The organism is Ercella succinigenes (genome assembly GCF_900002895.1).
Map to the genome: position 1 here is coordinate 1 of NZ_CDHP01000033.1, position 50,820 is coordinate 50,820.

The 50,820-nt window shown below is 39.3% G+C and carries 59 protein-coding genes, 1 pseudogene and 1 riboswitch; of the genes and pseudogenes, 8 read left to right on the top strand and 52 right to left on the bottom strand.

Annotated elements, in window-relative coordinates; translation table 11 throughout:
* The coding region (locus tag AC0KSB_RS07745) for a transposase (protein ID WP_472306876.1) at positions 1 to 283 on the top strand (283 nt) is incomplete at its 5' end.
* A gap of 266 nt (positions 284 to 549) precedes the next feature.
* Here the strand turns inward: AC0KSB_RS07745 and AC0KSB_RS07750 are convergent.
* A complete protein-coding gene (locus tag AC0KSB_RS07750) occupies positions 550 to 3,186 on the bottom strand; it encodes a methyl-accepting chemotaxis protein (RefSeq protein WP_472307968.1) in 2,637 nt (878 codons plus the stop codon).
* Positions 3,187 to 3,502: 316 nt separating this feature from the next.
* Positions 3,503 to 3,583: riboswitch (ZMP/ZTP riboswitch) on the top strand.
* A 51-nt stretch (positions 3,584 to 3,634) separates the two neighbouring features.
* On the opposite strand from AC0KSB_RS07750, the gene pflB reads away from it, so the two are divergent.
* Both pflB and AC0KSB_RS07760 read left to right on the top strand, forming a co-directional pair.
* Positions 3,635 to 5,881 carry a formate C-acetyltransferase gene (gene pflB / locus AC0KSB_RS07755; RefSeq protein ID WP_472307970.1) on the top strand — a complete coding sequence of 749 codons (2,247 nt, stop codon included), beginning with the start codon at positions 3,635 to 3,637 and terminating at the stop codon, positions 5,879 to 5,881.
* Positions 5,871 to 6,641, top strand: a complete 771-nt coding sequence (locus tag AC0KSB_RS07760) for a 4Fe-4S cluster-binding domain-containing protein (RefSeq protein WP_472307972.1) — start codon at positions 5,871 to 5,873, stop codon at positions 6,639 to 6,641. The genes pflB and AC0KSB_RS07760 overlap by 11 nt, the downstream gene beginning before the upstream one ends.
* A 98-nt stretch (positions 6,642 to 6,739) precedes the next feature.
* Here the strand turns inward: AC0KSB_RS07760 and mmsB are convergent, their stop codons facing one another.
* The 3 genes from mmsB to chvE form a co-directional block, all read right to left on the bottom strand.
* Positions 6,740 to 7,903 carry a multiple monosaccharide ABC transporter permease gene (gene mmsB / locus AC0KSB_RS07765; protein ID WP_472308081.1) on the bottom strand — a complete coding sequence of 388 codons (1,164 nt, stop codon included), beginning with the start codon at positions 7,901 to 7,903 and terminating at the stop codon, positions 6,740 to 6,742.
* On the bottom strand, positions 7,887 to 9,440 hold the full coding sequence (gene mmsA, locus AC0KSB_RS07770) for a multiple monosaccharide ABC transporter ATP-binding protein (protein WP_472307974.1): 1,554 nt from the start codon (positions 9,438 to 9,440) through the stop codon (positions 7,887 to 7,889). The genes mmsB and mmsA overlap by 17 nt, the downstream gene beginning before the upstream one ends.
* An 85-nt stretch (positions 9,441 to 9,525) precedes the next feature.
* Positions 9,526 to 10,701 (bottom strand): multiple monosaccharide ABC transporter substrate-binding protein, encoded by a 1,176-nt coding sequence (chvE, locus tag AC0KSB_RS07775; protein WP_472307976.1) that lies wholly within the window; start codon positions 10,699 to 10,701, stop codon positions 9,526 to 9,528.
* Between the two features lie 315 nt (positions 10,702 to 11,016).
* On the opposite strand from chvE, the gene AC0KSB_RS07780 reads away from it, so the two are divergent.
* Together AC0KSB_RS07780 and AC0KSB_RS07785 are read left to right on the top strand one after the other, a co-directional pair.
* Positions 11,017 to 11,799, top strand: coding sequence for a DeoR/GlpR family DNA-binding transcription regulator (locus tag AC0KSB_RS07780; protein ID WP_472307978.1), 783 nt, complete (start codon positions 11,017 to 11,019; stop codon positions 11,797 to 11,799).
* Positions 11,800 to 11,884: 85 nt separating this feature from the next.
* Complete coding sequence (locus tag AC0KSB_RS07785) at positions 11,885 to 13,447, top strand: sugar ABC transporter ATP-binding protein (RefSeq protein WP_472307980.1); 1,563 nt, start codon at positions 11,885 to 11,887, stop codon at positions 13,445 to 13,447.
* A 10-nt stretch (positions 13,448 to 13,457) separates the two neighbouring features.
* Here the strand turns inward: AC0KSB_RS07785 and AC0KSB_RS07790 are convergent, their stop codons facing one another.
* Complete coding sequence (locus AC0KSB_RS07790; RefSeq protein WP_472307982.1) at positions 13,458 to 14,459, bottom strand: biotin--[acetyl-CoA-carboxylase] ligase; 1,002 nt, start codon at positions 14,457 to 14,459, stop codon at positions 13,458 to 13,460.
* 344 nt (positions 14,460 to 14,803) lie between these two features.
* On the opposite strand from AC0KSB_RS07790, the gene AC0KSB_RS07795 reads away from it, so the two are divergent.
* Genes AC0KSB_RS07795 through hydF form a run of 3 tightly spaced genes read left to right on the top strand, consistent with a single transcriptional unit; the run spans position 14,804 to position 17,821 of the window.
* Positions 14,804 to 15,058, top strand: coding sequence for a TM1266 family iron-only hydrogenase system putative regulator (locus AC0KSB_RS07795; protein WP_472307984.1), 255 nt, complete (start codon positions 14,804 to 14,806; stop codon positions 15,056 to 15,058).
* A 10-nt stretch (positions 15,059 to 15,068) separates the two neighbouring features.
* Entirely contained in the window at positions 15,069 to 16,472 is a 1,404-nt protein-coding gene (gene hydG, locus AC0KSB_RS07800) for a [FeFe] hydrogenase H-cluster radical SAM maturase HydG (RefSeq protein ID WP_472307986.1), read from the top strand.
* Positions 16,469 to 17,821: a [FeFe] hydrogenase H-cluster maturation GTPase HydF gene (gene hydF, locus AC0KSB_RS07805; protein ID WP_472307988.1), complete on the top strand. Its 1,353-nt coding sequence runs from the start codon at positions 16,469 to 16,471 to the stop codon at positions 17,819 to 17,821. Before hydG ends, hydF begins: the two co-directional genes overlap by 4 nt.
* Positions 17,822 to 17,924: 103 nt before the next feature.
* Here hydF and AC0KSB_RS07810 read toward each other — a convergent pair whose 3' ends face one another.
* The 47 genes and pseudogenes from AC0KSB_RS07810 to AC0KSB_RS08040 form a co-directional block, all read right to left on the bottom strand.
* The gene (locus tag AC0KSB_RS07810) at positions 17,925 to 18,113 is read right to left on the bottom strand and encodes a zinc-ribbon domain-containing protein (protein ID WP_472307990.1); all 189 of its coding nucleotides are present in this window, start codon (positions 18,111 to 18,113) and stop codon (positions 17,925 to 17,927) included.
* A gap of 192 nt (positions 18,114 to 18,305) precedes the next feature.
* Complete coding sequence (locus AC0KSB_RS07815) at positions 18,306 to 18,785, bottom strand: peptidylprolyl isomerase (RefSeq protein ID WP_472307992.1); 480 nt, start codon at positions 18,783 to 18,785, stop codon at positions 18,306 to 18,308.
* A 30-nt stretch (positions 18,786 to 18,815) separates the two neighbouring features.
* Positions 18,816 to 20,273: a nicotinate phosphoribosyltransferase gene (locus AC0KSB_RS07820; RefSeq protein WP_472307994.1), complete on the bottom strand. Its 1,458-nt coding sequence runs from the start codon at positions 20,271 to 20,273 to the stop codon at positions 18,816 to 18,818.
* Positions 20,273 to 21,082, bottom strand: coding sequence for a tRNA pseudouridine(38-40) synthase TruA (truA, locus tag AC0KSB_RS07825; protein WP_472307996.1), 810 nt, complete (start codon positions 21,080 to 21,082; stop codon positions 20,273 to 20,275). Before truA ends, AC0KSB_RS07820 begins: the two co-directional genes overlap by 1 nt.
* Positions 21,082 to 22,059: an ROK family protein gene (locus AC0KSB_RS07830; RefSeq protein ID WP_472307998.1), complete on the bottom strand. Its 978-nt coding sequence runs from the start codon at positions 22,057 to 22,059 to the stop codon at positions 21,082 to 21,084. Before AC0KSB_RS07830 ends, truA begins: the two co-directional genes overlap by 1 nt.
* Before the next feature lie 151 nt (positions 22,060 to 22,210).
* Complete coding sequence (locus AC0KSB_RS07835; RefSeq protein WP_472308000.1) at positions 22,211 to 23,014, bottom strand: energy-coupling factor transporter transmembrane component T family protein; 804 nt, start codon at positions 23,012 to 23,014, stop codon at positions 22,211 to 22,213.
* Entirely contained in the window at positions 23,015 to 24,820 is a 1,806-nt protein-coding gene (locus tag AC0KSB_RS07840) for an energy-coupling factor transporter ATPase (RefSeq protein ID WP_472308002.1), read from the bottom strand.
* Between the two features lie 99 nt (positions 24,821 to 24,919).
* A complete protein-coding gene (locus tag AC0KSB_RS07845; protein WP_472308004.1) occupies positions 24,920 to 25,444 on the bottom strand; it encodes a bL17 family ribosomal protein in 525 nt (174 codons plus the stop codon).
* Positions 25,445 to 25,479: 35 nt separating this feature from the next.
* Entirely contained in the window at positions 25,480 to 26,433 is a 954-nt protein-coding gene (locus AC0KSB_RS07850) for a DNA-directed RNA polymerase subunit alpha (RefSeq protein WP_472308006.1), read from the bottom strand.
* 57 nt (positions 26,434 to 26,490) lie between these two features.
* On the bottom strand, positions 26,491 to 27,105 hold the full coding sequence (rpsD, locus tag AC0KSB_RS07855; RefSeq protein WP_472308008.1) for a 30S ribosomal protein S4: 615 nt from the start codon (positions 27,103 to 27,105) through the stop codon (positions 26,491 to 26,493).
* 17 nt (positions 27,106 to 27,122) lie between these two features.
* Positions 27,123 to 27,527 carry a 30S ribosomal protein S11 gene (gene rpsK / locus AC0KSB_RS07860; protein ID WP_472308010.1) on the bottom strand — a complete coding sequence of 135 codons (405 nt, stop codon included), beginning with the start codon at positions 27,525 to 27,527 and terminating at the stop codon, positions 27,123 to 27,125.
* Between the two features lie 12 nt (positions 27,528 to 27,539).
* Positions 27,540 to 27,908 carry a 30S ribosomal protein S13 gene (gene rpsM, locus AC0KSB_RS07865; RefSeq protein WP_472308012.1) on the bottom strand — a complete coding sequence of 123 codons (369 nt, stop codon included), beginning with the start codon at positions 27,906 to 27,908 and terminating at the stop codon, positions 27,540 to 27,542.
* A gap of 133 nt (positions 27,909 to 28,041) precedes the next feature.
* Positions 28,042 to 28,155, bottom strand: a complete 114-nt coding sequence (rpmJ, locus tag AC0KSB_RS07870; protein WP_472308014.1) for a 50S ribosomal protein L36 — start codon at positions 28,153 to 28,155, stop codon at positions 28,042 to 28,044.
* Positions 28,156 to 28,343: 188 nt separating this feature from the next.
* Positions 28,344 to 28,562: a translation initiation factor IF-1 gene (gene infA, locus AC0KSB_RS07875; protein ID WP_472308016.1), complete on the bottom strand. Its 219-nt coding sequence runs from the start codon at positions 28,560 to 28,562 to the stop codon at positions 28,344 to 28,346.
* A 4-nt stretch (positions 28,563 to 28,566) separates the two neighbouring features.
* The gene (locus tag AC0KSB_RS07880; protein ID WP_472308018.1) at positions 28,567 to 28,887 is read right to left on the bottom strand and encodes a hypothetical protein; all 321 of its coding nucleotides are present in this window, start codon (positions 28,885 to 28,887) and stop codon (positions 28,567 to 28,569) included.
* A 2-nt stretch (positions 28,888 to 28,889) separates the two neighbouring features.
* Positions 28,890 to 29,651, bottom strand: a complete 762-nt coding sequence (map, locus tag AC0KSB_RS07885; RefSeq protein ID WP_472308020.1) for a type I methionyl aminopeptidase — start codon at positions 29,649 to 29,651, stop codon at positions 28,890 to 28,892.
* Positions 29,652 to 29,655: 4 nt separating this feature from the next.
* Positions 29,656 to 30,303, bottom strand: coding sequence for an adenylate kinase (locus AC0KSB_RS07890; protein ID WP_472308022.1), 648 nt, complete (start codon positions 30,301 to 30,303; stop codon positions 29,656 to 29,658).
* Positions 30,304 to 30,381: 78 nt separating this feature from the next.
* The gene (secY, locus tag AC0KSB_RS07895; RefSeq protein ID WP_472308024.1) at positions 30,382 to 31,674 is read right to left on the bottom strand and encodes a preprotein translocase subunit SecY; all 1,293 of its coding nucleotides are present in this window, start codon (positions 31,672 to 31,674) and stop codon (positions 30,382 to 30,384) included.
* Between the two features lies 1 nt (position 31,675).
* Positions 31,676 to 32,125, bottom strand: coding sequence for a 50S ribosomal protein L15 (gene rplO / locus AC0KSB_RS07900; RefSeq protein ID WP_472308026.1), 450 nt, complete (start codon positions 32,123 to 32,125; stop codon positions 31,676 to 31,678).
* 14 nt (positions 32,126 to 32,139) lie between these two features.
* On the bottom strand, positions 32,140 to 32,319 hold the full coding sequence (rpmD, locus tag AC0KSB_RS07905) for a 50S ribosomal protein L30 (RefSeq protein WP_472308028.1): 180 nt from the start codon (positions 32,317 to 32,319) through the stop codon (positions 32,140 to 32,142).
* Positions 32,320 to 32,333: 14 nt separating this feature from the next.
* A complete protein-coding gene (rpsE, locus tag AC0KSB_RS07910) occupies positions 32,334 to 32,828 on the bottom strand; it encodes a 30S ribosomal protein S5 (protein WP_472308030.1) in 495 nt (164 codons plus the stop codon).
* A gap of 16 nt (positions 32,829 to 32,844) precedes the next feature.
* Positions 32,845 to 33,213, bottom strand: coding sequence for a 50S ribosomal protein L18 (rplR, locus tag AC0KSB_RS07915; RefSeq protein ID WP_472308032.1), 369 nt, complete (start codon positions 33,211 to 33,213; stop codon positions 32,845 to 32,847).
* 16 nt (positions 33,214 to 33,229) lie between these two features.
* Entirely contained in the window at positions 33,230 to 33,781 is a 552-nt protein-coding gene (rplF, locus tag AC0KSB_RS07920; protein ID WP_472308034.1) for a 50S ribosomal protein L6, read from the bottom strand.
* A gap of 75 nt (positions 33,782 to 33,856) precedes the next feature.
* Positions 33,857 to 34,252, bottom strand: a complete 396-nt coding sequence (gene rpsH / locus AC0KSB_RS07925; protein ID WP_472308036.1) for a 30S ribosomal protein S8 — start codon at positions 34,250 to 34,252, stop codon at positions 33,857 to 33,859.
* A 26-nt stretch (positions 34,253 to 34,278) separates the two neighbouring features.
* Positions 34,279 to 34,464, bottom strand: a complete 186-nt coding sequence (locus tag AC0KSB_RS07930; RefSeq protein ID WP_472308038.1) for a type Z 30S ribosomal protein S14 — start codon at positions 34,462 to 34,464, stop codon at positions 34,279 to 34,281.
* A 17-nt stretch (positions 34,465 to 34,481) separates the two neighbouring features.
* Positions 34,482 to 35,021, bottom strand: coding sequence for a 50S ribosomal protein L5 (gene rplE, locus AC0KSB_RS07935; RefSeq protein ID WP_472308040.1), 540 nt, complete (start codon positions 35,019 to 35,021; stop codon positions 34,482 to 34,484).
* 22 nt (positions 35,022 to 35,043) lie between these two features.
* Entirely contained in the window at positions 35,044 to 35,385 is a 342-nt protein-coding gene (rplX, locus tag AC0KSB_RS07940) for a 50S ribosomal protein L24 (RefSeq protein WP_472308042.1), read from the bottom strand.
* A 15-nt stretch (positions 35,386 to 35,400) separates the two neighbouring features.
* Positions 35,401 to 35,769 carry a 50S ribosomal protein L14 gene (gene rplN, locus AC0KSB_RS07945; protein ID WP_472308044.1) on the bottom strand — a complete coding sequence of 123 codons (369 nt, stop codon included), beginning with the start codon at positions 35,767 to 35,769 and terminating at the stop codon, positions 35,401 to 35,403.
* Positions 35,770 to 35,802: 33 nt separating this feature from the next.
* Positions 35,803 to 36,060 (bottom strand): 30S ribosomal protein S17, encoded by a 258-nt coding sequence (gene rpsQ / locus AC0KSB_RS07950; protein WP_472308046.1) that lies wholly within the window; start codon positions 36,058 to 36,060, stop codon positions 35,803 to 35,805.
* A 12-nt stretch (positions 36,061 to 36,072) separates the two neighbouring features.
* Complete coding sequence (gene rpmC / locus AC0KSB_RS07955; RefSeq protein ID WP_472308048.1) at positions 36,073 to 36,276, bottom strand: 50S ribosomal protein L29; 204 nt, start codon at positions 36,274 to 36,276, stop codon at positions 36,073 to 36,075.
* Complete coding sequence (gene rplP, locus AC0KSB_RS07960; protein ID WP_472308049.1) at positions 36,263 to 36,697, bottom strand: 50S ribosomal protein L16; 435 nt, start codon at positions 36,695 to 36,697, stop codon at positions 36,263 to 36,265. Before rplP ends, rpmC begins: the two co-directional genes overlap by 14 nt.
* Positions 36,697 to 37,368: a 30S ribosomal protein S3 gene (rpsC, locus tag AC0KSB_RS07965; RefSeq protein ID WP_472308051.1), complete on the bottom strand. Its 672-nt coding sequence runs from the start codon at positions 37,366 to 37,368 to the stop codon at positions 36,697 to 36,699. The genes rplP and rpsC overlap by 1 nt, the downstream gene beginning before the upstream one ends.
* A 12-nt stretch (positions 37,369 to 37,380) precedes the next feature.
* Positions 37,381 to 37,857 (bottom strand): 50S ribosomal protein L22, encoded by a 477-nt coding sequence (rplV, locus tag AC0KSB_RS07970; RefSeq protein WP_472308053.1) that lies wholly within the window; start codon positions 37,855 to 37,857, stop codon positions 37,381 to 37,383.
* A 33-nt stretch (positions 37,858 to 37,890) separates the two neighbouring features.
* Positions 37,891 to 38,172: a 30S ribosomal protein S19 gene (gene rpsS / locus AC0KSB_RS07975; RefSeq protein ID WP_472308055.1), complete on the bottom strand. Its 282-nt coding sequence runs from the start codon at positions 38,170 to 38,172 to the stop codon at positions 37,891 to 37,893.
* Positions 38,173 to 38,193: 21 nt separating this feature from the next.
* Positions 38,194 to 39,024: a 50S ribosomal protein L2 gene (gene rplB, locus AC0KSB_RS07980; protein ID WP_472308057.1), complete on the bottom strand. Its 831-nt coding sequence runs from the start codon at positions 39,022 to 39,024 to the stop codon at positions 38,194 to 38,196.
* Between the two features lie 32 nt (positions 39,025 to 39,056).
* The gene (gene rplW, locus AC0KSB_RS07985; protein WP_472308059.1) at positions 39,057 to 39,410 is read right to left on the bottom strand and encodes a 50S ribosomal protein L23; all 354 of its coding nucleotides are present in this window, start codon (positions 39,408 to 39,410) and stop codon (positions 39,057 to 39,059) included.
* Entirely contained in the window at positions 39,410 to 40,033 is a 624-nt protein-coding gene (gene rplD, locus AC0KSB_RS07990) for a 50S ribosomal protein L4 (RefSeq protein WP_472308061.1), read from the bottom strand. The genes rplW and rplD overlap by 1 nt, the downstream gene beginning before the upstream one ends.
* Positions 40,034 to 40,058: 25 nt before the next feature.
* Positions 40,059 to 40,682, bottom strand: a complete 624-nt coding sequence (rplC, locus tag AC0KSB_RS07995) for a 50S ribosomal protein L3 (protein WP_472308063.1) — start codon at positions 40,680 to 40,682, stop codon at positions 40,059 to 40,061.
* An 84-nt stretch (positions 40,683 to 40,766) separates the two neighbouring features.
* A complete protein-coding gene (gene rpsJ, locus AC0KSB_RS08000; RefSeq protein ID WP_472308065.1) occupies positions 40,767 to 41,078 on the bottom strand; it encodes a 30S ribosomal protein S10 in 312 nt (103 codons plus the stop codon).
* A gap of 354 nt (positions 41,079 to 41,432) precedes the next feature.
* On the bottom strand, positions 41,433 to 42,677 hold the full coding sequence (locus AC0KSB_RS08005) for a polysaccharide deacetylase family protein (protein ID WP_472308067.1): 1,245 nt from the start codon (positions 42,675 to 42,677) through the stop codon (positions 41,433 to 41,435).
* 22 nt (positions 42,678 to 42,699) lie between these two features.
* Positions 42,700 to 43,638 carry an Hsp33 family molecular chaperone HslO gene (gene hslO / locus AC0KSB_RS08010; protein ID WP_472308069.1) on the bottom strand — a complete coding sequence of 313 codons (939 nt, stop codon included), beginning with the start codon at positions 43,636 to 43,638 and terminating at the stop codon, positions 42,700 to 42,702.
* Between the two features lie 9 nt (positions 43,639 to 43,647).
* Positions 43,648 to 44,463 (bottom strand): class I SAM-dependent DNA methyltransferase, encoded by an 816-nt coding sequence (locus AC0KSB_RS08015; RefSeq protein WP_472308071.1) that lies wholly within the window; start codon positions 44,461 to 44,463, stop codon positions 43,648 to 43,650.
* Positions 44,464 to 44,479: 16 nt separating this feature from the next.
* Positions 44,480 to 45,820 (bottom strand): S41 family peptidase, encoded by a 1,341-nt coding sequence (locus AC0KSB_RS08020; RefSeq protein WP_472308073.1) that lies wholly within the window; start codon positions 45,818 to 45,820, stop codon positions 44,480 to 44,482.
* Between the two features lie 49 nt (positions 45,821 to 45,869).
* Entirely contained in the window at positions 45,870 to 47,231 is a 1,362-nt protein-coding gene (locus AC0KSB_RS08025) for a peptidoglycan DD-metalloendopeptidase family protein (protein ID WP_472308075.1), read from the bottom strand.
* Positions 47,232 to 47,240: 9 nt separating this feature from the next.
* Complete coding sequence (locus AC0KSB_RS08030; RefSeq protein WP_472308077.1) at positions 47,241 to 48,131, bottom strand: cell division protein FtsX; 891 nt, start codon at positions 48,129 to 48,131, stop codon at positions 47,241 to 47,243.
* A gap of 482 nt (positions 48,132 to 48,613) precedes the next feature.
* A pseudogene (ftsE, locus tag AC0KSB_RS08035) lies at positions 48,614 to 49,285 on the bottom strand (cell division ATP-binding protein FtsE); the annotation flags it as partial.
* A gap of 38 nt (positions 49,286 to 49,323) precedes the next feature.
* Positions 49,324 to 50,433 carry a PucR family transcriptional regulator gene (locus AC0KSB_RS08040; protein ID WP_472308079.1) on the bottom strand — a complete coding sequence of 370 codons (1,110 nt, stop codon included), beginning with the start codon at positions 50,431 to 50,433 and terminating at the stop codon, positions 49,324 to 49,326.
* Positions 50,434 to 50,820 lie beyond the last annotated feature (387 nt).

The following is a 50,820-nucleotide window of genomic DNA, read 5'->3' on the forward strand; positions in this document are numbered from 1 at the left end:
TACGGCTGTTTTTGCTTTGCCGGAAGCCTATCGCAAACGACTGAGAACCAGTAACAGCATAGAACGACTCAACGAAGAGCTACGTCGTAGGGAACGCGTTATACGGATATTCCCCAATGATGACAGTCTTATCCGACTGATGGGAGCAGTTCTGATGGAGCACCATGAAAAATGGTTGACCGGCAAAAAGTATTTCATAATGGATCGCTACTTTGATGAGAGAGAAACAGCAAGAAAAGAAGCGTTAGCAGAACGAGCAGCATACCTGCATGTTGTCACCTGATTCATGCAGATACCGGAAGACAATTTACACCAACTTTTTGGACTTGACTTTTTTCTGCATTTATCTATTAAACACTTAATACATGTTTTCGTCGAGGAATCATTTTTATAAAAGTTTTCAAAAAAATTTCTCTTTCCTATTCAAATAGTAGAAAAAAAGTCTGAAATTCTTGACTAATCAAAAATTTACAGACTTTTTCATTATAAAAAAATATTTTTTACTGTGTTTAATTATGAACGTTTTATGCTTTAGAAGTTAAAGGCAAATCAGAAATCACCAAATGAGTTATCTGATAAAAAGTCTTTTTCAATGGTCTTCTTTTCAGTTTGTTTTGATGATTTTTGTTGATTTTTAATCTCTGCTTCCTTTTTACTTGGCTTTTCTTTTTTCTTCGGCTCTGTATTTGAAGAATAGTCTTTGGGAGCAGCAACATTTTTTTCGTCTTCTACAGATTTTTTAAAGGCCTTAACTTTATGGTTATTAACTACTTTATCTTTCTTGTCAGGCTGACTTTGATTTTCTGAAGAATCGGCTTTTAATGTAAACTGAGCCACATACTGACGTAGCAGATCCGATTGACCTGAAAGCTGTTCACTGGCAGCAGCACTTTCTTCCGAAGTTGCAGAGTTCATCTGTACTACTCTTGATACTTGTACAAGTCCTGTATTTATCTCTGCTATACCGCTTGCCTGCTCATTTGATGCTGTGGATATCTGCAAAATAAGCTCATTTGTTTTGCTGACTTTATCCATGATATCTTTCAAGGCATCTGCCGTCTGTTGGGCTATCTCTGTTCCGTCATTCACATGCTCTATCGATTTTTCTATCATCAAGGTTGTTTCTTTTGCTGCTTCCGCACTTCTTGCCGCCAGATTACGTACTTCTTCTGCTACTACGGCAAAACCTTTTCCCTGCTGGCCTGCCCTGGCTGCTTCTACTGCTGCATTTAGTGCCAGTATATTGGTCTGGAATGCTATATCATCTATGACCTTGATGATCTTTGAGATATTGCTTGATGATTCATTTATCTCATTCATTGCATTCAGCATTTTGCTCATACGGTCATTTCCGCTTACCGCACTGTTTCTGGCCTGTTCACTCAGATCACTTGCTTTTACCGCACTGCTGGCATTTGTCTTTGTCTGATTAGAAAGTTGTTCTACTGATGCTGTCACTTCTTCTATTGAACTTGCCTGTTCGGTTGCACCCTGTGATAAAGTCTGACTTGAGCTGGATAATTCTTTTGAACCTGTAGCTACTTCATCTGATGCCTGTTTTATATCTCCCAGTAATCTGTTAAATGAATCTATAGCTCCGTTTAGTGAATTTTTGAGAACTGCATGATCACCTTCATACTCACCTTCCATACCGACACTTAAGTCGCCACTGGAAAGTGCCTGTATAACAAGTGCTGCATCCTGTATTGGCCGCACAAGTGCATCTATTGTCTGGTTAAATCCATTTACAATTCTTCTGTAACCGCCTTCAAACTTTTCTGCTTCTGCACGTTTGCTTAAATCTCCGCCGGTTGCTGCTTTTGTCAGCTCATATGCTGCACGGATTATATCTTGTATAGAACGATATACTGCCAACACAGATGGCGTCAGCTGATCCTCTTGTGATAATTGTCCTCGTTTACGGAATTCTTCTAACCTTCTGATGTCTCCCTGTGATGCTTTTACTATGGCATCCTGCAGATCTATCAGGTTATCTCTTACCTGATTGGTATCATTTGCCAGTTCCTGCATCATGCCGGAATAATTATCCGACATCGGCACGGTGAGGTCATTCACTGCTAGTTTACCCAGAACTGTTTTAGCTTCTTCTACAGGTTCTACCACTCCGTCAAGAGTTGCATTAAAACCTTCTACAATATGTGCATAGGCACCTTCGAGTTTTGATGTATCTCCTCTGGTTTTCAGTTCGCCCGCTGTTGCCGCTTCGGTCAGTCTGTTTGTTTCCGATATCAGAAGGTTAAGGGATGCCGCTGTCTGTTCTAGAGCAGGGCTGATCTCATCTGCTTCATCTGCTATATTAACCTTGAATTTTAGATCTCCTTTTGATATTTTCTGTAGATTGGCTACAAACACCTGCTGCAAATGATCTGCAAACTGATTCATCTTGCGCATCATACTGCTTATTTCATCTCTGGACTTCGGATCTACCTCTACTCTGTTGCTTAGATGTCCCAGGCTAAGCTCATCTAGCATATCTCCTGCCTGACGCATTACTTTTATTATTCCGCCTGTTACTATAAGACTTAACAATACTACCAAAATAAAGCTTACTGCTACTACCGCTATAATAGATATAGCTGATGCTCTTACCATTGTTGCTACATTTTGAACTTCACTTACCATAGCAACTTCCATGATATCTGTGATTTCATTCAATCCAGCACGGGCAGAATTAAAATCATCGAGAAAAGTAGTAGAGTATATTACTGATACTCTATTATTTCTGACCATTGTAGTTGCAAGATCACTCCAGCGGCCGAATTCTTCTCTGACTCTTTCAAAATTCTCAAATACAGTAAGTCCACTCTCTTCACCTCTATAACCCGACCAGACCTCTCGATTATTATTCAGAGCTTCCTCTGCCAGGTCTATGCGCTCAAAAGCCTGTTCAAAATTCTCCAGCATATCTGCTTCTAGTTCTTGAAAAGACCTGCTCGCGTTGTGGGCGGTCATCTCTTGAAGAGAATTTAATGCCTGATACATATCGCGGTCTGCATTAAGCAGATAGCTTGTAGCTGCCAGACCCTCATCATAAAGGACAGCTTTCATATTGTCTGTTACATCATTTAGCTGAAAAACAGCTAAAGAAGTAATACCAATAATTACTATCATTGGCACCGCAATGAGAAAGAGAATTTTCTGCCGGACTCCGATTTTCTTAAACATACACAACCTACCTTCTACTAATCTGTTTTACAAAAACAGCTCCGATTAAAAACATATTAAAATACACAGAAAAATTATCGACTTAACCTTCATTAAGTCAAGATTGATCAGATTTTTCAATTTTCTATTTCTTCACAATTAACATACGTGACTAAAGCATGTTTAACTTAAACTCTATTGTATATATTATCGTCTATATTGTCTATTTCTTGAGGACAAAAACAGGTAATTTAACTACATATTGAACAACAATTATAATTAACAATTTCTGTGTAACATGCTGCCTTGACAAGCTTGATATGCAAATTTATACTTACGGTGATTCTGGGACTGGCGGATAGTGGATAACCACAAGGAACCAGAATCATCCTTAGTGTCGACCGCCTGGGCTACAATTATTTAGTCCGGGCTTTTTTGTTGCTATCGGGCAAAAAGGAGGTTGATTCAAATGCATGCTACACCTAAATTCAAAGCGGGAATATGGCAAAATACAATAGATGTGCGTAATTTTATTCAGACAAATTACACACCTTATCATGGCGATGATAATTTTTTGTCGGAACCAACAGCCAGAACTATCAATCTACTGAAAAAATTTAACGATTTACGTAATCTTGAGCTTTCCAAAGGCGGCGTTCTTGATATTGATATTTCAACAGTTTCTTCCTTATTAAATTATAGACCTGGATATATAGATAAGGATCTGGAAATTGTAGTTGGTTTGCAGACAGACAGCCCATTAAAACGTTCAGTCAATCCTTTTGGTGGCATCAGAATGGCCGAAAAAGCTTGCCAGGATTATGGCTACAATCTCTCAGAAAAAGTTCAGGAACATTTCCGCTACCGTACAACACATAATGATGGTGTTTTCAGAGCATATACAAAAGAAATGCTGACAGCCAGGAAAGCAGGCATAATAACTGGTTTGCCCGACGCATACGGACGCGGAAGAATCATAGGCGATTATCGCAGAGTTGCACTTTATGGAGTAGATAAATTAATTGCAGTCAAGGAATCTGATCTTGAAAATATCGGCAAAAAAGATATGTCTGAAGAAAATATCAGGCTGCTGGAAGAAATCTGGAGACAGATTGATTTTTTAAAAAAATTAAAGAAAATGGCAGAAATATACGGATATGATATTAGTAAGCCGGCTCAAAATTCCTTTGAAGCTGTACAATGGCTTTATTTTGCATATCTTGCAGCAATAAAGGAGCAAAACGGGGCAGCTATGTCTTTGGGAAGAGTAAGTACTTTTCTTGATATTTATTTTGAAAAAGATATTGCTGAAGGCACTTATAATGAAAATAAAATACAGGAAATTGTTGATGACTTTGTTTTGAAATTACGAATGGCAAGGCAGCTTCGCACGGCTGAATATAATGAACTTTTTGCCGGAGATCCTATGTGGATAACAGAAGCTATCGGTGGTTGCGGAGAAGATGGCAGGACACTTGTTAGTAAAACATCCTATAGATTTTTGCATACTTTGCGGAATCTAGGTTCTGCCCCGGAACCTAATCTGACAATTCTCTGGAGCAATCAGCTGCCAGACAATTTTAAGCAATACTGTGCCAGGCTGTCTATTGAAACAGATGCCCTGCAGTATGAAAACGATGATTTGATGCGTCCGCAATTTGGTGATGACTACTCTATAGCCTGCTGTGTTTCGGCAACCAAAACAGGTAAACAAATGCAGTATTTTGGGGCTCGTTGTAATTTGCCTAAAATACTTTTGCTAGCTTTAAATGGTGGAAGGGATGAAATCACAGGCTTACAGGTAGGCCCTGAAACCGAGCCTTTCAAAGGTGAATATCTGGTCGAAGAAGATGTGGTAAAGAAATTTGAGTTTTACCAGAGCTGGTTGTGTAACTTGTATGTCAAAACTATGAATGTTATTCATTATATGCATGATAAATATGCGTATGAAAAACTTCAGATGGCACTTCATGATTCAGAAGTAGAAAGAGTTATGGCATTTGGCTTGGCTGGGTTATCAGTTACAGCTGATTCATTTAGTGCGATTAAGTATGCCAAAGTAAAACCGGTCAGAAATAATGAAGGACTTATAACTGATTTTAAAATCGAAGGCAATTTCCCTAAATTTGGAAATGATGATGACAAAGTAGATTTAATTGCTACACAACTGGTTGATAAATTTTATCAGGAACTTTGTAAAACAAGTTGTTACAGAGGCGCAAAACATACTTTGTCAATACTTACAATAACCTCTAATGTAGTATACGGGGAAAAAACAGGTTCCACTCCGGATGGCCGCAAACGCGGCGAAGCCTTCGCACCGGGAGCTAATCCGGTACATGGCAGAGATACTTCAGGAGTCCTTGCAAGTTTGAATTCAGTTGCCAAGATCAATTATAAATCCTGTCAAGATGGAATTTCATGCACAATGACCGTTACACCTAAAACACTGGGAGAGAAAATCAAAGAGCAGACCAATATACTAACATCAATATTAGATGGCTATTTCATACAAGGAGGTCATCATTTAAATGTTAATGTTTTACAAAGAGAAATTCTGGAAGATGCTATGAAACATCCTGAGAAATATCCTGAATTGACGATCAGAGTATCAGGGTATGCAGTTCATTTCAACAGGCTTAACCGCAAACAGCAGCAAGAAGTAATTGCAAGAACCTTCCATAGTTTGATTCACGGAGGGAAAAATGCTGGGTAGAATACATTCATTAGAAAGCTTCAGCACTCAGGACGGTCCAGGTTTAAGGCAGGTCGTTTTCTTCCAAGGATGCCATTTACGTTGTAAGTATTGCCATAACCCTGATAGTTGGAGTACAGGATCCGGGGAGATTACAGATAGCCAGGAACTACTCGATCGCTTAATAAGATTTAGACATTACAGTAAAAACGGCGGAGGAATTACAATCTCCGGCGGGGAGCCTTTGCAGCAGCCAGAATTTCTGCTGGAATTATTGTATCACCTCAAAAGAGCTGCTATGCATACGGCTCTCGATACAAGCGGATGGCCTTATGATGATTCAAGAGATGAATTACTCTTATCTATTCTGAGTCAGACCGATCTGCTTATAATTGATATAAAAGCGGCAACAGATAAAAAATATATCGAACTTACAGGCAAAACCTGCCATGGAAGAGACTATTTACTCGAAAAATCTATTATATGCAAGAAGGAAGTTTTGTTAAGACAGGTTGTTGTTCCTGAGTATAATACAAATGAAGCTGATCTTAAAGCTATGTCAGAATGGATTATTAACTGGCAAAAAAAAGGTCTTTTAATAAAAAAAATTGACCTGCTTCCATATCATACTTTAGCTGCAGATAAATACAAGCAACTGGGGCAAGTCTATGAATGGAACAGTTACAGGCCAGCAGAACAAGATGATCTGGATCAATACACTGACAAGCTAAAAACTTATTTGAAAAGCAGTGGATCGGACCGCGCTCTGCTAGGTAATTAAGAATTTAAAAAGGAATGTCTCATTTTATGAAACATTCCTTTTTCGGGTTCCCTGATTATATGGGCAATATATACCAGGGTGAAGCAAAAGGAGTTTTATTAATCATTACCTTCTTTTGTTAAAACATCAAAGGCAACCGCACCTAGCAAAACAAGACCTTTTATCGCTTGCTGCCAGTCAATACCAATACCCATTATAGACATACCGTTATTCATAACACCCATAACAAGAGCACCGATTATAGCACCCATTATTGTACCTATACCACCTGAAGCGGAAGCTCCACCGATAAAGCAGGCAGCAATTGCATCAAGTTCAAAACCATCACCAGCTTTAGGAGTTGCAGCATTCAAACGGGCTGAGAAAACTATACCGGCAATAGCAGCCATAAATCCCATATTTGTATAAACAGCAAACATCATCCTCTTTGTATTGATACCAGAAAGTCTAGCTGCTTTTTCATTTCCTCCCATAGCATATACACGACGTCCTAAAACTGTTTTCTGAGCTATGAAATTATAAATTGCAAATAAAATACCTATGAGAATAAGAACTGTAGGAATACCTTTGTATGCAGCCAGTGAATACCCTATGAAACCGATAAACACAGCAGAAATAAGTATTTTCAAAATATCCCAGATCAGTTTTGATGGCTCCAGATCATATTTTCTTTGTTGAACACGCTTCTGTAAAACTCTGAAAGCTGCTCCTAGTATCAGAATACCTGTTAATATCAAAGTAGTAATACTTATCGTTTCATTATTGAAAATATCACCGATATATCCGTTTGAGATATTTTCATATAATTTGGGGAAAGGAGCCAATGTACGGCCGCCAAGAATAACCATTGTTAACCCTCGGAAAACAAGCATACCTGCAAGGGTTGCTATAAAAGGCGGAATTCTTACATAGGCTACGAAGAAACCATGGAAGGCACCTATAAGAACACCTAGCACCAGCAGTATCAATATAGCCGGTATAGCTGGTATCTTCATCGTTACCATCAAAGTTCCGCCAATAGCACCAATTATTGCCACAACAGAACCAACAGATAAATCAACATACCCTGAAATGATGACAAACATCATGCCCATTGCCAGTACCAGAACATACGAGTTCTGCAATATCAGATTAGTAACATTCTGCGGCTGCAATAATACACCTTTTGTTGTAAATTGGAAAAATATTATTATTAGAATCAAAGCAATATACATTGCATATTGCTTAAGGTTTTGTTTAAGTAATTTACGAATCTGCTCCATCATTACCCCTCCCGCGACTGCTGATAATTGATTTCATTATAACTTCCTGCGAAGCTTCAGCACGGCTTAACTCTCCGCAAATTCTACCTTCATCCATTACATATATCCGGTCACACATGCCCAGAATTTCGGGCATTTCTGAAGATATGAAGATCACACCTTTACCAGCAGAAGCTAGTTCATTGATAATACCATATATTTCATACTTGGCACCAACATCAATACCCCTTGTCGGTTCATCAAGGATAAGTATATCAGGTTGTGCAAAAATCCATTTACTAAGAACAACCTTTTGCTGATTACCACCACTTAGATTAATTGTTTTTTGAAAAACACTAGGAGTTTTTATTGAGAATTTTTTTCTGAATTCTGTGGCAGCCTGAGATTCACGATAATCGTCAATAACACCATTACGTGAAACACCCTTAAGATTTGCCAGCGTAACATTAAAACGAATATCTTTCATCAGAACCAAGCCATAGGATTTTCTATCTTCCGATAAATAAGCAATTCCGTTTTTAATAGCCTTGCTGACCGAACCGGTATCTATTGTTTGCCCGTTTTTGATAACAGATCCCGAAATGCGTTTGCCATAGGATTTGCCAAAAACCCCCATGGCCAGTTCGGTTCTGCCGGCACCCATCAGTCCGGCTATACCTACAATTTCACCTTTTCGAACATTTATGCTTACATTATTAGAAATTACTCTTTCTTCATTTAGCGGGTGATATGCAGTCCAATCCTTGACTTCAAAAATCACCTCTCCGATATCAGGTATACGCTCAGGGAAGCGATGTGTCATATCACGACCAACCATTCCTTTAATTATGCGATCCTCATTGATGTCATCCACACCAACTTTTAAGGTCTCTATTGCAGCACCGTCACGCAGTATCGTTATACTGTTTGCTACCTTTACAACTTCATTAAGTTTATGTGAGATCAGAACGGAAGCTATCCCTTGTTTTTTAAGTTCAAGCAAAAGATCAAGCAAATTCTGACTATCATTCTCGTTTAAAGCAGCCGTCGGCTCATCCAATATAAGAAGCTTAACATTCTTTGAAAGAGCTTTGGCAATTTCCACCAACTGTTGTTTGCCCACACCAATATCCTTTATCAGGGTATTGGGATTCTCATTTAACCCGACTTTTTTCAATAATTCATTAGTTCTTTGAATAGTTGTATGCCAGTTTATAACACCTTTTTTTGCGGTCTCGTTGCCCAAAAAAATATTTTCCGCAATTGACAAGTAAGGAACAAGCGCAAGTTCCTGATGTATTATTACTATACCTTTCTGTTCGCTTTGCTTGATATCCTTAAATGCACAGGATTCGTCTTCAAATAGGATTTCACCATCATAAGTACCGTATGGATATACACCACTTAGTACATTCATCAAAGTCGATTTTCCTGCTCCATTCTCACCCACCAGGGCATGTATTTCCAAGGGTTTCACCTGGAAAGAAACACGATCAAGAGCAATAACGCCTGGAAAAGTTTTGGTTATATTGCGCATTTCCAGCAATACGTTTGACATGAGTCACTCTCCTTTTTTATCCGAACGACGGCGGCGGTCTTGCCGCCGCCGCCTGCGAATCAAGGTTAATAGAAAATACTGCTAATTACTGCAGATCTGCTTCGGTATAATAACCTGTGTCAATTACAGCTTCTACATAGTTATCAATTGTTACAGCAACAGGCTCAAGCAAGTATGAAGGTACTATTTTAACGCCGTTTTCATATGTTGTTGTATCATTGATTTCAGGTTCTGTTCCTTTTAGAACTGCATCAACCATCGAGGCTGCTTTTTTAGCAAGTTCACGAGTATCTTTAAAGATTGTTGAATACTGCTCGCCTGCGATTATTGATTTCATTGAAGCTACTTCAGCATCTTGTCCAGAAACATATGGTAATTTGCCATCACCAAAGTAACCAGCACTCTTAAGAGCAGAAATTATGCCGATTGAAATACCATCATATGGTGACAAAACAGCGTCTACTTCAACATCTCTGCTATAGTGGGCTGTCAGGATATTATCCATTCTGGCCTGAGCTGTAGCACCATCCCAACGAAGAGTAGCAACCTGCTCAAAGCTTGTCTGTCCGCTTTTTACAACCAATACTTCTGAATCAATGTATGGCTGAAGCACTGACATAGCACCATCAAAGAAGAAATAAGCATTATTATCGTCTGGGGAACCAGCAAACAATTCAATATTGAAAGGTCCAGTTTCACCATCTTCAAGGCCTAATGCATCAACCAGAGTAGATGCTTGCTGTACACCAACTTTGAAATTATCGAAAGTAGCATAATAATCAACAAATTCACTACCGCGAATCAGACGATCATATGCGATAACAGGAATACCAGCCTCACCGGCCTGATTCAAAACTTGTCCCAGAGCTTCACCGTCGATAGATGCTATAACGAGACAATCAACACCTGTTGTGATCATGTTTTCCAGCTGAGCTACCTGATTTTCAATAACATCTTCAGCGTATTGCAAATCTGTTTCATAACCCATTTCCTGAAGAACTCTAACCATGTTATTTCCATCATCTATCCAGCGTTCTGATGACTGAGTCGGCATAGCTATACCAACTTTCATCTTTTCACCATCGTTTGAAGGTTCATCAGTGTCTGTGTCGTTGGTGTCATCGCCACCATTATCGTCTGCTGCTGCAGTAGTTGTTGTCGGTGCCTGAGTCGTGTCCTCTGAACCGCCACATGCTCCCAGAACCATTGCGACAACAAAAATTATCGCCATAAGCAAAGATAAGAGACTTCTACGTTTCATTTTTTTTCCTCCTTAGGTTTTCAGTGTTAAGCTTTAGTCACATTTGCTAAAACGATCGCTAGTTTTCGTTTTTGTCTTTCGTTTGCTTTCGTTTTACGTTTTCAGTTTACACTCTATTCATACTTTTGACAATATGTAATTTTTGTACAATATTTACAATAGTTTTTTGTACTATTTGTCGCAACACTTTGTTTTTATTTGTTTTTTTTACGAATTAAATTAAATATTTTCTTATGAGAGCTGTTTTCTGTTTTTTCTGGTAAAATGGTGAAATAGATAATTTCATAAAATCAATATGAATACCGAGGTTGACAAATGTTTGCTGCTGAGCGTCTGCGTATAATCAAGAGTTATATGATTGAGAAAAAAAAAGCAAGCGTGACGGAAATAAGCCGTATGCTAAGTGTGTCTGAAGTAACAATCCGCCGAGATCTGGAAGCCCTTGACGAGGAAGGCTTCTTGACAAGAACGCATGGCGGAGCAATATTAAACGGCGAAGAAAATATGGATGCACTGACAACGGTCGGTGAACTGGATCCAGAAAAGCAGATTCGCGATGAAATAAGTGAAGTGGCAATATATCTGATAAATGATGGTGATACACTATTATTTAGTCCAGGTCTGACAAATCTTGCAATTGCAAGAAAACTAAGTAGAAAAAAGAATCTGGTGGTACTTACTACTGATATCAGAATTGCAGCAGAACTTATTCATCATCCTTCAGCAAAAGTTATCATGCCGGGTGGTGATCTTGACCCTCTTACCCATTCCATGTTCGGTCAGCTTACGGTAAACGGACTGGATCAATATTATGTGTCCAAAGCGTTTATAGAAGTAGATGGGATTAACCTCAAAAGAGGTTTTACCATCAAACATCCGAGTCAGCTTGATGTAATAAAAGAAATGATGAAAATAGCTACACAAAGATATTTTGTGGCTGTTCCTTCGGCATTTGATCAGATATCTTTTGCTCAGCTTGGAGATCTTGATACAGCATCTGCCGTAATCACACATCCTAACATACCTGGAAATTATAAGAAAAATCTGTTTGAACGTAATATAACCCTGTACGCTTCTTTTACAGCCTACAGACATTAGCAGCACTTTTCTGAAAGGGCAATTATCAGAAAAGGATTGAAAAGAATTGCATTACAGTAATTCAAATAGCAAAAGGATTATTTTAATGGCATTTAATGGTTCAGAAAAAAATCATATAAAAACACAAGCTTCAAAAGCGCCGCTTATTGAAATAAAAGGAATCAGTGCTGCTGTTTCCGAGTTTTTTTCTTTGAAACAAATCGATCTTGACATTTTCCCCGGCGAAGTACATATGATAATGGGGGAAAATGGTTCAGGCAAATCTTCTTTAATAAATGTAATATCTGGAAATCTGCCTATGCAAAAGGGAGAGATCCTTCTGGATGGTCAAAAAGTTGATATAAATTCACCGGCAAAGGCTAAAGAGCTTGGCATTGCTACAACATACCAGTATGCAAATCTTTTCCAAAATCTCACTGTGGCGGAAAACATATATATCGATCATTTACCGGTTCGTGGCAAATATATAAAATCGGTGGACTGGATAAAACTATATCAGAATGCAGATATTCTTCTAAAAAAGTTAGGATTCAATCTTGATAGCAGATTACCGGTAAAAAGGTTGAATATAGCAGAAAGACAGCTTATAGAAATTGCCAAGGCATATGTCTCTAATGCTCGTATTGTCATACTGGATGAGCCTACGGCAACACTTACAGATAGAGAAGTAAGTTTATTATTTAATATCATTAAAGAATTCAAAAAGAAAGATATCGCAATTTTATATATTTCACATAGAGTTAATGAGATTCGTCAGATCGGCGACCGCCTTACAATACTTAGGGACGGGCGAATAATCATAACCGATACAGTTGAAAATTATAAATCCCAGGATATTATCGGACACATGAGCGGTTTATCCTTCAGAGAACGTTATCCCAAGCTTACTATTCAAACAGGTGAAGAGGTTATGCGTGTAGCTAATCTTTCTTTCCAGCATGTTTTGCGAAATATAAATTTTTCTTTGCGTCGGCGCGAAGTTCTGGGAATAACAGGCCTTGTGGGTTCAGGAAGAACCATGATTGCTAAATGCATTTTCGGAGCCATGAAACCAGATTCCATAGATCTTTATCTTTCAGGTGAGCATACAGTAATCAATAATCCTTCCGAAGCAATAAATCTTGGTTTAGGTTATGTTTGCGAAGACCGTTATATAGAAGGCTTATTTGCTGATATGAATTTACCTATGAATATTACTACACCTGATTTCGCACTTAACGAATCAAGAGCTGTGATAAACAAACATAGGGAAAACTCTATGACCAGAAAATATATCAGTAAAATGGTAATAAAAACAAATTCTATCTTTGACAGAGTCAGAGAACTTAGTGGGGGCAATCAACAGAAGGTTCTTCTTTCAAAATGGATATATTCCCGTTCCGATATTTTGATTCTGGACGAACCAACCAGAGGAATTGACGTAGCTTCAAAAGTTGATTTGTATAATATCCTTAATGAAATGCTTCGAAAAGATGTTTCGATTCTATTTATTTCCTCAGATATAGACGAAATGGTCGGCATGTGTGATCGCATTATGGTTCTTTATGGTGGTCAGATTGCAGCAACTATAGACCGCGCTGAGGCAAGTCGCGAAAAAATAATGTATTATGCAACAGGTAATTATCTACTGACTGACAAGTATGATTAAATCTGTTTTTCTAAGTATATCCAAGCAAACCCCTTACCGAAACTTCCCCTGCCTGGCATATATATTTGCTACCATCAGACAACTCGGCAATAAGGTCTCCATTTTCTGACAAATCTACAGCCTTTGCATATAGAGTTTCACCACTATGTTTTTTTATTACTATATCACGTCCGATAGTTGCACAAGCGTCTTTATACTCTTGCAGCCAGACCGGTCTTTCTCCGATGATTTTTTTCGAATATAGTGGATAGTCTTTAGTCATGACCTGTAATATTTTTTCCAGCAAACGCAATCGGTCATACTCCTTTCCTGTTTCCAGCCTAAGAGATGTAGCTTTGTTTTTTATTTCATCTTCAAAAACCGTATTATTAACATTTATGCCTATGCCTATGATAACAGCCTTAATAAGCATATCTTCAAAAACCGTTTCTGTAAGTATTCCACATATTTTTTTGCCCGATGGCATTGCTACAAGATCATTAGGCCATTTGATTGCAATTTCTGAATCCACAATTTCGGTCAAAGCTTTTTGTACACAAAGACCGGCAAACAAAGTTATATTTGCTATTTGCATAGCCTCTGAATCTGGTCTGAACATAATGGAAAACCATAATCCTGAAGCTGGCTCCGATACCCATTTTCTACCTAGTCTTCCTCTGCCATGTGTTTGCTTATCGGCTACAAATATTTGCCAATTTTCACTTATATAGTCAACCTTTCTTCTAGCAGCAAGATTGGTTGAATCGATTTCAGAATAATATTCTACCGTCATATTTTGTAAAAGCTTATTTTGGCTGAAGCTGTTTTTAATTTCCATGGCACTAAAAATTCCCGCTCTGCTTTTTAGCTTATAACCATGATGCTTTACACTTTCTATTTCATATCCCTGCTCACGAAGAGTATTAATATTTTTCCAGACAGCAGATCTGCTGATGCCTAGAACACTGCTTATTTTTTCGCCTGATATATAATCATTGCTATCTTGCAGAATATTTAATATTTTTTCTCTCAAAATCAGCCTCCATAAAATCATCCGCCAAAAGCAAAGGATGGTTTAATTAGTATTCTATATAATTGTAATTATATCTGATTTGACCTTCAAGAAGCACTTGTTCGGTAAAAGATTTTAAACTTGACTTGCAGAGAATAATAATTCAAAATAGTAACTGATTCCATCTGAGTAGCAAAAAAACTTTGATGAAATCGCTTAATCAGATATTTTGTCGAACCCTGATTGAAAAGAAGTTCTACTTCTAATCTTAAAGGAGACGTTCATAACTGGCAAGGACAGCGGGGTCCTTCCGGCTTGATATGCTTCTTCCAGGGGGAAGAAGTTTTTGTTTTTAAAGGAGGATTATGAAAAGAATTGCAGTAATAAGTGCGATATTGGAAAATCCTGCCAAAGCTCAAAAGACCTTTAATGATATTGTTTCTGATTATCAAAGTATAGTGCGCGGCAGAATGGGTATTCCTTTTGATCAGAATGACATGGCAGTCATAAGCCTCACTCTGGTTGGCACAATGGATGAAATAAACAGCCTGACCGGTAAATTGGGTAATGTTCCCGGCGTTCAGGTAAAGGCAGCTATATCCCGTAAAGAGATCGAATGAGAGGCTCTTTATGTATCGGAAAAACACAGTCCCTTTTATTGATAAAGGGAAAATGATCGACTGGCTAAAAGATGCCAAAAACGCATCTAATAGTCAAATTAACGCAATTCTTGATAAAGCAGCAACATTTGAAGGGCTCACTCACAAAGAAGTCGCTGTATTGCTAACTATGAAATCCCAAGAGCAAGAAAAAAAACTATTCAAGATAGCAAGACATATAAAGGAACAAATATATGGACAACGAATCGTTATGTTTGCACCTTTGTATGTAAGTGATTTTTGTGTAAACAACTGCACATACTGTGGGTATCAGAACAGTCATGATTTCAGGCGAAAAATTCTTAACCAAAAAGAAATAGCAGAAGAAACAAAAGCAGTCATTGACCTGGGACATAAAAGAATTGCTCTTGAAGCCGGAGAAGATGATAAAAAAGCAAGTATTGAATATATTCTGCAATCAATTAAAACTATTTATGAAACAAAAACTGATAGCGGTGAAATCAGAAGAGTCAATGTAAATATAGCTGCGACGACAGTTGAAAATTACAAAAAATTAAAAACTGCAGGTATCGGTACATATATTCTTTTTCAGGAAACATATGATCCTGATTCATATGATCAATATCACCTGGACGGACCTAAAAGCGATTATTTCTGGCACACTATGGCGTTTGACAGGGCTCAGCAAGCCGGCATCGACGATGTAGGTGGCGGAGTTTTGTTCGGTCTTTCTGATCCCGCTTTTGAAGTTCTGGCATTAATGCTGCACCAAGAGTATCTTGAAGAAAAATACGGGGTCGGATTTCACACTATCTCGGTGCCACGAATACGTCCGGCACCAGGAAGCAAAAACAAGAATTATCCGTATGCTCCTGACGATGAATATTTTAAGCGTCTGGTAGCAATTATCAGACTGGCAGTGCCATATACAGGTATTATCGTTTCAACCAGAGAATCAGCATCAATGAGAAAAGATCTTATTGATTGTGGAGTAACTCAAATGAGTGCAGATTCAGCGGTTGGAGTAGGCGGCTACAGGGTAAATCGTTTAAACAAGGAAGAGTCAACGGCTCAGTTTAGCCGCTGTGATGAAAGAAGTACCTCCCAGGTAATTGAATGGATGCTGGAAGAAAAGTTAATACCTAGCTATTGCACCGCCTGCTACCGCAAATGCCGCACAGGCGACCGTTTTATGCAGCTAGCCAAAAGCGGTCAGATAAAAAATGTTTGTCAACCTAATGCACTTGCCACCTTAACAGAATATTTGCTTGATTACGGTGATGAAAATCTGCAAAAAAAAGGCTTTGAACTGATCGAAGCCGAAATCAATGCAATAAAACGTTCTGATATCAGAGAAATTACTAAAAAAACTTATCTGAAAATCAAAAACGGCGAAAGGGATATATTCTTATGATAAAAAACAAAACAGCACTTGATAACGGTATTACAAATATTCATATGTCGCCACTGGCAAACAGAAGACAAATTGCTATATTCGGAGCAACAAATGCAGGCAAATCAACTTTATTCAATCACATTTTAGGACAGGAAATGTCTATTGTATCAGAACAGCACGGGACAACTACAGATCCTGTTGTAAAATCTATGGAATTACTTGATTATGGTCCAATTGCTTTAATAGATACTGCAGGTCTTAATGACAAAAGCGAACTAGGCCAAGCAAGAATAAAAAGAAGCAGACAATTTCTAGGTCGCTGCGATGCTGCTCTGTATGTTGCAGATGCTCCGGTTTGGTTTGAGAAAATTAAAAATCAGGAAATCCTCAAAAAATCTTTTGATAATGAGATGATAGAAAAAGATTATCAGCAATTGTGTAGCGAGTTCGAAAAATATGATATACCTCACCTTCTTCTGCTCAACAAAGCTGATTTGTTGAGTAAAGATGCAAAAAAACTTCTGGAGCAAAAATTTCCACAGGCTCTTTTTATTGGTTATGGCATTCCTGCAGAGTCTGACTACATTTATTCAGCACTTAGAAAATTACTTGATAAATCTGATAGTTTATTAACTCAAACTATAACAGATACTCAAAATACAGACACTTTTTCCTTCCAGAAATCAGAGTCGGCAATTGCAGGACTTATAAAAGAAGGTGAAACTGTACTTATGGTAGTCCCAGTCGATTCGGAAGCACCTAAAGGCAGATTAATACTGCCACAGGTGCAGCTGATACGTGATTGCCTTGATAACGGTATAAGATGCCTTGTCTGCAGAGATATTGAACTTGCTCAAACAATAAATGACTATAAGGATAGCGGAATAAACCTTGTGGTAACAGATTCTCAAGCTTTTGCCGAAGTTGCAGCTACTGTACCGCAAAATATTCCTTTAACCTCTTTTTCTATGCTCCTTGCCGCACAAAAAGGAGATTTTGATCAAATGGTCAAAGGGGTAAAGAAAATAGCCGAATTAAAAGGCGGAGATTATATACTCATAAGTGAATCCTGCACACACAATACAAGTCATGAAGATATAGGACGTGTAAAAATTCCTGCTTTATTGAAAAAAATTACCGGTCTGGAGTTTGATTTTGAATTCTGTGCCGGTCAGGCTTATCCTTCAGATCTTTCTAAATACAGCCTTATTATACACTGCGGAGGCTGCATGATCACTCATCGAACTATGCTAAACAGGATAAAAACAGCTGGTCAACAGAATATTCCCATAACTAATTACGGTTTAGTCCTGGCATATGGAAATAATATACTTGAACGCAGCACGGAAATTTTTAGACAAAAATAATTTTGTTTTACACCAACAAAAAAGGAGTGCTGATGCACTCCTTTAATCTTGCTAATCTGGTTAGGTCTTTCCAGTTAACAAACAGCTATGTCAGTGGTAAATATTACCAACCGTTGCTGTAACGGTTTCCACCGCCATTGTTGTTGTTGCGCTGCTGTTTACGAGCTCTGCGGCAATCAGGACAACGCTGAGGTTCATTTGCAAAACCTTTTTCCTGATAGAAAGCCTGCTCGCCCTCACTGAAAATAAATTCTGCTCCACAATCTTTACAATTAATGTTCTTGTCTGGCATAATAAACGCCTCCTTAAAATTTATAGGACATGATCTGGAACGACGACCTTTGAACTAAAAGACACAATCCAAATCAAGTCAGGAAGGCGCTGTATTCTTAGATGATCGGTTTAGAGCATTGACCTTAGGTTAGAATAACATGTTATTACATAAATAGCAAGTTTTTTGTGTAATTTGTCAAATTGATAAATATTATTCAATTACTATAGATGCAATTTTCTGTTCTTCTTTGGGTCTGTCACTGCTGTCTGTTTCTGTTGCTGCAATATCATCAACAGCTTCTATTCCCTCAATAACATGACCAAAAGCAGCATACTGACCATCCAAATGCGGTGAATTCTGATGCATAATAAAAAACTGTGATCCTGCTGAATCAGGACTCATTGAACGAGCCATTGAAATCACGCCTCTTTCATGCTTTATTTTGTTATCAACACCGTTTCTGCTAAACTCACCTTTAATCTGATATCCTGGGCCACCCATGCCTGTTCCATCTGGACAACCACCTTGTATCATAAAACCTGGTATGACACGATGGAAAATCAAACCATCATAGAAATGATCATTTACCAGCTTGATAAAATTTTCTACAGTAATTGGAGCCTGTTCCGAATCAAGCTCTACTCGAATTTCTTTTCCGTTCTCCATTGTAATTTTTGCTATAGTTGACATAATACACCTTCCCTTTTCTCAATTTTTTTATCAATGCTGGTTTTCAAACAGCATTTTCTCTTTTAAATCCCATAAGCTCTGGGACAAATCTACATAGTAAGTCTGTGGATTATCAAAGCGTCTTATTGAGTCCCACAAACTCTCCAGTTCATTAAAACAATAATTTCTTATTTCTTCAATTGGCTTAAATTGATAAACTCTTTTGCCTTTTTCAAATATCGGTTCCAACAGCGGTCTTACAATAAAATTATCGAGAGTTTTACGCTTCCAGGTATGCATAGGATCAAAAATTTCGTAACAGCCACTATCATCTATTGTTTCATCTCTTAATGTTATCAGGTCAGCCAGAGCTTTTCCAGTTGCTTTATCATAAAATCTCCAGAGATTTTTGTCTCCTGGGTTTGTTATTTTCCCTGCATTTTCTGAAAATTTCATTTTGGGAATCGTCACACCATTTTTTTCAATAGCGGAAAGTTTATAAACACCGCCAAAAACAGGCTCCGCTCTTGAAGTTATCAGTCTTTCACCTACACCAAAACTGTCAATTGCAGATCCTTGCTGAATAAGATCTCTAATTATATATTCATCCAGAGCATTGCTCACCGATATTTTACAATCTTCAAGACCTGCATCATCAAGCATTTTGCGCGCTTTTACCGTAAGATACGCAAGATCACCACTATCTATCCTGATTCCTTTCAAACGTTTACCCATAGGAATAAGAATTTCTTTTGCTATCCTGATTGCATTTGGTATTCCAGTCTTAATTGTATTATAAGTATCAACCAGCAACACTGTATTATCTGGAAAAGATTTTGCATACGCGGCGAAAGCAGAATATTCATCATCGAAAGTCTGTACCCAGCTATGAGCCATTGTGCCAAGAATAGGTATATTAAAATGTTCTCCACAAATTGTACATGAGGTGCCGCTTACACCAGCAATATATGCTGCTCTTGCTCCTAGAACAGCCGCATCATAGCCTTGTGCACGTCTGGCACCAAATTCCATAACAGGCCGCCCCTTAGCTGCACGTACAATTCGTGCAGTTTTAGTAGCAATCAGGCTTTGATGATTTATTGTAACCAACAGCATTGTCTCTATCATCTGTGCTTGAATTAAAGGTCCACGTACTTTTACTATTGGCTCATTTGGGAAAATAGGTGTGCCTTCAGGCACAGACCAAACATCACATTTAAAATCAAAATTTCTAAGATAATCAAGAAAACGCTGATCAAACTGCCCTGTTGAACCAAGCCACTCTATATCGTCTTCAGTAAAACAAAGGGAATTCAGATAATCCACAATCTGTTCCAGACCTGCCATAATCGCAAAGCCTCCGGATTCAGGTACAGAACGAAAAAAAAGATCAAAACATGCAGTTGTATCCTGTAAATCATTATCCAGATAACCTTTAGACATCGTTAACTCATAAAAATCAGTTAGCATCGTAAGGTTGGTTCTATCTTTCCATCTTGGGCTGTACATTAGAATATTCCCTCCTCCATTGACGGGCATAATGAAAAATCAAATGGTGCAGGATCATAATAGACCCATTCCAGACATAATCCTTGTGGCGGCATAGTCTTACCTGCCTTTTTACGATCTCCTGAAAGTAATATTGCAGGCAAATCTTCGGATTTAATTTTCCCTTGCCCTATATACAAAAGAGTTCCGGCAAGGATTCTGATCATATGATACAAAAAACCATCGCCTTCAACAATCAGTGTCAGAACATTATTCTTTTCTATAAGTTCAAGAAATCTTATGGTTCTTTCTGTTTTTCTGATAACACTTCCCTGGTCCATCATAGATTTAAAATCATGTTTGCCGATCAAATATGGCAAAGCAGATTTCATTGCATCTATATCCAGTTTGCCTGGAACATGCGCCAGTAAATGTCTTTGTAAAGTAGGTCTAATCGGATTAAGCCAATATCTATAGCAATATCTTTTTGCTACAGGATGTATCCTTGCATTAAAATCCCAGGAAACTTCTCTGGCACAGCGAACAGTAACCTCCGGCGGAAGCAAACTGTTAAATGCAAGTGGCACTCTGCTATCAGGAATATTAATCGATGTTCTGAAATTGCTGACATGAGCTCTTGCGCTTACACCTGTATCTGTTCTGCTGCTACTTATCAGATTAATACTTTCACCAGTCAATTTTTTCCAAGTATCCTGTATTGTTTTCTGTACTGATACAACATTATCCTGATATTGCCAACCATGAAAAGCACTACCGTCATATTCAGTGAGTAAAGCAACCTGTCGCATGTTGTCTAACTTCTGAGACATTAGCCTTTAATTCCATCTTCAATACAATTCATTGCCATCATGGCCGCACCGACAATTCCTGCGTCATTGCCCATACGAGCAAGCTCAATGCGCGGTATAGCAACTCCCGGGGCAAGATAAGCTTTTTCCAGAGCCTTTTCACGAACAGGCAGCAGTAAAGCATCTCCTTCATTACATACTCCGCCACCAATTACTATGACCTCTGGCATAAAAGCATTAATTACATTTGCCAGTCCTTCTGAAAGCATTTCAATATAGTTTTCTACAACAGCAGTGGCAGCCTGATCATTCTGACGCATACCGATAAAAGCTGTTCTGCCATCGGCATGCCCGTCATTTTCTTTAATAAGACTATTCAATACCGAATCAGGGTTCTCTTTTGCAGCTTTCTCTGTTTCACGTACAAGGGCTGTCGCAGAAGCATATGCTTCAAAGCAGCCATGTCTGCCACAAGTGCAAAGTTCTCCACCTGATTTTATAACGATATGACCTAGCTCACAGCCTGCATGATTAAAACCGCTGTATATCCTGTTATTTATAACTACGCCTCCGCCTACACCAGTTCCTAGAGTTATGGCTACTGCATGGGAAGCACCTTTGGCACCACCGGCAACACTTTCTGCCAATGCTGCAACATTAGCATCATTATCTATATAAACAGGTAAATCAATTACTTTTTTGATTTCACTTCTCATTTCAAGGTTTCTAAACGGCAAATTATTTGCATATATCAATTTGCCAGTATCATTATCCGGTGTTCCCGGCGAACCAATTCCTACAGCTTCTATGTCTTTGACTTCAAGTTTATACTTTTTGATAACACGTATCGCCAGTTTTCCCATATCACTGACTATTTCCAGCTGATCTCGATTTGTATTGGTTTTCATTCTGTCTTTCAACAAAATATTACCTTTTTCATCAATAAGTCCTACCTTAATATTTGTTCCTCCGAGATCAATTCCAATAAAATAACTCATGTAGATTTACCTCCAGATTGCTGCAAAAATCAAAAATTTTGCCGATGCGACAATATAAATAGCAATTTCATAAATTACAGTGCAAAATAGTTTGTTTAATTATAGCTAGCTCACAGTTGCAGTTCAAGCAAATTAAAGTTTGAAACTATTGTTATAATACAAATTGTATAATTGCTATAGCAATAGTCAACAAAAAAAGATATATGGCAAAGTACAAATCCAGATTTTGAAAATGCAGACTTTTCATACGTGTTCTGCCTTCTCCTCCTCTATAGCATCTTGCCTCCATTGCTGTTGCAAGATCTTCTGCTCTTTTAAAAGCACTAACAAAAAGAGGGATAAGAACAGAAACCAACCCTCTGGCTTTGCTCACCAGACCACCTGTGTCATAATCGGCACCTCTCGATGATTGAGCTTTCATAATTTTATCAGTTTCTTCCAGTAGAGTAGGTACGAATCTGAGAGCTATTGACATCATCATTGCCATTTCATGTGCAGGGAAGCCAAATCTTCTAAGCGGGTTGAGCATTTTTTCCATAGCATCTGCTACCATTACAGGAGTTGTGCTTAAGGTAAGAAGTAAAGTTGTATTCAAAATCAACAAAGTCAACCTTACAGCCATTCTTAAAGCAGTCCAGACACCTTGATCGGTAATTGTAAGTGGACCTATTCTTAACCATGTTTCACCTGTTCCTGTAAAAAGATTTAATATAAAAGCAAAAACCAAAATAAACAAAATCGGTTTTAAGCTCAGCAAAACCTGTTTTGCAGGAACTTTTGAGAGGGCTATCATTGCTACGGTTAATAATACCAAGGCGATCATGGCAACAGGTTTTTGCGCTGCAAAAATAAGAACCATCATAATGATAACAGCCAGTAATTTTGTTCTGGGATCCAGGCGATGTAAAATTGAATCTGCCGGATAATAACGGCCTAAAGAAATATTTCCCAGCATTTAGACTTCACGCACCTTTCTAACTGCATATTGGATTATTTCATCCACGGCGGCTTCAGGAGTATAGTGATCAGCGCATATGCCCGGCATATCTTTTTCAATATCGTATAAAAATGCAGTAGTTTTTGGCATTGATAATCCCGCCTGATTTAAATGCTCTTCATTTCGAAAAATTTCTTGAGGGGTGCCATATGCATGAATCCTGCCATTTTTTAAAACGAGTATACGATCTGCTAATCTGGATATATCCTCCATACTATGTGAAACGAGAATAACTGTTACTCCCATTTCTTTAAGCTGGGATGCATATCCTAAAATTTCATCTCTTCCAGCGGGGTCTAATCCGGCAGCCGGCTCATCCAGTATAAGAATTTCCGGCTTCATAGCAAGTATACCTGCAATAGCAACGCGTCTTTTTTGGCCTCCCGATAATTCAAATGGAGAACGTTCCATAAGTGATGCATCTATACCTACAATCTGAGCCGCTGCAAGAACACGTTTATCTATTTCATTTACATCAAGTCCCATCCTTTTGGGTCCAAATGCAATATCCTGAAAAACAGTTTCTTCGAAAAGTTGATGCTCTGGATACTGGAATAAAAGACCTGCTTTTTGTCTGATTTTTTTTATATCCGCATTTTGAGAAACCGAATATTCCAATACATTTACAGATCCTGACTGTGGTCTTATTAAACCATTTAGATGTTGTATCAATGTTGATTTGCCTGACCCGCTATGTCCGATAATTCCGAACAATTCACCTCTGTATACATCAAAAGAAATATCTGACAAGGCCTCCGATGACATTGTAGTACCCTGATTATAAATATAGTTAAGATTTTTTACGGCTATGACAGGAGTATCAATTTTTGCAAAATTTTGTTCTTTGTGCTCATTTTTGCGACTGGAAGAATTCTTGATAATTTTTAGTCTGTCTTCCTGACTGCAGTTTGATATTTGTTCAGCAATTCTTTTTACTGCTGAAATAGCACCATTCCAGGCTGTAGTTTCCAATGGTCTTAAACTAAAACCTGTTTTTTGAGATAGTAACCATGCTATATCCATATGTGCTGGAACATCAAGTCCCAGATCTTTGATAACATCTACTTTATCAAAAATTTCGGCAGGAGATCCTTGAAGTACCACTTTACCATTATCCATTACATAAACTTTGTCAGAAAGAAGTACTTCTTCCATGTGATGTGTTATGTTAATTACAGTTATACCTTCGGTTTTAATCAGTCCCTGGACTAAAGCCATAAATTCGTTTCTGCTTACAGGATCAAGCATGGCCGTCGATTCATCAAGGATAAGACAACGAGGCTTCATTGCAAGGATACCTGCTATAGCAAGTTTCTGTTTTTGACCGCCTGATAAAAGATGTGGTGGCTTTTGTGCCTCTTTGGAAAGACCAACTACTGAAAGTGCATTATCAACAGCCTGTCGGATTTTTTGGGGTTCCATACCCAGATTTTCAGGGCCAAATGCTACATCTTCTTCAACTGTCGTTCCGACAATCTGATTATCAGGGTTTTGAAAAACCATACCGCACTGACTTCTTATCAACCAGGTATTATTATCATCACCAGTACTCATACCAGATACAATAATCACACCATCGTCAGGTTTTTCAAGAGCATTGATCAATCTGGCAAGCGTAGATTTTCCTGATCCATTCCTGCCAAGAATTGCTGTGTGACCTGCCTGCTCGATAAGCAAACTAACATTATCAACCGCGACCAAAGGATCTTGTTGATGCTGTTTGTAGCGAAAAGTCACATTATCAATATCCACTATATTGTTCATATATTCACCATTAAAAAAAGACGGGGACAGGCAATACCTATCCCCGCTTATGACGGCTGAAACCGTGTCATCACCTGGAATAACAAAAAATGTATAAAATCAAACTAATTCCAGTATTGCCATTTCCGAGGCATCACCACGTCTTGCACCTAATTTGATAATTCTGGTATATCCACCATTACGATCAGTATATTTAGGTGCTATCTCGGAAAACATATAGTTTACCGGATTGAGATTTTTACCGGAACTATCATGACTTTTGTTTAACCACAGCATCATTTTACGTCTGGCAGCCAGGCGTGAAGGATCATCAACCTGTACCATTTCAGTTTTCATCTCACGTACAACAACATCATAGTCATTGCCGTTTTTCGAAGTAGCAGATTTTAAAACTTTACGACCCTTTGCATCAAGCTTTGCAGCAGATACGTTAATTTCGCGAGTTGTAAAGTTATCTTTCTCACGAACAGACAGAGTTATCAGCTTTTCTGCGATACGCTGAACTTCATGTGCACGTGCCGTAGTTGTTTCAATCCGGCCATTCAGTATAAGTGCTGTAACCAGATTTTTCAGAATGGATTTGCGCTGATCTGAAGCGCGTCCAAGCTTCCTATACACAGGCATTCAAATTACCTCCCAACAAACAGATTGTTCTGAAATTATTCCTCAATAATAGCCAAAGACAATCCGAGTTCTTCTAGTTTTTGAATCACTTCCTCAAGTGATTTTTTACCAAGATTACGCACCTTCATCATATCTTCTTCAGATCTGGCAACCAGATCACCGATAGAATTAATACCGGCACGTTTTAAACAATTATATGTTCTGACCGAAAAGTCTAAATCTTCGATCACAGTATCTAGCACCTGATTTTTGCTGCTTCCTTCATCAGTATCCTTGAAACTTGGTCCTGCAGCAGCTTCTGTAAGTGCCATAAACAAATTCAGATGCTCTGTCAGAATACCCGATCCGATACTAAGAGCTTCAGCAACATCTACAGTTCCATCAGTCCAGACCTCTAAAGTCAGTTTGTCATAATCAGTAAACTGACCTACACGAGTATTCTCTACACCGTAATTGACTTTTTTCACAGGAGTAAAGATCGAGTCAATGGGAATAACACCTATTGGTTGACTTACCCACTTATTGCGATCTGCTGTATTATAGCCACGACCTTTATTAATGGTCAGTTCTATAAACAGTCTGCCATCTCCATTGAGAGTTGCAATCGGATGATCGGGATTAAGTATTTCTACTTCTTCATCACGTACGATGTCACCAGCAGTAACGACTCCGGTACGACCTTCATCTGTACTTATATAAACAGTTTTAGGACCATCAACATGCAATTTTGCACGTATTCCTTTGACATTAAGGATTATTTCTGTCATATCCTCAATGACACCTTTAACTGTTGAGAACTCATGGAAAACGCCATCAACTCTGATCGCCGTTACGGCAGCACCAGGTAAAGAAGATAGAAGAACTCTTCTAAGTGAATTACCTAATGTAATACCATATCCACGCTCTAGTGGTTCAATAACATATTTGCCATAAGATCCATCATCACTGCGTTCAAGGCAATCAATCACAGGCTTTTTGATCTCAATCATTATTATCCTCCTTCGTGCGCCCAATAACAGCAAGTAACTGCATAATTAATCTGCGCATTACTTGGAGTAGAGCTCGACAATAAGGGTCTCTTTAACTTCCAGATCAACATCTTCACGAGCAGGAAGCTGAACTACGGTACCTCTGAGTTTTTCAGAATCAAATGTCAGCCATGCAGGAACTGCACGTCCACCCAACTCCTGAAACTTAGGTGATTTGCGTGATGTTTCCTTAACTTCTACAGCATCACCAGCAGCAAGCTGCATTGATGGAATATCAGCCTTTTTACCGTTTACTGTAAAATGACCATGAGTGATTAACTGACGAGCTTCTGATCTTGAAGAAGCAAATCCCATACGATAAACAATATTATCGTAACGAAGTTCGAGCAATTGCAACAGGTTTTCACCTGGTTTGCCCTGCATGCGATCAGCTCTTTCAAAAGTTTTACGGAACTGGCTTTCCAAAACACCATAAAAACGTTTTGTTTTTTGTTTTTCACGAATTTGAGTTCCATATTCGGATATTTTTTTTCTTCCCTGGCCATGCTGTCCTGGAGCAAAACTCCTTCTGGCAATGGCACATTTCCCTGTATAACACCTTTCACCTTTCAGAAAAAGTTTTTCACCTTCTCTGCGGCAAAGGCGGCAGGATGCTTCTGTATATCTAGCCATTCTTTACACCTCCGGAATTAGACTCTTCTTCTTTTAGGCGGTCTGCAGCCATTATGCGGAATCGGTGTTACATCTTTAATCAAAGTAACATCCAAGCCTGCTGATTGAAGTGCACGAATTGCAGCTTCACGACCGGCTCCAGGACCTTTAACAAAAACCTCAACTGAGCGCATACCGTGATCAATAGCTGTTTTTGCAGCTGTCTCGGCAGCCATCTGTGCAGCAAACGGTGTACCCTTACGAGAGCCCTTCATACCCATACCACCAGCACTTGACCATGAAATGGCATTACCTGATGGATCAGTTATTGTTACTATTGTGTTATTGAACGTAGAATGAATATGGGCAGCACCACGGTCAATATTCTTGCGTTCTCTTCTTTTCGGCCTTGTAGCCGTTTTTTTACCTGACGCTTTAGCCATGCTGATACCTCCTTATTTCTTCTTACCTGCAATAGTACGCTTAGGTCCTTTACGTGTACGTGCGTTAGTTTTAGTACGCTGTCCACGAACAGGAAGACCTAGTCTGTGACGACGACCGCGATAGCAGCCGATTTCAGTAAGACGCTTAATATTCATAGCAGTCTCACGTCTGAGGTCACCTTCTACAGTATAATCATTTTCAATAACATCTCTGATTTTTGAAATTTCTTCTTCATTCAAATCCTTTACGCGCGTATCAGGATTGATGGCGCATTTTTTCAGGATTTCATTGGAAAGGGTTCTGCCAACCCCGAAAATATAGCAAAGCGCTATTTCTACGCGCTTATCATTGGGCAGATCTACCCCGGCAATACGTGCCATTCTTTGCACCTCCATCAAAAGACAGGTTTATTTGTTTCATCTATTATTAATCACGAATGTGGGAAAACAATGATCATTCGATCAAAGCAGCCGCATCCCTATGTCGTGTCATCGCTAAATGGGCAAGCACTGCTTAGCCCTGTTTTTGCTTGTGTTTTGGATCCTGACAGATTACCATAACACGTCCTCTGCGTTTAATTACTTTGCATTTCTCGCAAATTGGTTTTACTGACGGTCTTACTTTCATTCGTCCTCGCCTCCTCATCTGACATATGCAGCATTAATACACTGTAGTCACAGGCACATGCTAAAATAGTTTACCAGATTTGAAAAAATAATCAAGTGTTATTTTTATTTTTCTGACATATTTTTACTATAATCATATTTCTGCCTGATTAACGCTTTATTCCTTGGGTAATTGTGACAAAAACGTGTTTATTTTGCTCTCCAGGTAATTCTTCCCCTAGTCAAGTCATATGGAGATAATTCCATCGTAACTCTGTCACCTGGAAGTATTTTGATATAATGTTGCCTCAATTTGCCTGAGATGTGAGCAATTATCTCATGCCCATTTTCAAGTTTTACTTTGAAAACAGCATTTGGCAAAGAATCGGTAACAATACCCTCTACTTCTATAATATCCTCTTTGGACATATATTTATCCCTCCTCTATTTTTGTTTCTAAAAAATTCTGGATTAGTTTTCTTACAAATATATCAGTTTGCTCTATATTGCTTTTGAAAAATAATTTGCTTGCTTCTTTTTCGTCACAAGCTTTTCCTAAAAGCTTAACATGTGATACCCGCTTTTTCTTTAACTTGTTAATCGAACGGTACCTGCCATCTACTAAGTAAATAAATCTTTCTTGCTGCTTTACTATAAGATAGACGCGTCCTTTATCATGTCCCTTAGTAGACGTGACAATCATCCCGGGTAAGCAGCCTTGGTTCTTTAGTAAATCAAAAACTCTGTTGAACACCGTCAATTGCCTCTGATTGTTAACACAACCGGATCTTCCTCGGTTATAGCAAAAGAATTCTCATAGTGCGCTGAAGGCTTTCTATCAGCAGTTACAACTGTCCAGCCATCTTCCTCTATTGCTATTCTCCGCGTACCAAGATTTATCATAGGTTCCAGTGCTAAAACCATACCTGGTTCAAGTCTGACCCCATGACCTGGCTTTCCATAATTAGGCAAATCAGGTTCTTCATGTAAATTTCTGCCTATGCCATGCCCTGTCAATTCTCTTACAACACCGTAACCATGAGCTTCAGCATGTGATTGGACTGCATTTGATAAATCTCCGATTCTATTGCCTGGCCTAGCCAGTTCAAGGGCTTTCCAGAAGCATTCCTGAGTTACCTTTAACAGTTTCTGACAATTCTGATCTACATTGCCGACGGCAAAAGTTCTTGCTGCATCACCATGAAATCCATTTATATATGCTCCTACATCGATAGAAACAAGCATACCTTCTTCGATCACACGTTCCCTTGAAGGAATTCCATGTACAACTTCATGATCTATAGAGGCGCAAACAGATCCTGGGAATGGTGGATTACCATAACCCTTAAATGATGGCACAGCACCAGATTTTCTTATTAACTGTTCTGCCGCCTGATCAATATCCCAAGTGGTAATGCCCGGTCTGATCATTTCTTCTATCATTGAGAGAACATCTGAAACAATTCCGCCTGCAATCTGCATTTGTTTAATGTCATTTGCCGATTTTAAATTTATCATGCAATTACCCTTTGCTAAAAAACTGTTCAATCTGTTCGATTGCCTCTTGTGGAGAACCTTCATTATTAATATCCAGAATTAATTTGCGTTCCTTATAATAATCTACAAGAGGACTTGTTTGTTTATGATAAGTAATTAATCTTTGTTTAATTGTTTCTTCCTGATCGTCACTTCTTTGAATAACTTCTGATCCACATTTATCACAAACACCTTCTTTGGCAGGAGGCATAGTAATTATGTTATAGCTAAAGCCACATCCTTTACAAACTCTTCTACTTGTAAGTCTTTTCAGAACAAGATCATCAGAAACAATAACATTAATGACAGCAGTTATTGAAAGACCTGCCTTTTTAAGAATTTTTGCCAGAGAGTCAGCTTGCGGTATAGTTCTGGGAAATCCATCAAGTAAAAAACCATCACTGCAGTCAGACTCATTTAAGCGATCTTCAACCATACCTATAGTAATATCATCAGGAACAAGCTTGCCCTTAATAATATATTTCTCAGCTTCAATGCCTAATTCAGTCTTTTCCTTTATATTTTTGCGAAAAATATCACCCGTTGAAATATGGGGTATTTTATGAATCTCTTTTAAATCGGAAGCAATGGTTCCCTTACCGGAGCCAGGAGCTCCCAGCAAAATCAATCGCATGGTTCTCTCCTTATTTGAGCAAAAGGGCATCCTGTAAAATACAGGATCCCCTCGCAAGACTATATACAATTCTTTTTATTAATCAAGGAATCCTTTATAATGGCGCATTACCATTTGTGATTCTATCTGATTAACAAGGTCTATTGCAACACCGACCAGAATAAGTACAGCCGTTCCGCCAAACCATATTCCCTGCATTCCTGTAACAGCACTCATCAGTATTGGGAACAATACTATAAGCACAAGGAACATACCGTCAAACCAGGAAAGTCTTCTTGATGTTTTATTAATAAAATCAGAAGTAGGTCTTCCGGGTCTGATACCAGGAATAAAGCCACCGTTTTTCTGCAGATTGTTGGCAACTTCTATTGGATTAAACTGTATCATTGAATAGAAGAATGTAAATCCAAAAATCAGCAATGCATAAAACACATAGTAAAACGGATTAGTTGTAAAATTCATAAACCACTGCGCTACAGGTCCATCACTGCCAAACAATGATACAAGAGTCGAAGGTAAAGAAACGATTGACATTGCGAAAATAACAGGAATAACACCAGCTTGATTTACCTTAATAGGTAAATAAGTGCTCTGTCCGCCATACATTTTTCTACCGACAACTTTTTTTGCATACTGTACAGGGATTCTTCTTTCAGCCTGCTGTACAAAAACAACCAAAGCAATAATAGCTACAAATACTGCAACAACAAGAGCTGTAACAATAATTGATACGAATATATTGCGTGTTACTGTCCAGTTTCTAAAATATGCAAAAAGCAATTGTAAGGCCTGGGGACCTCTTGCAACGATACCTGCAAAAATGATAAGCGATATTCCATTACCTATACCGTACTCATTTATTTGCTCACCAATCCACATTATGAAAGCAGTACCAGCAGTAAAGCTTGCTATAACGAGAACTGCATTAAGTGCAAACGGTAATGTACTTGAAGATGCAGATCTGGTAGAGAACCAGTATGCTGTAGCCTGTACAAGTGCAAGAATAACAGTCAAATATCTTACATAACGTTGAATTTTTTTACGCCCTTCGTCGCCTTCTTTTTGAAGCCTTTCAAGAGCAGGTATTGCGACAGTCAAAAGCTGCATAATAATTGAGGCGTTAATATATGGTGTAATACCCATGGCAAATATAGAAACCTGCGCAAAAGCACCGCCTGATATGATATCCAGAAAACTGCCAAGTGTTCCAAGTCGATTGATCAATTCTGTGAAAGCCTCAGCATTGATTCCTGGAACAGGAACCGCAACACCTACACGGTAAACAATAAGCATACCTAAAGTGAAAAGCAGTTTTTTCCTTAGATCAGGAATCTTAAAGGCATTTTTCAGGGTGTCAATCATGCCTCCCATATCATACCTCCTCGGCTGTGCCTCCAGCCTTTTCTATTTTGTCCTTCGCACTGGCTGTAAAAGCATTAGCCTTAACAGTCAGCTTTTTCGTCAGTTCACCATTACCTAAAATTTTGATTCCATCATTTACCTTAGGCAATGTAATAGCACCTGATTCTTTCAAAAATGCTGCGTCAATAACAGCACCATCTTCAAAACGTTCAAGATCACTAACATTAATCTCTACATAAGAAAGGGCAAAACGAGTATTATTAAAACCACGTTTTGGCAGCCTTCTGTAGATAGGCATCTGTCCACCTTCAAATCCGGGGCGAACACCGCCGCCAGAACGTGAATTCTGTCCTTTATGCCCACGACCTGCAGTCTTGCCGTTTCCAGAACCAGCGCCGCGACCTTTACGATACGCTACCTGTCTTGCGCCCGCTGAGGGAGTCAATTCATTGAGCTTCATGTCGAGACACCTCCTTAAGCTTCTTCACATTTAACCAGATGTGCAACTTTACGAATCATACCCAAAGTAGCTGGGTTAGATTCTTTTACAACAGACTGTCCGATCTTTTTCAGACCGAGAGCCTTGACAGTTGCAATATGATTTTTATTAGCATTATTGGTACTTTTGACGAGTGTAATTAAAACCTTAGTCACGTCCACGTACCTCCTTACAGTATTTCTTCTACGGTTTTACCGCGAAGTCTTGCAACCTGCTCGGGGGACTTGAGGCTTTTAAGCCCTTCCATCGTCGCATTTACCATATTATTTGGATTATTTGTTCCGAGCGATTTTGTACGAATATCTTTAACACCAGCAAGTTCAAGAACTGCACGAACAGGACCACCGGCTATTACACCAGTACCGCCTGCAGCTGGCTTAAGTAATACTTTTCCTGCGCCGAAACGACCAAGTGTTTCATGCGGGATTGTATCATTAATCATAGGAACTTCAATCATATTCTTCTTGGCATCTTCAATACCTTTACGAATAGCATCAGGTATTTCAGCAGCTTTTCCAAGCCCTTTGCCAACATGACCTTGCTCATCTCCAACGATTACCAGTGCTGTGAATCGGAAATTACGACCACCTTTTACGGTTTTAGCAACACGTCCGATATGTATAACTTTCTCTTTAAGATCAAGAGTATTTGGATCTATGCGCATGACATTACCTCCCTGTTTAGAATTTCAGTCCGGCTTCACGCGCCGCTTCTGCCAAAGCCGCTACACGACCATGGAAAATATAACCACCTCTGTCAAAGACAACTGCTTCAACACCATTAGCAACAGCACGTTGAGCAACTAGCTTACCAACCTCAGCTGCTGCCGAGACATTTCCACCATTGGTAAATTTATCTTTGATTTCTTTATCCAATGTTGAAGCACTTGCCAAAGTTACTCCCTTTGTATCATCAATCACCTGGGCATAAATATGCGAAAGGCTTCTGAAGACACACAGCCTCGGACGAGCACTGGTTCCGCTGATTTTTTTACGAACACGCAAATGCTTACGCTTACGCACTTCATTTCTGCACGTCTTACTTATCATGTCATCTCACCCTTTCTTATTTACCTTTGCCTTTGGCGCCGGTTTTACCTTCTTTTAATCTCAGAACTTCAAAGTCATATTTGATTCCTTTTCCTTTATAAGGATCAGGTGTTCTGAATGAACGTATTTTTGCAGCAATTTCGCCAACCAGCTGCTTGTCAGCACCTTTGACAATAATTTTGTTTGCTGCCGGAACATCAATTGTAATACCAACCGGTTCCTCAACTTCTATCTGATGAGAAAAACCAAGATTTAATACCAACTTTTTCCCCTGTTTTGCTGCTTTGAATCCAACACCGTTTACCTCAAGATTTTTAGTGAAACCCTGAGACAGACCAACGACCATATTATTGATCAGTGATCTTGTCAGACCATGCAGCTCACGATGCTTTTTCTCGTCACTAGGACGCTCAACAGTTATTGTCTGCCCATCAATTTTTACTGTCATATCAGGATGAACAGTTTGTGTAAGAACTTCCTTACCGCTTTTTGCAGTAACTGTCTGTCCATCAATTTTGACATCAACTCCGGATGGAATTGTGATCGGCATTCTGCCAATTCTAGACATATCGCTTTCCTCCTGCTCTTAATATTAGGAGACAGCAGCCTCAGGCTGCTGTCTCTTTTCAGAGACTTAAATTATTTACCAGACATATGCAAGCACTTCGCCGCCTACATTTTCTTGTCTTGCTTTCTTATCGGTCATAAGACCATGAGATGTTGAAATAATAGCTATACCAAGACCTCCAAGAACTTTAGGCATTTTCTCTGTACTTGCATACACACGCAGTCCAGGTTTGGAAATGCGCTTGATACCTGAAATTACAGATTTTTTACCTGCATACTTCAAAGTAATCTTGATAATACCCTGTTTATCATCTGGAGTATATTCAAACTTGTTTATATATCCTTCTTCCTGAAGAATACGAGCTATTTCTTTTTTGATGTTTGATGCCGGTACCTCACAGGTAGCGTGGCCGGCAGTACCGGCGTTACGGATTCTGGTGAGCATATCAGCTATAGCATCTGTTATCTGCATATATCTTCCTCCTTCCTGACGTCCTGTTACCAGCTGGCCTTGCGTACGCCAGGGATCTGACCTTTGTATGCAAGCTCTCTGAAGCACAGACGGCAGACTCCGTATTTACGGATATAAGCATGGGGACGACCGCATAATTTGCAGCGATTATATGCCCTTGTGCTAAACTTAGCCGGCTTTTGCTGTTTCAGAATCATTGCCTTTTTTGCCATGTTCGTGTTCCTCCCGCTTACTTGCTGAACGGCATGCCGAGGAGCTTAAGCAATTCTCTTGCTTCTTCATCTGATTCGGCAGTCGTTACAATAATGATATCCATACCACGGATTTTATCGATTTTATCATAATCGATTTCCGGAAATATCAGCTGCTCTTTTGCACCCAGAGCATAATTGCCGTGACCATCAAAAGAGTTGGGGTTTATTCCGCGGAAGTCACGTACACGTGGGAGAGCAATACTTATGAGCTTATCAAGAAACTCATACATTTTTTCTCCACGCAAAGTAACTTTACAGCCAATATCCATACCTTCACGAAGCTTGAAAGCGGATACCGATTTCTTAGCTTTTGTTACAACTGGCTTTTGACCTGCAATTATACCCATATCGCGTACCGCACTATCAATAGCCTTTGGATTGTCTTTAACCTCGCCAACGCCCATATTGAGAACTATTTTCTCTAGTCTCGGGGTCTGCATGACGGATTTATATTTGAAGGTTTCCTGCAATGCAGGCATTACTTCATTCTGATACTTGTCTTTCAGCCTGGACATTAATTCTTCCTCCTTGCTGCCATCACTTCTTAGCCTGGCGAATTGTATCTATCATTTCGCCACAAGCTTTGCAGACGCGCACTTTCTCACCATTTTCGAGAACCTTACGACCAATTTTACTTGGGCGTTTGCACTTACTGCATACCAGCATTACATTTGAACTGGAAATGGCAGATTCCTGATGAATAATGCCGCCTTGTTGATTGCGTCCACGGGGTTTCTTATGTTTTGTGGACATATTAACGCCTTCCACGATCACCCGACTTTTATCGGAGAGAACGTCCAGCACTTTACCGGTTTTGCCGGCATCTTTACCCGTGAGCACGAATACGTTATCGTCTTTCTTTACATGTACTTTTGACATCGCGCATATCCCTCCTTATAAAACCTCAGGTGCCAGAGACAAAATTTTCATATAATCTTTATCTCTGAGCTCTCTGGCTATTGGGCCGAATATACGAGTACCGCGAGGATTTTTATCTTCTTTAATAAGAACTGCGGCATTCTCATCAAATTTTATATAGGAACCGTCGGCCCGACGGACACCTCTCTTTGTGCGTACTATTACAGCTTTAACTACTTCACCCTTTTTTACAACGCCACCGGGTGTTGCTTCTTTTACAGAGCAAACTATTACATCACCAATGTTGCCATATTTGCGCCATGATCCTCCGAGGACCTTTATGCACATCAGCTTTTTGGCGCCGGTGTTGTCTGCGGATTTAAGGGTTGATTGAACCTGAATCATAATCTTCCTCCTTCCCGAAAACCAGCGGCAGAGTTATTTAGCCTTTTCAATAATGTTAACCAGTCTCCAGCGCTTATCTTTGCTGATAGGACGGGTTTCCATGACTCTTACCTTGTCACCGGGCTTACACTCATTGTTTTCATCATGTGCTTTTAATTTGTAGGTTCTCTTAACGATTTTTTTGTATAAAGGATGGCGAACATGTTCTATAACTGCAACAACTACAGTTTTATCCATCTTATCACTTGTTACCGTTCCTACTCTTGTTTTTCTGAGGTTTCTGTCACTCATACGAAATCCCCCTTACTCTTTTATGCCTTGAAGCTCGCGCTCGCGTAAGATAGTTTTTACACGGGCGATGTCCCTCTTGACGCTTTTGAGCTTTAAAGGGTTTTCGAGCTGGTTGGTGGCGTGCTGAAATCTGAGTTTGAAAAGCTCTTCTTTTAATTCAACAAGCTCTTCGTTCAACTCGGCAATTGTTTTTTCACGAATTTCACTCGGCTTCATTGACGTCACCTTCCTTTTCACGAGCAATGAACTTTGTCTTACAAGGCAGTTTATGTGAAGCAAGTCTTAAAGCTTCACGTGCAACTTCCTCAGACACTCCTGCTATCTCAAACAAGACTCTTCCCGGTTTAACTACTGCAACCCAGTACTCAGGCGAACCCTTTCCTGAACCCATTCTGGTCTCTGCTGGTTTTGATGTTACCGGTTTGTCAGGAAAAATCTTGATCCATACCTTACCACCACGTTTAATAAAACGATTGATGGCAATACGAGCTGATTCTATCTGATTACTGGTGATCCAGCAAGGATCCTGTGCCTGAAGACCATATTCACCATAACAAACAACATTGCCACGAGTAGCTTTCCCAGTCATTCTGCCACGGTGCTGTCTTCTGTATTTAACACGTTTTGGAAGCAACATCAGGCTTCGCCTCCTTCCGGATTAATTTCTTTTTTAGGAGCGGGATATATCTCGCCCTTATAAACCCATACTTTTACGCCTATACGTCCATATGTAGTTTTGGCTTCTGCAAAACCATAATCAATATCTGCACGCAGTGTCTGCAAAGGAATTGTACCTTCATGATAGTGTTCGCCTCTGGCAATTTCAGCACCACCAAGTCTTCCACTTACTGCAGTTTTGATACCTTTTGCACCTTGTTTCATTGCACGACCCATAGCTTGTTTCATCGCACGACGGAATGATACGCGCTCTTCTAACTGACGGGCTATATTCTCAGCAACTAACTGTGCTTCTGTATCAATTGATTTGATTTCATTAACATTAATGAAGAAATTTCTTTTGAAACGTTGAGCAAGCTTTTTCTTAAGATCTTCAATACCTGCACCTTGACGCCCGATTATAATACCAGGCTTAGCAGTGGTTATTGAAACCAATATTTTTTCTTCGCCTTTGCGCTCTATTTCAATTTTAGAAATTCCGGCTTTAAACAATTCCTGTTTTACAAAATCACGAATTCTTTTGTCTTCAACCAGGAAATTGCTAAATTCTTTTTTATCAGCGTACCAACGAGTATCCCAATCCTTGATAACACCTACACGAAAACCATGCGGATTTACCTTCTGGCCCATCTGACACCCTCCTTAATTTCTTTCTTTGAGAACAACAGTAACATGGCTTGTTCTCTTGTGAATTCTTGCTGCGCTGCCACGTGCTCTGGGCATTATGCGCTTAAGCACAGGTCCCGGATTGGCATAACAATCAGCAACATAAAGAGCGTCTCGGGATAAATCGTTATTATTAACAGCGTTGGCTTCTGCAGATTTTACAAGTTTCTCCAGCACCGGAGATGCAGCTTTTGGCGTATACTTGAGAATCGCATAAACCTCGTCTATTTGTTTTCCTTTTATCAGATTAACAACCACATTCACTTTTCGCGGAGCTATTCTGATATTTTTAGCAATTGCACGACCTTCATCTTTTCCGATTCCCAGAACTTTACGTTCTTTTTTAGTCAGCAATGCGGATTTCTGAGATTTTCTTTCGGTCCTGTTATATCTTGCAAGTAATTCCTCACGGTTTTCCAGCAGATATTCTTTGCTCATGACCTTCTTTTCCACAAAATGTTCCTCCCTTCTGTCCTTCGGTTACCTTTAGCGTGAACCAGAGGATTTCTCTGACCCAGCATGGCCTCTATAGGTCCTGGTAGGAGCGAACTCACCCAGTTTATGACCAACCATTTCTTCTGTGATATAAACCGGGACATGCTTGCGGCCATCATATACTGCTATGGTATGTCCAACCATTTCAGGGAAGATGGCAGAAGCTCTGGACCAGGTTTTAATAACTTTCTTCTCATTCTTTTCATTCATCGCAACAATTTTCTTCATTAACGATTCCTGAATAAAATAACCTTTTTTAACTGATCTACTCATTAGTCGCAAGCCTCCATTCGATTACTTGTTCCTTCTTCTAACAATGTACTTGTTAGAAGGTTTCCTGCGATCCCTAGTCTTCTTACCGAGAGTAGGAACACCCCAGGGAGTTACAGGACCTGGCATACCGATAGGAGATTTACCTTCACCACCACCATGAGGATGGTCACAAGGATTCATGACAACACCGCGAACGGTAGGACGAATTCCCATGTGGCGTTTACGTCCTGCTTTACCGATACTGATATTCTCATGCTCACTATTGCCTACGCTGCCTATAGTAGCTTTGCAGACAATCGGAACCATACGAACTTCGCCAGATGGCAGACGAACCTGAGCATACTTAGCTTCTTTTGCCATCAGCTGTGCGCCGGCACCTGCGGTACGCACCATTTGTGCACCTTTACCAGGCTTCAGTTCAATATTGTGGATAACAGTACCCACAGGAATATTTTCAATCTTCAGGCAATTTCCAGCAACAATATCTGCTTTCTCTCCTGATTCAACAATACTTCCTACTTTGATACCCTCTGGAGCAAGAATATACGCCTTTTCTCCATCAAGATACTGAATGAGTGCAAGGTTTGCTGTACGATTAGGATCATATTCTATAGCAACAACTTTTGCTTTCATTCCTTCTTTGGCGCGTTTCCAGTCTATAACACGGATTTTACGCCTGTTTCCGCCACCTCTGTGACGAACTGTGATACGGCCATAACTGTTGCGGCCGCCGGTTTTATTTCTCTTCACCAGAAGATTCTTTTCAGGCTTCTTGTCTGTAATTTCAGAAAAATCAGCCGTGGTCATCTGCCTTCTGGCGGGAGAAGTAGGATTATAGCTTTTTACTGCCATGGTTGTTCACTCCTTCTCATGGGCGCCCGGCATCACTGGCCGAACCCGAATTCCTCTATTGATGTTTTATATTTACGTGCCGACTGACTCTGTTTACCACCCTTAGTCAGGAAGTTATCAGCTTTTGGTTCCATATCAATGGTAACAATAGCCTTTTTCCATGCGGCTGTTTTACCCTGATGAACACCCATACGCTTTTTCTTTCCATCATAATTAAGTGTGTTAACTTTAAGCACTTTAACATTAAACAACTGCTCACAAGCTTTACGTACTTCTGTTTTAGTAGCATTTACATCAACAGCAAAAGTATATTTACCTTCAGCTGCATCGTATGTACTTTTTTCTGTAATAATTGGTTTGACGATGATGTCGTGTGCTGTTTTCATTAGACATACACCTCCTGAACCTTAAGAACTGCTTCTTTTGTAACAACAAATTTGTCATACTTAAGAATGTCATAGACATTGATTGTATTAACAAGAGCAGTCTTGATATTCATTATATTTCTGGTAGATTTTTCCACTTTTTCATCACGTGTTGCAGTAACAACAAGAGCGGATTTTTTAGCACCAATCTTTTCAAGAACTTTGACCATTTCTTTTGTCTTGATTTCAGAGAAGTCAAGAGTATCAAGAATAATCATGTTCTGTTCTGCCACTTTGCTGGAAAGTGCTGATTTCATAGCAAGTCTGCGCATTTTTTTCGGCAGAGTGTAGCTGTAATCACGAGGTTTTGGACCAAAAATGATTCCTCCACCTACATATTGTGCAGAACGTGTCGAGCCATGACGTGCACGTCCAGTTCCTTTTTGTCTGTAAGGGCGTTTGCCGCCGCCACGTACTTCACTTCTTGTTTTTGTAGAGTGAGTACCTTGACGCCTGTTAGCCAGCTGATTCAGAACGACGCGATGCAGGACGTCCTGATTCGGCTCAATACCAAAGATGTCATCAGAAAGCTCGATACTGCCGGTGACAGTGCCTTCCATGTTGTAAACATCTAATTTTGCCATTTCCTAGTTCCTCCTTTACGCCGTCTTATTTGGACTTGACGGAGTTCTTGATCTCAACAAGCCCGCCTTTAGGTCCAGGTACAGCGCCTCTGATGACGAGGATATTACGCTCACCGTCCACCTGAACGACACTGAGATTCTGTACTGTTACATTAACTGCGCCCATATGACCAGGCATTTTCTTTCCTTTAAATACACGACCAGGATTTGTACCTGCTCCCAAAGATCCAACTCTGCGATGATACATCGATCCGTGTGTTCTAGGACCAGTTCTAACGCCATGTCTTTTTGTTACGCCAGCAAAACCTTTACCTTTGGAAACACCACTAACATCAACCTGATCACCTGTTTCAAACATATCCGCAACATTAAGCTGCTGTCCTGCTTCATAATCAGCATCTGTTTTGAACTCACGCATAATACGGCATGGTTCTGCTTTTGCTTTTTCGTACTGACCCTTCATTGGTTTATTGACATTTTTAACACTGCCATAACCAACCTTAACTGCTTTGTAGCCGTCTGTTTCTTCGTTCTTGTTCTGAACTACTACCATCGGTCCACAGTCAATGACTGTGACGGGGACAGCAATACCATTTTCATCAAACAGCTGAGTCATACCTGCTTTTTTTCCAAGCATGAATTTCTCCATTTTTTCTTTACCTCCATGGTTATTGGTTCACCATTAAGTGAACATGACCTTAGCATCTTTACAAAAGCAAGATGCATCAAAGCTTTACAGCTTGATTTCAATATTAACACCGGCAGGCATCTCTAATTTCATCAATGCCTCAACGGTTTTGGAATTAGGAGCAAGAATATCAATCAGACGTTTATGTGTACGGATTTCAAACTGCTCACGTGCATCTTTGTATTTGTGCGGGGCTCTCAGAATTGTGACTATTTCTTTTTCTGTAGGAAGAGGAATCGGCCCTGATACGCTTGCACCTGAACGTTTTGCTGTGCCTACAATTCTTTCTGCGCTCTCATCGAGAATATTATGATCGAACGCTTTAAGTCTGATTCTGATTTTTTGATTAACTGCCATTGGTTAAACCTCCTTGATAGCTGCGTGACAAATCTCAACGTTGCCGGGCGTTCCTTTTTGCTTCAACATAAAACCCAGCCGTTCGTTCTCAACAAGAGACCTACGCACTGGGCACATGCCTGCATATAAGGCACACGCTGCGTGACAATAAGACTTGTCGCCCAATTTCTTTGAATCGGACTACTCCACCAAAGTTACCCGCCTGCGACCGCAGCGGCTGCTTGCGGCAATCTCTGGTTTCATCGCCTCATGACCTTAACAAAATTCACCTTGCTATAGGCCATGCAGAACGATTATACAACAGCTATTGGCATATGACAAGTGTAAATTGAAATAATTTTTGATAAATCTGTTTTATGGCAATGGTGATATTGTATAGCCTCTCTCCCTTATTCCATCAATCAAGTCAGGAAGAATAGCTACATTAGTTTCTGACACAGCATGCAGGAGAATTATCGAGCCGTCATGAAGCTCTCCCAGAATTTGATCTAAAGCAGCTTGTGGCTCAGGTTGATTGTCTGTTTCCCAATCGACGTAGGCAAAGCTCCAAAATACAGGGTAGTATCCTTCGCGGTTGAACAGAGCAAGTAGAGGTGCTGAATATGTGCCCATAGGAGGTCTGATATAATTTAACATTTTTTCACCTGTCAGGCTGTAAAATTCTTCTTCCAGACCAGTTAGTTCCTTCATAACAACATCTGCTGAGTTTTCAGAAAAAAGTTTTGCTAAATCTGGGTGACTGACAGTGTGATTTGCAATTTGATGATTTTCGTCTACCATTCGTTTCACCAAATCAGGTCGATTTCTGATAAAATCACCTGTGATAAAAAATGCTATTGAAATATCTTTTTGTTTTGCAACATTTAATATTTGTGTTGTGTTTTCCTTATATTCATAACCTTCATCCATAGTTATATATACTTTTTTTGTCCCCTCTACAGGTGGAAGCTGCCATAGTACTGCAAAAGGTTCTATTACTGTTTTTATTTCAGCAGGAAGAATAGCAGGAAGATCCATGTCTCGTACTGCAGGCCGGTTGAAAGACCAACCATATCTATCTTTGGACATATCAAAAATATCTTCATCTGTCCAGTTTTTTAATTCAGGCAGAATAACCCTATTGTCTATTACGTCATCGGTTTCTGACGTATTATCAGTTTCAGAATCATTACTGGGCTCTTCCTCTGTCTGATTAGAGGTATTTTCGGTAGAAGAATCAGTTTCTCTTTCACTGGATTCAGTTGACGGCTGCTCCAGATCTGATGTTTCTTTCTCGGTTTTGTTGTTTTCTGTAGTTGTATAAAGACAGTCCGGCGGAGTTACTTCCTGATCAGAAGGAAGAAGTCTGCAGCTTAAAGGTATTATGATTATCAATACCAGTACAAGTGCCAGAATTATTATTAACCGTTTTTGTATAGGTGAATAACGATTTTTGCGATTATCAGATGTTTTTAAAGCATCTGAAATACTGCTGGATGACAATCTCGAAGAAGAGTGATCAATTCTGTCAGTCTTTTCTTCCAATTGCCAGTTTCTCTCACGACGTACTGTTGATTTCCTTAAAGATTTTTCAGACCTTTCCGGATGATTCTTCTTCATATCAAATTCCTCTTATGAAATGCTATTCTGCTCTATTTACATTATTTTCTGCAATCAATTGCTTTATTTTTGATTGGTCAAACCGATATTTCTGATCACAGAAGTGACATTCGAGAGTAATACCCTGTGGATCATTTGCAAGCTCTTGTAATTCTATTGTGCCTAAAGTTAAAAGATTTCTCTCCATCCGCTGTTGACTGCACGGACAAGAATATCTGCATTCTACAACACTGTGATATATGATATCCGGATCACCGAAAAGCAAATCAAGAATCTGATGTGGATTAAATCCCTCTTCCATAAGATAGCTTATTTCAGGGAATCCACCTATACGTTGCTCCAGCCAGTTAATTAATTCTTCCGATGCACCAGGCATCAATTGAATTATCATACCTCCGGCCGATAAAACACCTGTTTGATCCATTTTCACACCTAAACTGACAGCGGAAGGAATCTGTTCAGAAACAGCAAGATAATAAGTAAGATCCTCTGCTATTTCACCTGATATAAGTTCCACCTTGCCATGATACGGTTCCTTGAGACCTAAATCTTTGATTATTGTCAATGTCCCCTTGCCTACGGCAGTACCAACATCAAGCTTCCCGGGGGCGGAGTTTATTGTTTCAACAATGTTTTGATGACAATAACCTCTGACCGATGCATCAGCTGCACCTATAACCGTCATCCCCTGCAAAGGGCCATCGGATCTGACGATAGCAGTTATTGAATCTGTATCATTTTTCAAATCCTGAGTCATCATAAGGACGCCAGACATAAGCCTACCAAGAGCAGCAGTAGCTACGGGCGATAAATTGTGAATCTTTACAGCTTTTTTGCAAAGATCTGTTGTTCTGCAGGCAAAAGCCCGGATTGCTCCTTGCTTTGCAGTTGCTCTAACAATGTAGTCCCCCTCCGGTGCCTTGGCAGCATTCCCTGATATATTTTCTCTACTAGTGTTCATAGCATTCCCTCATTTTACTTGCATAAGTTTTTTAGCAGGTTGGCGAAAAACCATAAAATTACGTTCCTCTGAATTTTTCGGTAAAGTAATTTTCAAATCTGAAGTTCTAACAACAAACTCCAAACCAGAATCTTCAGCCAACTGTTTTATTTTTTCCCACGGATAATACCGTTCTATAATGTACTCTTCATATCGTTTATATAAATCATTTTCTGTTTGAATAAATAGGGTTATATCAGAATAGCTGATTTGCTTCGACTTATTCCATGAATTCTGCCATAACATAGTTATAGCTTTATCGTCATTTTCAGAAGGTAAATCCTGAAAAAAAACATTATTGCCAAGAGTTTTATCAAAATGCTTTAAAGTTGCAATATCAAGTATCAACAAGCTATTCTGATTTAAGTAATTTGCACATAAGCGAAAAAAATTTTTTATATCATCAATTCTAATAAGGTGATTAATCGTATCAAGCATACAAATCGCCAAATCTATAGTTCCATACAATTCGAAATCACTTATATCCTGATGTAAAAACAAAGCCCTGCTACCAGCTTTTTCAGCTCTTTCTTTTGCTATTTGCAACATAACAGATGAATTGTCGATTCCTATAACATCAAAACCTAAAGCTTCCATCTCTAGAGTTAATTTACCAGTTCCACAACCAAGGTCAAGCATGAGAGGCTTGCCATCTTCACCTTCTCCACCTTCGTCTCCCGTCCCATAAATATCATTTAATGATTTAATAAACAAAGCCCATGCTTTATGATCAAGAGATTGCTGCAGTCTGTCATACCATAAGGCTAATTTATCGTAATGCTCCATAATGCACCCTGCTCTTTTATTCTCTTAGAAAATCAATTGCAGCAGCAAGCTGAGTATCTTCTTCAATTGTCAGCTGAAAAATTGATTTTAATCTGGCTTCAGTTGAAAGTTCTACAAGTTCATCAGGCGTGATACCTACACCTTCTATACTTTCACCATTAGGCAGATAATAAAGAAAATTTGTAACATTTATCGCAGAACCATCATCTAATGCATAAGTTATAGTCCCAGATCCTTTGCCAAAAGTTTGTTGACCTATAAGATAAGATTTTTCATAATCACGAAGACAACCGGCAAAAAGTTCGGAAGCACTTGCAGAAAACTCATTTACCAGAGTTACAAATTTCATATCTTGAGGAACCCCTATTTCAGCATTTGATTCCCAAGTCTGCTTAAAGTCAGTACCATGAATACGTCCTTCAAAACTTGCGATTGTAAGTTCAGGTAATAGATAGTCGAGCATGTGTGTTACTTCATCAGCAAGTCCACCACTGTTATTTCTCAAATCAAATATGATCGATTCTGCACCCTGAAGCTGAAGCTCATCAACAGCTTTTATAAAATGATCTGATGTTCCGCCTGAAAACTCACTTATACTCACATATCCTATTGATTCATCAACCATTTTGTATCTTACACTGGCATTATCTATTTTCTCCCGCATGGAGATTACTACAATATTTTTCCTCTCCACCGGTCTGTAAATTTCTATTTCAACCTCTGTGCCTTCCGGACCCTTTACCATAGCAGCCAAAGTAGCTACATCAGGTAATGCGGTTACACTTTCTCCGTTGACAGCAATGAATATATCGCCTATCTGAAGTCCTGCCTCCAACCCGGGGCCACCTTCTATCAAATCAGTTATTTCGATCATCCCGTCCTGATTCATAGCCACAATGGCTCCTATACCACTATATTCACCGCTAAAAGCTTCTTCAATCATTTCATTTTGCTCAGCCGTAAAATACATTGTATAAGGACTGTCAAGGCCATTCGCCAAACCGGCTGTCATGGCATCAATCATTTCCTTATCTGTAAGTTCACGATAATAATTATCTGAAATAGTTTTATAAACCTTGCTTAATTTCGCTGCCGCTTCACGGGTCTCAGCATTTTCAAAATTTACAGGCAGAGAATATTCTGAAGAAGATAAAGATATACTTCCCCCAGATAATGTTATAAAACCAACTATTCCAACAGTAACCGTTATCACAAAAGTAACCATTGAGCTTATAAGTATTGTTATAACATACTTCCAGATATTTGTTCCGCCTTTGTTTTGAGCAGCTGCCATTCTATCACTATCGGCCCTTTCATAAACATCGGTAGGGTTATCATTATTTGAGTTGGTTTGCATAAATACTCCTTTGACCGCTTTATACTGCAGTCATTAAAACTTGTTCAGATTAACCTATATAATTAAGAGGATTAGTCGTACTGCCATTTATCATAACTTCAAAATGAAGATGCGATCCAGTTGATGTTCCCGTGCTGCCACATGTGCCTACCAGTTCTCCTGCCGCAACAGTCTGGCCTACGCTGACTCTGGTGTTTTTCAGATGAGCATAAAGGGTTGCATAACCATCACCGTGATCAACTACTACATAATTGCCATAACCATATCCGCCCCAGTTTTGACCTTCAACAGGATTTCGTACAATAATTACGGTTCCTGCTCTGGCCGCAACAATCGGTTCGCCAAAACCTGCACCAATGTCAACACCAGAATGAAATCTCATATATCCCAAAACAGGATGCATTCTATTTCCATAATAAGAGGTTATGCTTCTACTGGAAGGAACAGGCCACACCCAACCTGAACTGTTTGGTACATTACCAGCTGGTTGTTCAGGCTCAGGATCATCTACTTCCTGATCTGAATCTGTAGCCGCTGCCTGTTCTGCTTCTGCTGCCGCTCTGGCAGCCTCGGCTGCTCTTGTTGCTTCAGCTGCTCTTTCAGCCTCGGCTGCTCTTGTTGCTTCAGCCGCTTTTGTTGCAGCCGCTGCTCTCTCAGCAGCCAGTTGCTGCTGTAAGGCGAAAATTTCAGAACCAATTTGTTCCGAAAGAGCATTTAATTCTTCCTCTGCCTGCTGTTGTTGCAATATATCTGATTCTATTTTTGCCAGATTTTGGGCGCTCACATTTGCATCAGCTTCTATTTGCGCAAGCTCTCCTTCAATCTGTTCAACAATTACTTCCATATCCTGCATCTGCTGCTGTGCGACCTGTTTTTTTAACTCGGCATTATCTTTTGCTATTTCCAGATCGTCCAACATTTGCTCATCAGTGTCTGCTATGATGGACATCAGCTGCATGGTAGTGAAAAAGCCATGCAGACTATCCGATTCAATAAAAAGTGTGAAAATTGATTTATTTTTATGTTCATACATTATCTGCATACGTTGATTGTATTGTTGTTTTTTTTGCTCAAGAACCTCACTTGCCTCGGCATACTCAGCAATTGATTTATCCATCTCAGACAGTGCAGCCTGAAGCTGTATGGTTCTTTCTTCATATAGTTTTTTCTGTTCTTCTGATCTTTCGTTAAGCCATGCCAGTTCACCAGAAAGGTTATTCCTGGAAGAAGCAAGCTGATCCTGTCTGCTTTCCAGTTCACTCATCTGCATAGCAATAGCGTCCTGCCTGTCCAGGGCAGCCTCAAGTTCCTGACTGGTACTGGTTGCTCCTGTTTCAATATAATTAAAAAAACTTATTATTACTAAAGCTAATACAATAATTGTAGCAGTAAATCTTTTTAATTTATGCATAAACGCCTCCTATACCTGCACATGTCTGCGAACCGACAATGCACTTCCCAGACCTCCAACACCAACACCTATCAAAGCAGCTATCAAAAAAATTTTACCAAGCAAAACAGAAGCAGGAAGCATTATAAAAATACTGTCCAGATCTATACCCGGCATAAGTGCATCATATATCCTCGAATACGCAAGCCATATGATCAAAGTTGCTAGAACAGCACCAAAAAGGCCTACAACCGACCCTTCCAATATATATGGAACCCTTATATACCAGTTAGTAGCCCCAACGTATTTCATGATGCTTATTTCTTCCGACCTTGCAAGAACCGCAATTCTTACCATATTGGAAATTATAAAAAAAGCAATAACTCCTAGAATCAGAAAAGCCATTAAAGTAGCATAGTTTACCCATCTTATAGCATTATTGAGAAAATTCATAACTGATTGTTCCAGAGATATCTGTCTAACACCCGGTAATCCACTTATGCTTTTTTCAAAATCATCACCCACCGATGGATCAATCAGTCTTACGGTAAAAGTATAGGGAATGTACTCAGCAGAAAAATCTTCAAACAAATCTTCCTTTTCCATAGCTTCCTTGAATAATTGCAGATTTTCTTCAGGTGTATACATCTCATATTCCAATACATATTCATTTTGTCTCAAAACAGTAGATACTCTATCAACATCACCTTGTTCCACACCGATATTCATTGTAATCTCTACCGGAGGCCTTTGACCTGCAAGATCCATCATATGGCTGGCATTCATAGAAAAAGCTATGAAGCTGCCTAAAAGGAAAAGCATCAAAGTCATAGTAGTAACAGAGGCAAGAGTTACCAATGGATGCCTGACAAGATTGCGAAAAACTTCTCTAAATGAATGTCTGTACATATTTAACTTCATGAAATTGCCTCATTATTTTCACGATTTGAAAGATCCATCAAATCTTCCTTGTCAGGTATTTCAATATCAGCTTCTTCCGACTGAATTGAAGGCAGTATAATATCATGACCCTTTTGTCTGTACTTGCGCAGAGCACGTTCTATACGTTCTTCTCTGCTTGACTTTTTTTCTGATTTTGTAGTGCTCTTTGTATTATCATCAGCTGGTTTTTCGCCAGATTTAAGATCCTTCTGAGCATAAAGACTTTTACGAATTTCCTCCGTCAGTTCTTCTGATTCATTTTGCTCAATAAGTTCATCATCCTGCGGCCTTTCTGATATGTTTTGTATTTCCTGAGTTTCATAAACTACTTCTTCGCTAGAGATGTTCAAACCTTCATCCTGAATACTAATTGAAGTCTGACTATTTAAATCAACAATTTCTTCGTCTGTAATATCAGTCGAATTACTCATATAGGGTTGTTTTACTGGTGTACAAGCAGCATAAGCACCCTCACAGTCATCCCTTACAAGACTTCCGTCACTTATCTCAATAACACGTTTTTTCATACGATCAACCAACTCATGGTCGTGAGTACAAATAATTACCGTAGTACCGCTTCTGTTGATTTCCTCAAGCAGTGCCATTACGGATTCACTATTGGAAGGATCAAGATTACCTGTTGGTTCATCTGCCAGAATAAGCATCGGATTATTCACCATAGCTCTTGCTATAGCAACTCTTTGTTGTTCACCACCCGATAATTCACCTGGTCTTGCACTTGCTTTTTCCCGCAAACCTACAATGCTAAGAACAATCGGAACACGACGTTGAATTGAACGACGAGATGCTCCGATTATTTCCATAGCAAAAGCAACGTTTTCATAAACTGTTTTTGTATCAATCAGGCGAAAATCCTGAAAAATCATGCCTATATTACGACGCAGAAACGGAATCAGGCTACGCCTGATTCTGCTTATATCAAAATCATCAATGAGAACACTGCCATCGGAAGGTTTTTCTTCACAAGTCAGCAATTTTATAAGAGTTGATTTGCCAGCGCCGCTGCGCCCAATAACAAACACAAACTCCCCATCCAGTATTTTGAAACTGACATCCTTCAAAGCATGCGTTCCTGTATGATAGACTTTGGAAACACGTCTGAATTCAATCAATGGAATCCTCCTCGTTAAAGGGGTCTTGTCGATCTGCCTTAATTATGCCACCATTTGCCGCCAGCAGATTTCAGCGATCCCTTTTCTTGTTTTTCAAGATATTTGCGCACCATCGAGGCAAGTTTGAAAAGCACTGCATCATCAAAGCTGCGCAGATCTAAAGATGTTATTTTCTGAACTTTATCTAAACGATAGACCAGAGTGTTTCTGTGAACAAAAAGCTGTCTACTGGTTTCACTACCATTAAGGTTATTCTCAAAAAATTTCTGAATAGTTAAAAGAGTCTCACTATCTAAAGCTTCATAGGCACCTTTGGGGAAAACCTCGTCAAGGAACATATGACAAAGCGTAGGTGGAAGCTGATAAATAAGTCTGCCCAGACCCAACTTATCATATCTCATTACATAATTTTCGTTGTCAAAAATATTACCGACAGTAAGAGCGAGAGAGGCCTCTCTATAGGATTTAGCTGTATCTTTAAGTGTTTCAGAAGGCATACCTATTCCTATGTGAACTTTTGCCATAGATTCAGCATTTAAATTGTCAAGAATCTGATTAGCAATCTCTTCTATCTGACCAGGATTATCTCTGGGATATTCCATGAGAAGAACAATAGTTTCTTCATCCATTGCCAATATGTAAGTGGATCTTTTGTCAGGGAACATATTATAAAGTATTTCAATACAATCAATTTCCTCGGCCTGTTCAATTCTGATCAAAAACGCAAGTCTTGGAATTGAATAAGGAATTTTAAACTCTCGTGCTTTTAACGGAATATCACCGGGAAGTTCATTTTCCAGTAAAACATTCTTCAGGAATGCTTCGCGTTCTGCATCTGAATTTCTTTCTTTCAGTGCAGCAGCTATCCAATGGCAAATTAACTCAAGATAGTTCCGAGACACACTGTCTGTCCCGTCAACGAAACAAATATAACTTGTTCTTTCCGTAACAGGCAGCTTCATGTAAGTTCTTCCATAGGTTATAGCAACATGTTCCTCTGATAGAAGAACTGCGCGAGCCGAAGAATCTTCGCTACCTTCAAGAGTCTCATCTGTACAAGCCACAATTATACCATCAGCATCAAGTACTCCTGCTGTTTTATCAAGAAATGAAGCCACTTCCCGTATACACTTCTTTAGTTCTTCCATCTTTTGCACACCTTTCCGCTTAAGCTTTTGCAAGATATCTAGTCTTATCCTATATTATAGTTTTGAACACAATGTTTCAATCCCCTGACAATATAAGGACAATTTTATAATATAACTTACTATAAACTATTTTAACTTATATATTCTAGCATAAATGTCTAATTATCTGAAATAAAGTATATTTAACAAAAAATAACTTAAAAAAGCTGCCAGCTAATAGTCAAGTCCAAAAAGTTGGTGTAAATTGTCTTCCGGTATCTGCATGAATCAGGTGACAACATGCAGGTATGCTGCTCGTTCTGCTAACGCTTCTTTTCTTGCTGTTTCTCTCTCATCAAAGTAGCGATCCATTATGAAATACTTTTTGCCGGTCAACCATTTTTCATG

Excerpts from the sequence above, each read along its gene's own strand:
- AC0KSB_RS07750 (WP_472307968.1), bottom strand. The coding sequence starts at position 3,186 with ATGTTTAAGAAAATCGGAGTCCGGCAGAAAATTCTCTTTCTCATTGCG.
- pflB (WP_472307970.1), top strand. The coding sequence starts at position 3,635 with ATGCATGCTACACCTAAATTCAAAGCGGGAATATGGCAAAATACAATA.
- AC0KSB_RS07760 (WP_472307972.1), top strand. The coding sequence starts at position 5,871 with ATGCTGGGTAGAATACATTCATTAGAAAGCTTCAGCACTCAGGACGGT.
- mmsB (WP_472308081.1), bottom strand. The coding sequence starts at position 7,903 with ATGGAGCAGATTCGTAAATTACTTAAACAAAACCTTAAGCAATATGCA.
- mmsA (WP_472307974.1), bottom strand. The coding sequence starts at position 9,440 with ATGTCAAACGTATTGCTGGAAATGCGCAATATAACCAAAACTTTTCCA.
- chvE (WP_472307976.1), bottom strand. The coding sequence starts at position 10,701 with ATGAAACGTAGAAGTCTCTTATCTTTGCTTATGGCGATAATTTTTGTT.
- AC0KSB_RS07780 (WP_472307978.1), top strand. The coding sequence starts at position 11,017 with ATGTTTGCTGCTGAGCGTCTGCGTATAATCAAGAGTTATATGATTGAG.
- AC0KSB_RS07785 (WP_472307980.1), top strand. The coding sequence starts at position 11,885 with ATGGCATTTAATGGTTCAGAAAAAAATCATATAAAAACACAAGCTTCA.
- AC0KSB_RS07795 (WP_472307984.1), top strand. The coding sequence starts at position 14,804 with ATGAAAAGAATTGCAGTAATAAGTGCGATATTGGAAAATCCTGCCAAA.
- hydG (WP_472307986.1), top strand. The coding sequence starts at position 15,069 with ATGTATCGGAAAAACACAGTCCCTTTTATTGATAAAGGGAAAATGATC.
- hydF (WP_472307988.1), top strand. The coding sequence starts at position 16,469 with ATGATAAAAAACAAAACAGCACTTGATAACGGTATTACAAATATTCAT.
- AC0KSB_RS07810 (WP_472307990.1), bottom strand. The coding sequence starts at position 18,113 with ATGCCAGACAAGAACATTAATTGTAAAGATTGTGGAGCAGAATTTATT.
- AC0KSB_RS07815 (WP_472307992.1), bottom strand. The coding sequence starts at position 18,785 with ATGTCAACTATAGCAAAAATTACAATGGAGAACGGAAAAGAAATTCGA.
- AC0KSB_RS07820 (WP_472307994.1), bottom strand. The coding sequence starts at position 20,273 with ATGTACAGCCCAAGATGGAAAGATAGAACCAACCTTACGATGCTAACT.
- truA (WP_472307996.1), bottom strand. The coding sequence starts at position 21,082 with ATGTCTCAGAAGTTAGACAACATGCGACAGGTTGCTTTACTCACTGAA.
- AC0KSB_RS07830 (WP_472307998.1), bottom strand. The coding sequence starts at position 22,059 with ATGAGTTATTTTATTGGAATTGATCTCGGAGGAACAAATATTAAGGTA.
- AC0KSB_RS07835 (WP_472308000.1), bottom strand. The coding sequence starts at position 23,014 with ATGCTGGGAAATATTTCTTTAGGCCGTTATTATCCGGCAGATTCAATT.
- AC0KSB_RS07840 (WP_472308002.1), bottom strand. The coding sequence starts at position 24,820 with ATGAACAATATAGTGGATATTGATAATGTGACTTTTCGCTACAAACAG.
- AC0KSB_RS07845 (WP_472308004.1), bottom strand. The coding sequence starts at position 25,444 with ATGCCTGTGTATAGGAAGCTTGGACGCGCTTCAGATCAGCGCAAATCC.
- AC0KSB_RS07850 (WP_472308006.1), bottom strand. The coding sequence starts at position 26,433 with ATGATTGAGATCAAAAAGCCTGTGATTGATTGCCTTGAACGCAGTGAT.
- rpsD (WP_472308008.1), bottom strand. The coding sequence starts at position 27,105 with ATGGCTAGATATACAGAAGCATCCTGCCGCCTTTGCCGCAGAGAAGGT.
- rpsK (WP_472308010.1), bottom strand. The coding sequence starts at position 27,527 with ATGGCTAAAGCGTCAGGTAAAAAAACGGCTACAAGGCCGAAAAGAAGA.
- rpsM (WP_472308012.1), bottom strand. The coding sequence starts at position 27,908 with ATGGCACGTATTGCCGGGGTAGATCTGCCCAATGATAAGCGCGTAGAA.
- rpmJ (WP_472308014.1), bottom strand. The coding sequence starts at position 28,155 with ATGAAAGTAAGACCGTCAGTAAAACCAATTTGCGAGAAATGCAAAGTA.
- infA (WP_472308016.1), bottom strand. The coding sequence starts at position 28,562 with ATGTCCAAAGAGGATATTATAGAAGTAGAGGGTATTGTTACCGATTCT.
- map (WP_472308020.1), bottom strand. The coding sequence starts at position 29,651 with ATGATAAATTTAAAATCGGCAAATGACATTAAACAAATGCAGATTGCA.
- AC0KSB_RS07890 (WP_472308022.1), bottom strand. The coding sequence starts at position 30,303 with ATGCGATTGATTTTGCTGGGAGCTCCTGGCTCCGGTAAGGGAACCATT.
- secY (WP_472308024.1), bottom strand. The coding sequence starts at position 31,674 with ATGGGAGGCATGATTGACACCCTGAAAAATGCCTTTAAGATTCCTGAT.
- rplO (WP_472308026.1), bottom strand. The coding sequence starts at position 32,125 with ATGAAGCTCAATGAATTGACTCCCTCAGCGGGCGCAAGACAGGTAGCG.
- rpsE (WP_472308030.1), bottom strand. The coding sequence starts at position 32,828 with ATGCGCATAGATCCAAATACTCTTGATCTTAAAGAGAAAGTTATACAT.
- rplR (WP_472308032.1), bottom strand. The coding sequence starts at position 33,213 with ATGATAAGTAAGACGTGCAGAAATGAAGTGCGTAAGCGTAAGCATTTG.
- rplF (WP_472308034.1), bottom strand. The coding sequence starts at position 33,781 with ATGTCTAGAATTGGCAGAATGCCGATCACAATTCCATCCGGAGTTGAT.
- rpsH (WP_472308036.1), bottom strand. The coding sequence starts at position 34,252 with ATGCAGATAACAGATGCTATAGCTGATATGCTCACCAGAATCCGTAAC.
- AC0KSB_RS07930 (WP_472308038.1), bottom strand. The coding sequence starts at position 34,464 with ATGGCAAAAAAGGCAATGATTCTGAAACAGCAAAAGCCGGCTAAGTTT.
- rplE (WP_472308040.1), bottom strand. The coding sequence starts at position 35,021 with ATGTCCAGGCTGAAAGACAAGTATCAGAATGAAGTAATGCCTGCATTG.
- rplX (WP_472308042.1), bottom strand. The coding sequence starts at position 35,385 with ATGTCAAAAGTACATGTAAAGAAAGACGATAACGTATTCGTGCTCACG.
- rplN (WP_472308044.1), bottom strand. The coding sequence starts at position 35,769 with ATGATTCAGGTTCAATCAACCCTTAAATCCGCAGACAACACCGGCGCC.
- rpsQ (WP_472308046.1), bottom strand. The coding sequence starts at position 36,060 with ATGAGTGACAGAAACCTCAGAAAAACAAGAGTAGGAACGGTAACAAGT.
- rpmC (WP_472308048.1), bottom strand. The coding sequence starts at position 36,276 with ATGAAGCCGAGTGAAATTCGTGAAAAAACAATTGCCGAGTTGAACGAA.
- rplP (WP_472308049.1), bottom strand. The coding sequence starts at position 36,697 with ATGTTGCTTCCAAAACGTGTTAAATACAGAAGACAGCACCGTGGCAGA.
- rpsC (WP_472308051.1), bottom strand. The coding sequence starts at position 37,368 with ATGGGCCAGAAGGTAAATCCGCATGGTTTTCGTGTAGGTGTTATCAAG.
- rpsS (WP_472308055.1), bottom strand. The coding sequence starts at position 38,172 with ATGAGTAGATCAGTTAAAAAAGGTTATTTTATTCAGGAATCGTTAATG.
- rplB (WP_472308057.1), bottom strand. The coding sequence starts at position 39,024 with ATGGCAGTAAAAAGCTATAATCCTACTTCTCCCGCCAGAAGGCAGATG.
- rplW (WP_472308059.1), bottom strand. The coding sequence starts at position 39,410 with ATGAAAACAGCACACGACATCATCGTCAAACCAATTATTACAGAAAAA.
- rplD (WP_472308061.1), bottom strand. The coding sequence starts at position 40,033 with ATGGCAAAATTAGATGTTTACAACATGGAAGGCACTGTCACCGGCAGT.
- rplC (WP_472308063.1), bottom strand. The coding sequence starts at position 40,682 with ATGGAGAAATTCATGCTTGGAAAAAAAGCAGGTATGACTCAGCTGTTT.
- rpsJ (WP_472308065.1), bottom strand. The coding sequence starts at position 41,078 with ATGGCAGTTAATCAAAAAATCAGAATCAGACTTAAAGCGTTCGATCAT.
- AC0KSB_RS08005 (WP_472308067.1), bottom strand. The coding sequence starts at position 42,677 with ATGAAGAAGAATCATCCGGAAAGGTCTGAAAAATCTTTAAGGAAATCA.
- hslO (WP_472308069.1), bottom strand. The coding sequence starts at position 43,638 with ATGAACACTAGTAGAGAAAATATATCAGGGAATGCTGCCAAGGCACCG.
- AC0KSB_RS08015 (WP_472308071.1), bottom strand. The coding sequence starts at position 44,463 with ATGGAGCATTACGATAAATTAGCCTTATGGTATGACAGACTGCAGCAA.
- AC0KSB_RS08020 (WP_472308073.1), bottom strand. The coding sequence starts at position 45,820 with ATGCAAACCAACTCAAATAATGATAACCCTACCGATGTTTATGAAAGG.
- AC0KSB_RS08025 (WP_472308075.1), bottom strand. The coding sequence starts at position 47,231 with ATGCATAAATTAAAAAGATTTACTGCTACAATTATTGTATTAGCTTTA.
- AC0KSB_RS08030 (WP_472308077.1), bottom strand. The coding sequence starts at position 48,131 with ATGAAGTTAAATATGTACAGACATTCATTTAGAGAAGTTTTTCGCAAT.
- AC0KSB_RS08040 (WP_472308079.1), bottom strand. The coding sequence starts at position 50,433 with ATGGAAGAACTAAAGAAGTGTATACGGGAAGTGGCTTCATTTCTTGAT.